The sequence below is a fragment of the Aeromicrobium sp. 10G20-16 genome (genome assembly GCF_055809665.1).
In genome coordinates, this window is the sequence record NZ_CM147919.1 from 1,745,499 (window position 1) to 1,800,398 (window position 54,900).

The window sequence follows — 54,900 nt, forward strand, 5'->3', positions numbered from 1 at the left end:
TCGCCGCGAGCGGTGCCAGCGACGGCAGCCCGATGGGCGTGGCCGCGGAGGCACGCCGCGACTGGGACTCGACCGCGTCAGCGAGGTCGGTCAGGCGTCGGCGCGCCCGCGACAACTTCGCGTGGTCGACCTCGACCAACACCTTGCACCCCCACGGTCGGTGCGAACACCGTAGCGGACTGACTGTCTGCCCGTCAGCCTCCGCGTCCGTCAGGGAGCGAGGCGAACCCGCCGACGGGCTCACCACCCGTTCGCCAGGGAGCGCAGCGACCGTGAGCGAAGCGAGGCGAACCACACGTCAGGGCTCGAGCGAGCCCGCAACCTCACCACGCCTCGGTCGCTTCGCTCCCTCACGTTCCTCGCAAAGCTCGTCACTGGCGAGCAGCCCGTTCGCCAGGGAGCGCAGCGACCGTGAGCGAAGCGAGGCGAACCACAGATCCGTGCTCGAGGAAGCCGCCCGTTCGCCAAGGAGGCCGCCCGAGGCGAACCACAGGTCCGTGCTCGGCGAGCACCGTGCAATCGTCGGGTGTCAGCCCTCGAGGGCGCGACGATAGCGCTGCATGCCGGTGATCCAGCGGTCCGGATCGGCGGCCTTCTGGGCGTGCATGGTGGCCACCTGCTCGTGCGGCAGAGCCAGGAACCGCCCCGCCTCGATGGCGTCGAGCAGCACGTCGGCGACGTCGAGCGGATCCATCATGTCGCCGGCGGTCGACACCGAGCCGTGCGCGACCCCTGCGGCACCCTCCGCGGTGTCTCCACCCTCGGTCATCGGGGTGCGCACACCCATCGGGCACAGCGCGGCGACCTGCACGCCGCGATCTCCGTAGGTGGCGGCGAGCCACTCGGCGAACCCGACGGCCGCGTGCTTGCTGACCGAGTAGGTCGGCGACCCCAGCTGGGTCAGCAGTCCGGCGGCCGACGCGGTGACGGCGAAGCACCCTCCCCCGGACTCGGAGCTGACCCGCTCCAGCCACCGCGGCACCAGCAGCCGGGCGGCGCGCACGTGGGCCATCACGTTGACGTCGAGGATGGACGACCAGTCGTCGTCGGTGGCCTCGAGCCCGAAGCCTCGGAAGATGCCGGCGTTCGCGACGAACAGGTCCGGCAGTCCGCCGACCGGCTCGAGCGTCTGCTCGACACCGGCCTCGGTGGTGACGTCAGCGGCCACCGCCACGGCTCCCTCGCCGAGGGCGTCGGCCGTTGCTGCCAGTCGGTCCGCGTCGAGGTCGGTGAGCACGACCGTGGTGGCACCGCGCTCCAGGAGTCTCTGGGCGATGCCGGCCCCGATGCCACCGGCGGCGCCGGTGACGACCGCGGTCGCGCCTTCAACCTTCACGAGCGCAGCTGCCGCTTGAGCTCGGCCTTGGCGAGGGCGTTCTTGTGCACCTCGTCGGGTCCGTCGGCGAAGCGCAGCGTGCGCACGCCCGCGAACATCTCGGCCAGCGGGAAGTCCTGGCTGAGGCCGCCCGCACCGTGGGTCTGGATGGCCTTGTCGATGATCCACTCGACGGTCTTGGGCGTCGCGATCTTGATCATCTGGATCTCGGTGTGGGCGGCGCGGTTGCCCTGCGTGTCCATCAGCCACGCAGCCTTCATGCACAGCAGACGCAGCTGCTCGACGCGCAGGCGCGACTCGGCGATCCAGTCGCGGATCACGCCCTGCTCGGCGAGCGGCTTGCCGAAGGCGACCCGCTCGGAGGCGCGAGCGCACATCATCTCGATGGCGCGCTCCGCCAGGCCGAGCGACCGCATGCAGTGATGGATGCGGCCGGGTCCGAGGCGGGCCTGGGCGATGGCGAAGCCCTCGCCCTCGCCGGCGATCAGGTTCGACGCCGGGACGCGCACGTCGGTGAAGCGCAGCTCGGCGTGACCACCGTGGTCGCGGTCGGCGTAGCCGAACACGTGCATGCCGCGGATGATCTCCAGGCCGGGGGTGTCGCGCTCGACCAGGATCATCGACTGCTGACGGTGCCGCTCGGCCGACGGGTCGGTCTTTCCCATCACCACGAAGATCTTGCAGTCCGGGTTCATCGCCCCGGTGATCCACCACTTGCGACCGTTGATCACGTAGTCGTCGCCGTCACGCACGATCGACAGCTCGACGTTGGTGGCGTCCGACGACGCGACGTCGGGCTCGGTCATGGCGAAGGCGGAGCGGATCTCGGCGTCGAGGAGCGGCCGCAGCCACTGCTGCTTCTGCTCGTCGGTGCCGAACATGTGCAGCACCTCCATGTTGCCGGTGTCGGGCGCCGAGCAGTTCAGGGCGGCCGGGGCGATCTGGATGCTGCGTCCGGTGATCTCGGCCAGCGGGGCGTACTGCAGGTTGGTCAGGCCGCCCTCCTCCGGTGCTCCGGGAAGCGCGAAGTTCCACAGACCGCGCTTGCGCGCCTCGGCGCGCAGGTCGTCGATGACCGCCGGGAACGACCACGTGTCATTCGTGTAGGCGGCCGCGATCTGCTCCTTCGCGGTCGGCTCGGCCGGGTAGACGACCTCGTCCATGAAGGCGGTGAGGCGCTCGATGAGGTCCTGGGTCTTGGCGTCGTGTGCGAAGTCCATCTCAGGCGCCGGCCATGACGTAGACGACCTCGGCGATGCAGACCGGCTTGTCGGCGCCCTCGCGCTCGACCACGAAGTTCACGATGCCCTGGGTGCCGATGGCGATGTCGTTGGTCGAGACCAGCGTGGCCGTGGCGCGCAGCCGCGAGTCGACCGGGACGGGGCTGGGGAAGCGCACCTTGTTGGCCCCGTAGTTCATCCCGAAGGCGAGTCCGCCGATGGAGTAGATCTGCTCGGCGAAGACCGGCAGCAACGACAGGGTCAGGTAGCCGTGGGCGATCGTCCCGCCGAACGGACCGGACGCGGCGCGCTCGGGATCGACGTGGATCCACTGGTGGTCGCCGGTCGCGTCGGCGAAGGTGTTGATCTGCTCCTGGGTCACGGTGACCCAGTCGCTGGTGCCGAGCTCCTCCCCGGCGGCTGCCTTGAAGTCGTCGAGACTGTCGAACACGCGGGTCATGGGTCCTCCCAGGACGGGTCAGGGAACTAAGCGCTTGCTTAGTTCGCACCCTAGCCCCAGACCCGCCCCCCGCGCCAGAGTCCTCCCCCATCGCTGACGAGTCACGTAGGTCCGCCGACGAGTCACCCACGGTCGGCGAGGAGTCGCGTAGATCCGGTGACGAGTCACGCACGGCCGGCGAGGAGTCACGCGCTACCCACAGGCTGACTCTCGGTGACTCGTCGGCGGTTCTGGGTGACTCGTCAGCGGACCTGGGTGACTCGTCAGCGGACCTACGTGACTCGTCAGCGGGCTAGGTGAGGAGGCGGGCGATGATGGGGGCGGCTCCGAGGGTGGCGGCGACGACGACGGTGATCACGTCGAGGCGCACCCAGGGTGCCGGCTCGGCCCAGGTGCGGTCGTGGGCGGTCGCGAAACCGCGGGCGTCCATGGCCACCGAGGTGGCCGTGGCGCCGCGCAACGCCTGCACCAGCAGCGCGAACGACATGTTGGCCGCGTGCTTCACCGCAGCGCCGGGATTCCGGCTCGGCCCGAACCCCCGCACCCGACGCACCCGCTCCAGCTGCTGCCACGCCAGCCCGAGCCCGGTGAACCGCTGCATCGCGGCCGCGAACGCCGCCACCAGTCGGCCCGGCAGACGCAGCGACTGGGCGAGGTGGTCGGCGAATCGCGACGGATCCACGTATCCCGCGATGACCGAACCCGGCCACGCCAGCACCAGGATGCGCAGGCCCGCCGTGACCGCCTTCTCGACGTCCTGCCCGCCGAGGCGCCACGTGGAGTACACGATCGTGACGGCCGCGATCGACGTGAAGGCCAGGCACAGCAGCGGGTAGCGCCAGCCCGGCAAGAGCAGCAGCGACGCGACGGCGTAGACGCCGACCGCCACCAGGGCGACGGGCAGGCTGCGGATCCAGAACGACCCGACGAAGGAGAACAGTCCCACCGACAGCTGCGCCAATGGATTCGCTCGCAGCACCCAGGTCCTCATGCGATCGCGCCCCGACCGGCAGCGAGGGCGGGCGACGTCATCGCGTGCTCGACGTCGAGGTGCAGGTCCGCGTCGTGGGTGGACAGCGCAACGGTGGCTCCGACGGAGCGACTCGCGGCGATCCACCCGGCGACGGCCGCCCAGGTGTCGGGGTCCTGGCCGACCGTGGGCTCGTCGAGCAGCACCACGCCCGGCCGGTGCGCGAGGGCTGCGGCCAGAGCCAGACGCCGTTGCTCGCCGCCGGACAGGCGATAGGGGTGCGAGGCGGCGAACCGCGCCAGGCCGAACACCTCCAGCACGGCGGTCACGTCGACCTCGCGACCGACGGCCGAAGCGGTGCGGCCCACCTCGTCGGCGACGGCGGTGGTCAGGAAGCCGTGCTCGGGGTTCTGCGGCACCCACCCGACCTCGGCGGCCAGCCGCAAGGACCGCCAGCGGGCGAGGTCGGGGGTCACGACACCGCGACTCACGCGCACCAGGCCGCCGAGCACCCCCAGCGCCGTCGACTTGCCGGCACCGCTCGGGCCGGTGAGCCCCGCGACGCGGCCCGGGCCGATGGCGGCACTGAAGCCGGACAGCGCCGTGGTGCGCTGCGTGCCCCGCAGCGTGCGGAGCACCAGCTCCACCTCGACGTCGACCGCCTCGATCGTCAGGGCCTCGTCGGCCGGGCGCACGAGATCCGGCGGCACGTCCATCGGTTCCGGCGTGGCCATGTCGGGCAGCCACACCCCCGTCGGCGGCGGCCCGGCCAGGAACTCGCCCACCGGCCCGTCACTGACCACGACGCCGCCGGCCGACAGCACGACCACGCGATCGACGTGCGGCAGCCACGGCTCGATGCGGTGCTCGACCACGATCAGGGTGCGGTCGCCGGCCGCACCGAGGATCGCCTCGCGCACCTCCGCGGCAGTGGTCCGGTCGAGCATCGACGTGGGCTCGTCGAGCAGCAGCGCGTCGGGACGCATCGCCAGCACGCCGGCGAGCGCCAGCCGCTGCTGCTCACCACCGGAGAGAGCAGCCGTGAAATGGTCGCGCCCGTACCCGGCGAGCCCGACCGCCGCCAGTGCGTCGTCGACGCGTCGCCAGATCTCGGCGCGCGGCATCCGAGCGTTCTCGGGCCCGAACGCGACGTCGCGCCCGATCCGCTCGGCGACGATCGCGTCGGCCGGGTTCTGCAGCAGCAGGCCCGGTTGACCCTCGACCTCGGCCGTGCCCGACAGCTCGCCGGCGACGGTGCTGCCGAGCGCTCCGACCAGACCGTGCAGCAGGGTCGACTTCCCGGCGCCGCTCGGCCCGACGAGCAGCACGCGTTCGCCGGGCTCGATCAGCAGGTCGAGCCCGGCGACCACCGGCTGCCGACGTCCAAGCGGACGCCACGTGAAGCCCTCGAAGCGGACCTCACCGCGAGTCACGAGACCCCGGACCTAGATCTCGGGGACCTGTTCGCGGCCGACTCCGAACGCGTCGAGCACCCCTGCCTTGGCGAGTGCCTGCACCAGCAGCCAGCCGCCCAGGCCGGCGACGACCGCACCCGCGAGGGCGAAGCAGCCCAGGTGCACGAGGCGGTAGCCGATCTCCCAGTCCGGGTAGTACGAGCCCCACTCGTAGATCGACTCGAAGGCTCCGGCTAGTGCACCGGCGAGCATCGCGACCGGCACGCCCCAGCGTTTGTAGAGGAACAGCGCGAAGATCACCTCGGCGCCGAGGCCCTCCCAGAAGCCGGACGCGAAGACGCTGAAGCCCCACTGGGTGCCGCCGACGATGAACACCGAGACCGTGGCCGCGATGAACTCGGTGGCGAACGCCGCACCGGGCTTGCGCACGATCAGGCCGCCGACGACGCCGGCCATCAGCCAGATGCCGCCGAACAGTCCCGCCGACGGCGGGTAGGCGATCGTGGCGCCGGAGCTGACCGGCTCGTACAGCTTGCCCCAGCCCCAGAAGATGACGCCGAAGGCGACGCCCAGGGTGGCGATGGTGACCAGGTCGATCGTGCGGTAGCGCAGGTCGATCCCGGTCCTGGATGTGGTTGCAGAACTCATCGTGACTCCCTTCGCCGGTGCTAACCGGAGCAGGTTCAAGGGTCTGCGGCTGATCCGCACTCTCAGCGCCCTCTGCGTGGCGCTCCCCTGTCGTGGTGCTGTCGAGCCTACGTCACGGCGGGGCAGGTGGGCCACGTGCATCGCGTGGGCGAGAATGACGGGCATGTCCGTGCGCACCCCTGATCCCAATCCCGGCTGGCTCTCCGACATCGCCCTCGACGAGACGCGCTCGCGCGTCCCGATCCTGTACGTCGAGGCGGTCCCCGTCCGCGTCGACTCGCTCGGTCGGGTCGAGTCGGTCGGTCTGCTGCTGCGGGGCTCCCCCACGGGCGCCATGACCCGCACGCTCGTCTCGGGCCGCGTGCTGCACGGCGAGTCGGTGCGCGAGGCCCTGCTGCGCAACCTCGAGAAGGACCTCGGACCCACGGCTTTCCCCCAGCTGCCGGTCAGCACGACGCCGTTCACCGTCGCCGAGTACTTCCCGCTGCCGGGAGTGACCCCGCTGCACGATCCCCGTCAGCACGCCGTGGCGCTCGCCTACGTGGTGCCCGTGACCGGCGAGTGCAACCCGCGCCAGGACGCGCTCGAGCTGAGCTGGCTCAGCCCGACCGACCTGATGCGTCAGGACATCCTCGACGACATGGAGGGTGGCCGCGGCGCGCTGGTGCGAGAGGCCTTGGCGCACCTCGGTGCCCTCCCCGCGTGACTGCCCCGTGACGCTGCAGATCAGGGAGGCCGGTCCCGACGACCTCGCGGCGATTCTCGCGCTGACCGCCGAGGACTCCCAGCACTACTTCGACGAGCCCGACCAGGTCACGGACCGCCAGCACTCGGCCCTGGCCGAGATCACCGCCGACCCGAACCAGCAGATGCTGGTCGGCGAGATCGACGGTCAGGTGGTGTGCACCGCGCAGGTGACGTGGATGCGCATGCTCTCGGCCGACGGCGGCCTGTACTGCCAGGTCGAGGCCGTGCGCACGGCGTCCGCCCGACGCGGCGAGGGCATCGGTGCGACGCTCATGGCGCACATCGAGGCGATGGCCGTCGAGCGCGGTGCCGCCCGGATCCAGCTGACGTCCAACCGCGCCCGCACCCGGGCCCACGCCTTCTACGAGCGCCTGGGCTACGAGGCCACGCACGTCGGGATGAAGAAGTACCTCTAGCCCCTCCACCCCCGCGGCCGAGTACCGCGAGTGGCGCAGATTGGCTCGATCCGAGCCTCGAACACAACCACTTTGCGCCACTCGCGGGACACAATGCGCCACTCGGGGAACACAGTGCGCCACTCGTCACGCCGGCTGCAGGAACTCCAGGCGGTTGCCGTGGACGTCTTCTGAGTAGAAGCGGCGCATGCCGGGGAAGTCGTCGTCGTGCAGCACCGGGTAGCCGGCCGCCGCGAGCCGGTCGGCCCACGTGTCGAGGTCGTCGACGAGCAACCCGGGGTGGGCCTTGCGTGCGGGCCGGAAGTCCTCCTCGACCCCCAGGTGCAGCTCGATGCCGTGGCCGCGGAACCAGCAGCCGCCACGCGCGGCGAGGGCCGGGGGCTTGGCGATCTCGTCGAGACCGAGGACGCCGACGTAGAAGCCGCGCAGCGCCTCTTCGCTGCCGGGCGGGCAGGCGAGCTGGACATGGTGGATCATGGCCGACCTCCAAAGTATCTTGACATCAAGATACTTATCTCACCCCCTGGAAGCCACCTCGCCTCCCGACGAGCCTCGAGAGTAGTCTGAATCCTGAGACGATTCGTATCAGGATGTGGACACCATGGAGACGCCGACCCGACAGCGAGAACCCAACCGATGGGTCATGCTCGCGGTGTCGATGACCGGGCAGGTGGCGGGGACGCTGTTCGTGAATGCGGCCCCCTTCCTCATCCCCTACCTGGTGCTGGAGCGCGGTCTGACGCTCGTGCAGGCCGGGTTCGTGGCCTCGGCGCCGCTGCTGGGCATCACCCTGACGCTGTTCGCGTGGGGCATCGTCGTCGACCGACTCGGCGAACGGTTCTCCATGGTCGCCGGACTCTCCCTCGTCACCGTCGCCGCCGCGGCCGCGGCGTGGTCCGGCTCGCTGGTCGCGCTGGCGGCCCTCTTGTTCATCGGTGGTGCGGCCGGCGGCAGCACCAACTCCGCCAGCGGCCGCATCGTCGTCGGCTGGTTCCCACCGAACCGTCGCGGCCTCGCGATGGGCATCCGCCAGACCGGACTCCCGCTCGGGGTCGGACTGGCCGCCGTCCTCGTCCCGAATCTCGTCGCCGCCCGAGGCCTGACCGCCACGCTGCTCGTGGTGGCCGCGGCGTGCGCGGTGGCCACGTTCTTGTGCGCACTGCTGCTGGTCGACCCACCTCGCCCCGACCGCACCGCCGCCGACTCGCAGCAGCACCTGGCCAATCCCTACCGCGGCGACCGCCGCCTCGTGCGCATCCACGTCGTCTCGATGCTGCTGGTGGTCCCGCAGTTCACCGTGTGGACCTACATGCTCGTGTGGTTGATCGACACCAAGGACTGGACGACGCACTGGGCCAGCATCCTGGTGGCCCTCACCCAGCTGCTCGGAGCGGCTGGCCGCATCGGCGTGGGTGCGTGGTCCGACCGCGTCGGCAGCCGCCTGGTGCCGCTGCGGCAGGTGGCGATCGTCGCCGCGCTGACCATGCTGCTGCTCGGGGTCACCGAGGCCACGCCCGTGGCGATCGCGCTCATCGTCATCGCCACGATGGTCACCGTGGCCGACAACGGCCTCGCGTTCACCGCCGTCGCCGAGATCGGCGGGCCCTTCTGGTCGGGTCGCGCCATGGGGATCCAGAACACCGGCCAGTACCTGGTCTCGGCGGCGGTGCCGCCGCTGGTTGGCGCGCTGATCACCGGATTCGGCTACGGCTGGGCCTTCGCGCTCGTGGCGGTGTTCCCGCTGGCGGCGATCGCACTGGTTCCGCAGGAGCGGCAGTCGATCTAGCCTGTGGGCATGTGCCGCAACATCGTCCCGCTGAACAACCTCGAGCCGGCCGCGACCGACGACGAGTGCCACGACGCCGCCCTGCAGTTCGTCCGCAAGATCGCCGGGACCACGAAGCCGTCGAAGGCCAACCAGCCGGTGTTCGACCGCGCCGTCGCCGAGATCGCCCACGCCACGCGTCACCTCCTGGACGACCTCGTGACGCCTGCCCCGCCGAAGAATCGCGAGGTCGAGGCCGAGAAGCGCAAGGCTCGCTCCGCCGAGCGCTACGAAGCCATCCGCGTGTTCCAGCAGGCCAAGCGCGAACGGGCCGCCTCTACCCGAGCCGACTGACCAACTCGCGACCGAGGGCGGTTCCGGAGAGCCACGCTCCCTCGACCTTCGATTGCGGACCCCACCCGTCGCCGCAGACGCCGATCAGTCGGTCGCTGAGCAGGAAGGCGTCGTCACGCGAGGGGCCGGCCGGCTTGGCCAGCGACCACCGGTGCACGTGCGTCACCTCCGGGGGTTCGCGGAGACCGAGCAGACGGCCGAGGCCCTCGACCATGTCCAGACGCGCCGTCTGCGGATCTTCGAGGTGCCCGGCCGCGAACGACGACGTCGAGTGCGCCACCAGCACCGGCGACCCGTCGCCGCGGCGCCGCCCGTCGTCGGCGACGAAGTCGAGCACGTCGTCACCGTTCACGAAGACCCCGTCGAACGTCCAGGCGCGCTCCGGGTACGCAGCCACGAGGGCGATCACCGGGTCGCTGGGGCGATCGAGCGCCGCGCGCTCGGGGGCGTCGGTGCCCAGCAGTCGCGCCGCCTGCGCGTCGGGCATGGCCAGGACGACCGCCGACGCGCGAGCCCCGTCGACCCGCAGCTGCGAGTCGGCCACCTCCACCACCTCGACCTCCTGCCTCCGAACGTCGAGACCGCCGGCCAGGTCCTCGACGAGCGTGCGCAGGCCGCCGGGGGTTCCCCACCGCATCGGCCCGTCCTTCGCGACCGGGCCGTCCGCGTCGAGCACGTGGGCGGCGTCGAGCACGTGGAACGTGTCGGTCCACGGCCGCGCCAGCCCGGCAGCGTGCCACCGGTCGACGACGTCGGCGAAGCCGGGATCGGACACGGTGAGGTACGACGCCCCGAGGTCGACCGGGCGGTCCTGCAGCCGGCGCGCGGCCATGCGCCCGCCGATGCGACGCCCTCGGTCGAGCACCGTCACCGGCAGCGAGGCATCGGCCAGCACACGCGCGCACGCCACGCCGGAGAGGCCGGCACCCACCACGATCACCGGTTCCATCGCCCCAGCGTGTCAGGTCCGCGCGTCGCCCGCTCGGGAGCGCCCCGGTGGCCCAAGCACCCACGGTCGGCCGCAAACCATTAGTCTCACTCGTACTGTCAGGGTCCGTCTGCACCGGAAGTGAGGCCTACATGCAGGTCGTCGCGATCGTCGTCTCTTTGCTCTTCACCGTCGTGGCCGTGCCACTGACCGCGATGGCGGTGCGGTCCATGGTCAAGGTCCTCCGCACCGGCGAGCGATCGGTGGCCCGCACCGATCAGCCGATGAAGCGCACGGTGAACATGCTCACCGAGACCTTCGGTCACACGCGCATGCTGCAGCGCCCGTGGATCGGCGCGCTCCACTGGTTCGTCTACGCGGCCTTCATCATCCTCAGCACGGCGGTCGCGCAGGCATTCTTCCAGCTGTTCGACGCCGAGTTCGTCTGGCCCCTGATCGGCCACTTCTTCGTCTACGAGTGGCTCTCCGAAGGTGTCGGCCTGCTCGGGTCGCTCGCGATCCTCCCGCTGATCGTCTACCGCCAGGTCATCCACCCGCGCCGTCTCGGCCGCCAGAGCCGGTTCTTCGGCTCGAACTTCAGCCAGGCCTACTTCGTCGAGTTCATGGTGCTGCTGGAGAAGCTCGGCGATCCTGTTCATCCGCGGCGCGGAGTACAACCTGTACCTCGCGCGCGGAGGCGAGGACGCCGACAAGTACGCCAACGGTTTCCACTTCCCGATCGCGCAGTACTTCGGCAACCTGTACCCGACCGGCGAGGCGTCCATCGGGACGCTGGAGAACATCATCTACGTCATCGCGGCGATCAAGGTCGTGTCCGCGATGATCTGGCTGATCGTCATCGCGCGCAATCTCACGATGGGCGTGGCCTGGCACCGGTTCACCGCGTGGCCGAACATCTGGTTCAAGCGTCGCTCCGACGGCGGCACCGCTTTGGGCGGTCTCGAGCCGATCCGCATCAACGGCAAGGCCCTCGACATGGAGTCGATGGAGGACCTCGAGGAGGAGGACTTCGAGAAGCTGGGCGTCGGCAAGGTCGAGGACTTCAGCTGGAAGGGCATCCTCGACTTCACGACCTGCACCGAGTGCGGTCGCTGCCAGAGCCAGTGCCCGGCCTGGAACACCGAGAAGCCACTGTCACCGAAGCTGCTGGTGCTGGGTCTGCAGGAGCACGCCTACGCCAAGGCGGCCGCCTCGGCGGTCCCGGAGGACCAGCGCACCGAGGAGCAGGTCAAGGAGCTGGAGCGTCCGCTGATCGGCGACGAGGCCGCGTACGGCGTCATCGATCCGGACGTCCTGTGGTCGTGCACCAACTGCGGCGCCTGCGTGCAGCAGTGCCCGGTGGACATCGAGCACGTCGACCACATCGACGACATGCGCCGCTTCCAGGTGCTGGTCGAGAGCAACTTCCCCGCCGAGCTGAACAACATCTTCAAGGGCCTGGAGCGCAAGGGGAACCCGTGGGGCATGGACCCCAAGAGCCGCATGGACTGGGCCAAGGGCCTGGACTTCGAGGTCAAGCAGGTCGGCGTCGACGTCGAGTCGCTCGACGAGGTCGACTGGCTGTTCTGGGTCGGTTGCGCGGGCGCGTTCGAGGACCGCGCCAAGAAGACCACGCAGGCGGTCGCCGAGCTGCTGAACACCGCCGGCGTCGACTTCGCCGTGCTGGGCGACGGCGAGACCTGCACCGGCGACCCCGCTCGTCGCGCGGGCAACGAGATCGTGTTCATGCAGCTGGCCATGGAGAATGCCGAGGTCTTCAAGGAGACCAAGGTCAAGAAGGTCGTCTCCACCTGTGCGCACTGCTTCAACAGCCTCAAGAACGAGTACGCCGAGTTCGGCGTCGAGCTCGAGGTCGTGCACCACACGCAGCTGCTGAACCGGCTGGTGCGCGAGGGCAAGCTCAAGCCGGTCGCCCCGGGCGCCGGTGAGGCGAGCAAGAAGATCACGTACCACGACCCGTGCTTCCTGGGCCGCCACAACCAGGTCTACGAGCCCCCGCGCGAGCTGCTGCAGGTCATCCCGGGTGCGGACTTCACCGAGATGCCGCGCAACTCCAAGGAGTCGTTCTGCTGCGGCGCCGGCGGCGCGCGCATGTGGATGGAGGAGAACCTCGGCTCGCGCATCAACGTGAACCGCACCGAGGAGGCCATCGCGACCGGCGCCGACCAGATCGCGGTGGGCTGCCCGTTCTGCCGGGTGATGCTGTCCGACGGCCTGACCCTCAAGCAGAGCGAGGGGGCGGCGCGCGAGGAGGTCGAGGTGCTCGACGTCGCGCAGATGCTGCTCGCCTCGATCAAGCGCGCACCCGAGGCCAAGGCCGCCACCGCCGCTGCCGCCACCGAGGCCGAGCCCGACGCCGCCGACCAGGCGAACCCGGACTCGATCAGCGAGACCGAGGAGGCCGGCGCCGCGGCCGAGGCACACACCGAGCCGGACTCGGGCTCATCCAGTACCGAGCCGGACTCGGGCTCATCCAGCACAGAGCCGGACTCAGGCTCATCCAGCACAGAGCCGGACTCGGGCTCATCCAGCACCGAGCCGGAGGCGACCACCGAGCCCGATCCGGAGGCGACCACGGATACCGAGCCGGAGGCGACCACCGATTCCGAGGAGCCCGCCGACGACCGCGATGCGTCGGAGAAGGAGAAGGCCGCCTGGGCCAACGTGGGGCCGGTCAACACCGACCTCACGCCCGACGAGCCGTCCACTCCCGAGCCGGAGACCACCGACGCTCCTGCCGAGGAGGTCACCGAGGTGCCCGACGAGTCCGAGCCGGTCCAGGAGGACGCGCGCGAGGAGGAGGCCGACGCCACCGGCGCGACCGAGGCGATCGTCGCGATCGAGGACGCCCCGACCGAGGAACCGGCCGAGGACGTCGCCGAGCTGAGCGACGCCAACCCCAGCGGCGACGAGCTGTCGGAGAAGGCCACGGAGATCGTGCCCGACGTCGACACGACGCAGCAGGCCACGGACGGCGAAGCCGTCGAGGAATGGGTCGAGGAGGGCGGCTCGGCGTCCAGCGGTGACGACGAGACCAAGCCCTGATCCGATGAGTCCACCCGGCGACGTCCTGCCCGACGTCGTCGTGGTGGGCGCCGGCGTGGCCGGGCTCACCGCAGCCCGGTTGCTGACTTCTGCCGGCTGCAGGGTCGTGGTGCTGGAGGCCCGTGACCGTGTCGGCGGTCGTGTGTGGACCGACCGCGACCTCAGTGGTGCGACGGATCTCGGGGCGTCGTGGATCCACGGGATCGACGACAACCCGCTCGCCGACGCCGTGGAGGCGTTCGGCATGCGCTCCGTCGAGTTCACCGTCGGCAGCTACCAGCCGGACGGGCGCCGGATCGTCTACTTCGACCCCGACGGCCAGCGGCTGAGCGACGACGCAGCGGCCCGGTTCGGAGCCGACGTCCATGAGGCTGACGTCGAGCTGGCGCGAGCTGTTGCGAGCCTGGAGGCCGGCAGCTCCTACAGCCAGGCGATCGACGCGGCACTTCGGACGCTGGGCTGGGACGACGACCGCACCGAGCGGGTCCGTGAGTTCTGGCGTCACCGCTCCGAGGAGCAGTACGGGGTCAGCGCGGACCGCCTGGACGCCCACGGTCTCGACGACGACGCCGTCGACGGTGACGAGGTCGTCTTCCCCGACGGGTTCGATGCCCTGCCCGGCCACCTCGCAAAAGACTTGGACGTCCGACTCGAGCACGTGGTCACCAGGGTGCGCTGGGGGGCGGACGGTGTGGTCGTGACGGCGAACGGTGTCGAGATCGTGGCCGACCAGGCGATCGTGACCGTGCCGGTCGGGGTGCTGAAGTCCGGTGACCTCACCTTCGATCCTCCGCTGCCGCCGTCGCACGCCGGTGCGATCGGACGACTGGAGATGAACGCGTTCGAGAAGGTCTTCGTGCAGTTCCCCACGACGTTCTGGGACCAGGACGTCTACGCGATCCGCCAGCAGGGACCGGCGGGCCTGTGGTGGCACTCCTGGTACGACCTCACCCGCCTGCACGACGTGCCCACGTTGCTCACGTTCGCGGCCGGACCGTGCGCCGAGGTGACCCGCGACTGGAGCGACGACGAGGTGGTCGCTTCGGTGCTCGACGCGCTACGGCGACTGTACGGGCCAGCCGTGGAGGATCCGGTCGGCTCTCGCGTCACCCGCTGGCAGGCCGATCCGTTCTCGCGAGGCTCGTACGCCTACATGACGGTCGGCTCGACGCCCTCGGACCACGGGCTGCTGGCCGAGCCGATCGGCGGGGTGCTGCACCTGGCCGGCGAGACCACGTGGACCGAGGACCCCGCCACGGTGACGGCGGCCTACCGCTCCGGCCACCGTGCCGCCGAGCACGTGCTGGGACGTCCGGTGCCGATCTCCGACGCGCACCCCGCCAGCTGATCGGCCCTGCCTGTTCGACTCGTGTGATCGTCACCGCGTGACCTGTGACACATCGGCGCGTTATTACTGGACAGTAGGGCCTCCTCGGGCCCACGGCACCAGGAGAACGCATGCGCCTTCGTCGTCTCGTCCCCACCTTCACCGCGGCCGCGCTGAGCGTCGCCGGCCTGACGGCCGTGACCTCCGTCGGAGCGCAGGCGGCTGACGCGTACACCGTCACGACCCTGCACTTCGCCGTGAACGTCGGGCCCGACGACGCGACGTCCTGCGACATCGTGGGCGACCTGTACCTGCCGCGCGCCGCCTCCGCGAATAAGACGGTGCCCGCGATCCTGACCACCAACGGCTTCGGCGGCTCGAAGGACGACCAGGCCGGCATCGGCACGCTGTTCGCCCAGCGTGGATACGCGGTGCTGAGCTACTCGGGTCTCGGCTTCGGCGGCTCGGACTGCAAGATCACCCTCGACGACCCCGACTTCGACGGCAAGGCCGCCAGCCAGCTCGTCTCGTACCTCGGCGGCAAGAAGGGCATCGCCTTCCTCGACGACGCGCACACGCAGGCAGCACCGCCGCTGACGGTGGTCACCCGCGACACCCGCGACAACGCCGGCAAGGCGTCGACCAACGATCCGCGGGTCGGGATGGTGGGCGGCTCCTACGGCGGCCAGGTGCAGTTCGCGGCCGCCTCCATCGACAAGCGCATCGACACCATCGTGCCGCTGATCACCTGGTCGGACCTCTCGTACTCGCTGTCACCCAACAACACCAGCCAGACGTCCGGGGTGAGCACGTCGACCCCGGGTGCCGCCAAGCTGGTGTGGGCCCTCGGGTTCTCCGGGCTGGGCGTGCTCAACGGGGTGCAGAACGCCCCCACGGACCCGAACCGACTCATCGGCTGCCCGAACTTCGCGACCTTCGTGTGCCCGGCGCTCGTGACGGCGGCGGCCACCGGAACGCTCGACGCCCGCGCCACCGCGCAGCTGCGGCACGCCTCGGTGAGCAGCTACGTGAAGAAGGTGACCATCCCGACGTTGATCATGCAGGGCCAGAACGACACGCTGTTCAACCTCAACGAGGGCGTCGCCAACTACCAGGCGCTGAAGAAGCAGAAGACGCCGGTCAAGATGGTCTGGTTCAACGGCGGCCACTCCGGACCGAATGCACCCGGCGAGATCGACTTCACCGCCCCGAACGTCGCCACGCAGCACCTCGCCAAGCGAGTCGCCGACTGGTTCGACCACTACCTGAAGAAGACCTCGGCGAGCACCGGCCCGGAGTTCACCTACTTCCGCGACTGGGTCTCCTACACCGGCAACGCCAAGCCGGCCTACGCCTCGTCGACCACGTTCCCCGTCGGCCGCAAGACGGTCTTCACCCTCGGCGGCGACAAGGCACTGACCCCGGCCCCGAAGCTCGCCGCTCCCGGCGTCGCCCGGTTCACCACGCCCCTGGCCGGCCTGCCCACCTCGACGGACCTGCTGGACGTCGTCGGCAGCCAGCTGCCACTGCCGGAGATCGACCTGCCGGGAACCTTCGCGCAGTGGACGACCGGCGCTCTGACCAAGCCGATGGACGTGGTGGGCTCACCGTCGCTGACGTTGCAGGTCTCCGCCCCGACCGCCTCGCTCACGCAGGGCACCGATGCCGGCAAGCTGGTGCTGTTCGCCAAGATCGCCGATGTCGCTCCCGACGGTTCCGCGACCATCGTCCGCAACCTCGTGGCGCCCGTGCGGGTGCCGGATGCCCGCAAGCCCTTCACCGTGACGATGCCGGCCTTCGTCCACCGGTTCGAGGCCGGCCACAGCCTTCGCCTGATCGTCGCGGGCGGCTCGACCAACTACCGCGGCGGACTGATCCCCACACCGGTCACCATCGCGCTCGGCAGCCCTGCGCAGGCGCTGACCCTCCCGGTCCAGTGACCGGCGTCGAGTGGGACTGAGGCGAGGGGCTAGTACTCGCGGCAGTCGCCGCCGCCCAGTGCTGCGAGGCCCTGACGATCACCGGGCCCCCAGTCGGTGACGCCCGGTTCGCCCTCGGGCTGCATCAGCTCGCCCTCGGCGTCGACGTGGTCGAGTCCGACCAGGTGGCCCAGCTCGTGCAGCACCACCGCGCGGGCCGACGCCCATCCGGCCGGGCCGTCGAGCAGCTCGGCCAGCTGGGGACCGTCCAACGTCACGGTGCCGGTGTCGAACCACGGGCTACGTCGGTCCGACACGCTTCCGCCGATGCCGGCCACCGCCCCCTCGAGGTCCTCGACCTCGTCGGGGTCGCTCCAGGCGATCAGCACCGGACCACGTGATCCCGGGATCGCACCACGCGAGTCGGACGGCTCGTCATCGGTGTAGCCGTCGATCACGAACGTCAGACCGGTGGCTGCCTCGACCGAGTCCAGTGCCTGCGACACCATGTCGTCGGCGTCCGGCACGGCGGTCCGCGGATTGATGACGACGTGGATCGGCGCACACGGGTCGTACCTGACCGGCTCGCCGTCGACCTCTCGGACGAACGCGTGCTCGCCGGACGTCCGCACCGTCGGCGGCAGCGACAAGGGTTCGGCCCGGGCATCGTCCGGCCGGCCGGCGGTGGTCCCGTTCAACCGCTCCTCGATGGCCGGCGCCGCCGACAGGCCGATGACCACGGCGACGATCGCCACCAGGTAGGTGGAAGCGCGGGGCCCCAACGAGAACACCGCTCCATGGTCGCGCACCTGACCAACCGGGCGCATGGATACCGTGCAGACGTGAACGACATCGCGGACCGCCCGGGAACGGCGGGCTGGCGTCACGAACGACGCCGCCAGCTGCTCGACGTGGCGGCACGCGCGAGGCGCGAGGTCGGATTCGGCTGGCTCGACGACGCCGGACGCGACGACAGCTCCCACGGCCTCGAGCTGTGGATCAACGCCCGGATGACCTACGTCTTCTCGATGGCGGCCCAGCTCGAGGTTCCGGGAGCCGCAGACCTCGCCGCTCACGGGGTCGGGGCTCTCCGCACGGTGCTGCACGACGACGAGCACGGCGGCTGGTTCGGTGCGGTCGCGCCCGACGGCACCGTCCCGGACTCGGCCAAGGGTTGCTACGACCACGCCTTCGTCCTGCTGGCCGGCGCGACGGCGACGACCTCAGGCATCGACGGCTCGACCGAGCTGTTCGACGAGGCCCGGGACGTGCACGAGGCCCGGTTCTGGGACCCGGAGGTCGGGCGGTGCGTCGAGCAGTGGTCGCGCGACTGGACGACGCTGGACGAGTACCGCGGCGCCAACTCCAACATGCACACCGTCGAGGCGTACCTGTCCACCGCTGCCGCCACCGGCGACGACGTCTGGCTCGAGCGAGCCGAGGCGATCTGCGAGCGCATCATCGGCGTGACGGCGCGAGCGCACGGGTGGCGCGTTCCCGAGCACTTCGACGCCGCGTGGAACCCGCTGCTCGACCTCAACCACGACCGGCCGGCCGATCCGTTCCGGCCATTCGGCGCCACCCCCGGTCACGCTTTCGAGTGGGCGCGCCTGCTGGTGCAGCTGGACGTGGCGCTCGACCAGCAGCGACCCTGGCGGCTCGAGGCGGCCGAGCACCTGTTCGCCCGCGCGGTCGAGGACGCCCTCGACGACGACCACCCGCTGCTGCCCTACACGACCGACTGGGACGGCGTGCCGATCGTCACCGAACGGTTCCACTGGGTGATGGCCGAGGCCGTGCAGGCCGCCGAGGTGCTCGCGGCCGCGACCGGCGGTGCGACCTACGCCGGGCTCGCGACACGTTGGTGGTCCGAGATCGACGAGCACCTGATCGACGACAAGGGTTCGTGGCGTCACGAGCTGTCCGCGACACTCGCGCCTTCGCGCCGCACGTGGGCCGGACGCCCCGACGCCTACCATGGCGTCAATGCGCTGACCTGTCCTGATCAGCCGCTGTCCCCCACCGCCGCCCCCCTCGGAGGTACATCCAGATGAACGTGCTCGTGGTCGGCGAGGCCCTGGTGGACATCGTGCACCGCAGCGACGGGTCGACCGAGACGTTCGCCGGCGGATCGCCGTACAACGTGGCGCGGGGCCTGTCGCGACTCGGCGTCCAGAGTCACCTGGCGTGCCAGTTCGCCGACGACGAGCACGGCCGCCTCCTCATGGCCGGCCTGGAGGAGTCCACGGTGCGGCACGGCGGGCCCGACGCCACGATGCACCGCACGTCGAGCGCCGTCGCCACCCTCGACGAGACCGGGGCGGCCCACTACGAGTTCGACCTCACCTGGTCACCGACGTCGCTGCCCGATCCGAGCCAGTTCGACGCCGTGCACGTGGGCTCTCTCGGCACCCTGATCGAACCCGGAGCCGCCCAGGTGGCCGAGCTGGTGGTCACGGCCGACGTGCTGGGCATCCCGGTCTCGTTCGATCCCAACATCCGCACCTCGGTCGTGGCCGATCCCGACGTCTGGCAAGCGGTGTTCGCCCGATTCGCCCCGTACTCGCGGATCATCAAGATGAGCGACGAGGACGCCGCCGTGCTGTTTCCCGACGTCGCTCCCCCCGACCTCGCGCGCCGACTGGCTTCCGAGGGTGCGCTGGTCGCGATCACCCAGGGCGCCGGTGGAGCGTTGGTGGCGCAGCAGGACGAGCTGGCCGTCATCGAGGCTCCGGTCATCGAGGTGGTCGACACCATCGGCGCGGGCGACACCTTCATGGCCGCGATGCTCGCGTGGAGCGCCGCCTACGACTGGCCGGCCGCGGCCGAGCTCGACGTCACCGAGCTGTTCGACCTCGGCACCTACGCCGCGAAGGCGGCCGCCATCACCTGCACCCGCGCCGGCGCCGACCTGCCGTGGCTGGAGGAGCTCGACGGCTGACCGGTCACGTCTCGAGCGCGGCCGACGTCAGGTGGGTGAGAGACCGACCGATGGAGGACCTCGTGGACGACCTGACGACCTTCGAGCGTGAACGCCCCCGACTCACCCGGCTCGCCGCGCGGATGCTCGGGGACCACGGTGAGGCCGAGGACGTGGTGCAGCAGGCGTGGCTCCGGTTCGACCGCACCGACGGGATCGACGATCCGCCGGCCTGGCTGACCACCGTCACGTCGCGCCTGTGCCTGGACCGGCTGCGCGCCCGCACGCCCGTGCCGCACGAGCACGTCGACCCCGGCGAGAGCGTCCCCGACCCGGCCGACGACGTCGCACTGGCCGAGACGGTCGGCATCGCGCTGCACGTGCTGCTCGAGCGGCTGACGCCGCGCGAACGCGTGGCGTTCGTGCTGCACGACAGCTTCGGATTCGACTTCGCCACGATCGCCGAGGTGCTCGACGCCGAGCCCACGGCCGCCCGCAAGCTCGCCTCGCGGGCCCGGGCGAAGATCAGTCAACCGGTGCCCCAGGACCAGCTCTCGCGGTGGGAGGTGGTGGACGCGTTCATGGCGGCGGCCCGCGACGGCGACTTCACTCGCCTGCTGGAGCTGCTCGCACCCGACGCCATCGTCGCGGCGGACGCTGCCGCCGTGCTGGTCGGCACGCCCGAGCGGATCGCGGGGCGCGACGAGGTGGCCGGGTTCTTCAACGGGTCGGCGACGAGCGCCCTCCCGGTGCTCATCGACGACCGGCCGGGGGCCGCGTGGTTCCTGCGCGGCGAGGCCAAGGTGCTGTTCGACTTCACGATCGCGGGCGGTCTCGTCCAGCGCATCGACTTCCGGGCCGAGCCGGACGTGCTGGCCCGGGTCGTGCGTCGCCGCGACGGCGTACCGCACCCGGTCACGTCGGCGGCGGATCGAACGTCAGAGAAGTGAACCCACCACTCACCGATGGAGGAGACCCATGAAGACCATGACCTGTCGCGACCTCGGCGGCCCCTGCGAGCTTCGCCCACAGCGGCGAGAGCGCCGACGACGTCATCCGGGCCCAGGACCGGCACCTCAAGGAGGCGGTCGCGGCCGGCGACGCCGCGCACGAGCCGGCCCGCAACGACATGAAGGGGCGCTGGCTGCACCCCCGCAAGTCGCTCGGTTGGTACCACGACGTCAAGAAGAGGTTCGCCGACCTGTCGGACGACTGACTCAGGCGGGCCGGGCGCCGCGCACGGCCACGCAGGCGGCCGCCGCCTCGGCGCCTGCTGCCAGCGCGGCACGGGCGTCGGGCTGCTGCACCCAGGCGGACAGGAAGCCCGCGCAGAAGGCGTCGCCGGCGCCGGTGGTGTCGAGGACGTCCGCGGCGGACGGCGGCACCGAGTCGGCGCCGAACCGGGCACCATCGGCGCCCCGGGTCTCGACGACCCGCCCGTCGTCGAGGCCCAGGAAGTTCTGCTCGTCCTCGTTCGGGAACAGCAGGTCAGCGCCGGAGAACCACGCGAGAGCAGGCCCGCGCCCGGCAGCCTCGAGGAAGCCGAGCGAGCTGGGGTCGATGCTGACCCCGGCCCCGCGCCGACGCGCCTCGGCCATCGCGGCCAGCGCGACGGGACGGGTCGCCGGGTCGAAGAACGTGTAGCCCGTCAGGTGCAGCCAGGTGACGTCCTCCCACACGTGGTCGGGAAGGTGGGCCGTCGTCAGCCTCGTGTTGGCGGCACGGTCGACGAACATCGTGCGGTCGGCGTGGTCGTCCAGCGTCAGCACGATCGTGGCGGTGGGCTGGTCCGTCACTGCGCTGATGCGGGCGTCGACCCCGTGCGCCACGAGGGACGCGACGTGCCGCTCGACCCCGTCGTGCCCGGCCACTCCTACGAATCGCACGTTCGTGCCGAGATGTCCGAGCCACGCGGCGACGTTGGCGGCCGACCCACCACAGGTCATGCGGATCTCGGACTCGGTGTCGCTCGCCGGGTTGATCCGCCCCAGCGGCCGCACACCGATGTCGTCGACGACGTCACCGACGACGAGGATCGTCACCGCGAAGCCCAGGACGTGGCGATCGCGGCGGCCACGCGGATGTTGTTCTCGGCGATCAGCAGGTTGACCGCCAGGCTGTCGCCGCCGGTGAGGTCGACGATCGTCTGCAGCAGGAACGGCGTGACGTCCTTGCCGGTCAGGCCCTGGTCGTCGGCCATGCGCAGCGCCTCGGCGAGGGCGCGATCGTGCACGTCGGGGTCGAGCTGCTGGTCGACCGGCAGCGGGTTGGCCACGACGATGCCCGCGCGCTGGCCGAGGGCGTCGCGGGCGGTCATGATCGCCGCCACCTCCTCGGGGCCATCGACCCGCCAGTCGAGGTCCAGGCCGGAGTCGGTCAGCCAGAAGCTCGGGAACCGGTCGGCGCCGTAGCCGAGCACGGGGACGCTGAGCGTCTCGAGGCGCTCCAGCGTGGCACCGATGTCGAGGATCGACTTCACGCCGGCCGACACCACCGTGATCGGCACCCCGGCCAGCACGGTCAGGTCGGCCGACTCGTCGAAGCTTCTCGGAGGCTCCACGATGCACGCCACCGAGCCCTCCGGTGGCGAACACCCGGATGCCGGCGAGGTCGGCGATCGTGCTGGTGGCGGCCACGGTGGTGGCGCCGCTCGATCCGCCGCCGAGGGCGATCGGCAGGTCGCGCACGCTCAGCTTGGCGATGTCCTCGTTCGCGATGCGTTCCAGCTCCTCGGCGGTCAGCCCGGCCTTCAGACGACCGTCGAGCACCGCGATGGTCGCCGCCACGACGCCCGCGTCGGAGAGGATCTGCTCGAAGCGCTGCGCTGCCGCGAGGTTGTCGGGCCGCGGCAGACCGTGGGAGATGATCGTGGACTCCAGCGCGACGACCGGTCGGCCGTCGGCGAGGGCCGCGGCGACCTCGGGCGAGACGTCGAGGGGAAGCACGGGGCCACGGTATCGGCACACTGGTTCCGTGCACCTGCTGATCGACGGACCTGACGACGCCGACGTGACCCTGCTGCTGGCGCACGGAGCCGGCGCGGCGATGGACTCGCCGTGGATGGACGAGGTGACGTCCCTGCTGGCAGCGCGCGACGTGCGCGTGGCACGGTTCGAGTTCGCCTACATGGCTGCCCGACGGACCGGCCGGCGTGGCGGACAGCCGCGCGCCGAGGCGGTGCTCGGCGAGTACCGGGCTGCCGTCGAAACCGTCGGAGGTCCCGTCGTGGTGGGCGGCAAGTCGTTCGGCGGCCGTGTGGCGAGCATGGTCGCCGACGACGTCGGAGCCCGCGGCGTGGTCGCGCTCGGCTATCCGTTCCACCCGCCGGGTCGGCCCGAGAAGCTGCGCACCGAACACCTGCTGACCCTGCGCGTGCCGATGCTGGTGTGCCAGGGCGAGCGCGACCCGTTCGGCACCGCGGCCGAGGTGCCCGGCTTCGGTCTGCCGGCGTCGATCGCCCTGCACTGGGCGCCCGACGGCGACCACTCGCTCAAGCCCCGCAAGGCCAGCGGTCGCTCGCAGACTCAGAACCTCGTGGACGCGGCCGACGCGATCGCGCGCTTCGTGGCGGGAGTCGTGACATGATCTCGCTCATGGATCGCAGGACCCTCACGTTCGTCGCCCTGGCCCTCAGCATGCTGTACGGCGCCGGCTTCGCCGTGGTCTCCGATCCCGGCGGCGGCTACGCCCAGATCGGTGGCGTCGTCGTGGCGCTCGGCTGGATCGCCACCGGGATGCTGGGCCGCGACTCCGGCACCTGACCGGCAGGTGCCGCTAGATCTCGGTGCGGTGGAAGTTCGCGTGCGAGCGCGACGCGGTGGGGCCACGCTGGCCCTGGTAGCGCGAGCCGTACTTGGCCGACCCGTACGGGTTGTCGGCCGGTGAGGTGAGTCGGAAGTAGCAGAGCTGACCGATCTTCATGCCCGGGTACAGCTTGATCGGCAAGGTGGCGACGTTGGCCAGCTCGAGGGTGACGTGCCCGGAGAAGCCGGGGTCGATGAAGCCGGCGGTCGAGTGCGTCATCAGACCGAGGCGACCCAGCGAGCTCTTGCCCTCGAGGCGCGCGGCGATGTCGTCCGGCAGCGAGACCAGCTCGTAGGTGGAGCCGAGCACGAACTCACCCGGGTGCAGGACGAACGCCTCGTCCTCGCCGTTGCCGACCTCGACCTCGCGGGTCAGGTCGCTCTGGTCGGCGGCCGGGTCGATGTGCGGGTACTTGTGGTTGTCGAAGACCCGGAAGAACTTGTCGAGACGCACGTCGATGCTCGACGGCTGGATCATCGCCTTCTCGAGCGGGTCGAGGCCGATGCGGCCGGCGTCGATCTCGGCGAGGATGTCGCGGTCGGAGAGGAGCACGAGACGAAACTAACGCATGGGCACGTGCCGACGATCACGGAATGGCCGACCGGTCGTCACCGTTGTGACTGACATGCGAGCCATCACCTATGACCAGTACGGCGACACCAGCGTCCTCTCCCTCACCGAGCAGCCCGATCCCAAGGTCGGACCCGGCGAGGTGCTCATCGAGGCACGGGCCGCCAGCGTCAACCCGGTCGACTGGAAGCTGATGTCCGGCGGCCTCGACCCGATGATGGACGTGCGGTTCCCGGTGGTGCCGGGCTGGGACGTCGCCGGTGTCGTCACGGCGGTAGGCCCGGACACTCCGGAGTGGTCCGAGGGCGACGAGGTCATGGCCTACGCGCGCAAGGACTACGTGCACGGCGGCACGTTCGCCGAGCTGGTCAACGCACCGGCACGCACGGTCGGGCGCAAGCCGGCCAGCCTCTCGTGGGAGCAGGCCGCGTCGATCCCGCTCGCCGGACTCACGGCGCTGCAGGTGCTCGACGGCCTCGAGGTCGACGACTCGACCACTCTGCTGATCCACGGCGGCGGAGGCGGCGTCGGCTCCTTCGGCATCCAGATCGCGTCGGCTCGCGGAGCCCGCGTCATCGCCAGCGCATCGGCCGCGCAGCACGAGCGCATCATCGCCCTGGGCGCCGAGCCGGTCGAGTACGGCGACGGCCTCGTCGAGGCGGTCCGCGCGATCGCACCCGACGGCGTCGACGCCGTGGCCGACTTCGTCGGGGGTGTGCTCGACCAGACGCAGGCGGTGCTGGCCGAGGGTGGCCAGCACGCATCGATCACCCAGCCCGAGGCCATCGAGGCAGGTGGCCGCTGGCGCTGGGTGCGCCCGGACGCCGAGGGGCTCGAGCGGCTCGCAGCGCTGGTCGACGACGGGAAGCTCACCGTCGAGGTCGACGAGGTCTTCGAGCTGGAGGACGTCGCTGCCGCGTTCGCCCGCAGCCAGGAAGGCCACGTGCGCGGCAAGCTCGCCATCCACATCAGCGGCTGACCGACATCGGCCACCGAGCCGACATCGGCCACCGAGCCGACATCGCCCAGCGGTGGGATGGTGGAAGCCCGACCGAGGAGTCCGCCATGACGACAGAGCCCACCCCCGCCCACACCGTCACCGGAACGAGCGCCGGCCCGCAGCCCACGTCGGACTGGACCGATCTCGGCCGTGAGATGTGGGAGTACCTCACCGGTCGCGGCGCCTCGGTCAGCTACGAGCTGGTGGACATGGAGGTCGAGGTCCCGCGCGACACCGGCGCCAACGCCGCCCGCGCCACGTGGAAGTTCAACGGCACCGTGCGCGTCGTGACGAGCGACGACGAGTTCGCCGGCGCCGAGAATCGTCAGGCCTGACATGTCCTCGGTGACCGTCGACCTCCGCTTCGAGGTCGACACTCCCGACGGGGAGCATGCCGAGGGCGTCGTGCGCTCGGTGGGCAACGAGATCCTCGTCCAGAGTCCCGATCTGTCGGTGTTGGCGGGCGGCCGGTCCGACAGCGACCTGCAGAGCCTCGCGAAGATGCTGGCGAGGCGCGGGATGGTGCTCACCGTCGCGGACGAGGACGGCGCCCTGATGAAGCTCGGAGCAGTTCGCTCGCTCTTCTGGCACCGCGTGGTCACCCGCTCGAAGTTCGTGCGCGTGGTGCGGTGGCGAGCCGCCACCGCGCTCAAGGCCGTCGTGGTGGCCAGTCGGAGCAAGGGCGTCGGCATCCCACCGCCGACCGTCATCCCGTCGCACCTGCCCACCGCCCCGTGGGCCAAGCGCCGCGTCACAACCACCCACGACCCCTACGGCGGCGGGCACCCGCGCCTGTACCTGTCGGACACCCGGGTGTCGTCGACCGGCCGGGAGGTGTTGTCGTTCCTGCTGCCCCCGGGCACGGTCACGATCGGCAACGGCGAGGACGCAGACCTGCGGCTCGACGGCGTCGACGAGCTGGTGGCCACGGTGGAGCGCACCGCCGAGGACGAGTACGAGATCGTCGCCCGCGGCACCTCGACGCACACCTACGTCAACGGCCAGGAGCTGCCGCGTCAACGGCTCCGCACCGGGTCGCGGGTCGAGATCGGCCCGTGGCGCATGACCTACGTGCGCGACGAGCACGCCGACCACGGTCGCCCCTACGGTGGCCGCATCGGCGGCGAGCTGGGCCGCCAGCGCGCCCAGGAACCCCCGCGCTACCAGAGCTGACGTTCCCCCTGGGGAATCGGGGGTTCGTTTCGGTACAGTGGCGTCTTCGCCGATGTAGCTCAATGGCAGAGCGCTTGCTTCCCAAGCAAGACACGCGGGTTCGATTCCCGTCATCGGCTCAGACACGCAGAGCCCCCGACACGCACTTCGTCGGGGGCTCTGCGTGTCTGAGCCGAAAGAGACGTCGGGAGTCGGGAGGAGCGATCGCGCCGAAGGCGCCCCGCGATCTCCTCCTCGCCGAAGGCGTCATCTTCACTGACGACAAAGCCGACCCTTCGAAGGAGCTCAACAGCAATCAGCTCACCGCGCTCGTCAACGAGTAGCGATGTCGCGTCGACTTCTCGACCCACATCATTCGCAGCGAACGCGGACCTCGGGCCAAGGGCTGACTGACCTGAGTCAGCTCGATCACGGCGAGGGCGCGACCCAACGTCCGTAGACGTCAGCGAGAGTGCGCGGTCCGTTGGTCGCGCTGGCATCCAGTGCCTTGGCAGCGAGGACAGCGCATGTCTGGATGGGGCTCAAGGGATCAACTGAGACATCGACGATGACTGGCTGGTTCTGAAACATGTAGTTCTTGATGCGCTCGTTGCCTCGCGCCCAGCTGCCTCCGGCAGTTTGGACAAGAGTTTCGCCGAGGTAGCGGGCAGCACCATCGATCAACCAGAGAGTCTCGGCTGAGAACCGGGCGTACCCGGCACCACTGGGGTGATGGAACCACGACGGGAGATCGCCGGCAGGCTCGATCTGGTCGGACGCGATGCTGGGGCCCGGCTGACCGAGACTTGGTGGCGTGTAGCCGCTGCGCCAAGCAAGTTTTGGCACCACCGCGGTCCATGCCTGTTCCAAGGAAGCTGGCTCGAACGACAATTGCAGGTCGACAGAGGACGCGAACCTGCGCAGAGACGGTTCCATGTCGTCGAGGAAGCGTTTGAAGTAGGCGGTGGCCTCGGACTTCGTCATCGACACGAAGCTGGTGTATTCGGACATGGTGGTGGTCCTATGCGGGGAGGTGAATCGTGTACGGAATCTTGAGCTCATCGAGCAGGTCCATCACAGCCTTGTTCGGGCCTATCGTGTTGGACGCGGAGCTGGCGAGAAAATGCCAGTGGGCTCCCTGGATGACGCCGGTCTCTACCAAGTAGGCATCGCTCCTGATCTGCTTCTCGATGGATGCGGTCAATGAGACCTTGCCGACCTTCGATTCGTGGGCCACGTTATCTGCGACGACGTCGAACCTTCGTCGAACCGCATTGCAGACCACCAGGCAGCCCTTGGTTGAAGCGGAGACTTGCTTGTCTGCACCCTTCACGGCAGCTCCGTAGACACCCTCGAGGAATTTCTCGCCCTCAGCGCCGGTGGCGAAGAACTTCGCGGGCGCGCCTTCGACGTGTCCGGCGCGCTTGCGAGCGGCAGAAATTTTCTTGAGGTCGGTCGTGCCCTTGTTGAGCTGGAGCAGCGCCTTTTCACTGGCGCCGGCGTCAGCGAGATCGTCCCAGCTTTCGCCCCAGATCTTCTTTGCTGCCTTGATCTTGATCTTGCTGGGGACCTTCGTCGCCGAGGCGACAATCGCCGCCGTTGCAGCTGCAAGTTCGGGATTGCGGGTGACGAACTTGGCAGCCTTGCCGGGGATGGCGACCACGTCTCCGCCCGGAACCGCGCCCACTGCACTGAAGCCTGAACCGACCCAGTCGGCACGGATGAGCGACCCAATCACGTCACGCAGGTCAGCAATGGCGCCGAGGACTGAACCGATGCCAGGAATGGAGCTGGCGCCACCGGAGGTGAGGTTGCCGGCCATCCAGGCGAGTGAGTCCACGCGCCAGAGGTCGCCGGCGATCGCTCCCTTGGAGAAGTCAGCTGCGTAGGTCAACCTGCTGACCTTGACGTCGACCACCAGAGGGTCGAGGCCTCGACTCTCCCTGCTTCCGTCCTCGAACCCGTCATCGAAGGTGTCGCCATCGGTGTCGGCCACGTCGGGTGCAGTCCCTAGCACCTCAACTTCGCGGCCATCATCGATCTGGTCGCCATCGGTGTCGCGGTTCAACGGGTCCAGGCTCAGGTCGGCTTCGTCGGCATCGCTGAGCCCGTCCCCGTCAGTGTCGGGCACGGTCGGGTTCGAGTACCCGAGGTAGACGTCCTTTTCGGACTGCCGCCCCTTGATGACCCCGCCAGCTTCCTCGCCGTCGCTGAGGCCGTCGCCGTCCGTGTCCTTCTTGGTGGGGTCCGTCTGAAAGGTGGCCTCGCGTGTGAGCAGGCCCGCAATCTCGACCTTGTCGGGCAGGCCGTCGCCATCGGAGTCGAGTGGCGCCTTGGGGGTGTCAGTCGAATCGGTGGATAGCCCGAACCGTTCCGGCACTTGCGTGACTCCATAACCCGCGAAGACTGCCATCACCAGGACCACTCCAAGGATCCAAGTCCACCTACGGCGGGTGCGCTTCTCGACTGTCGTGTTCTCGGACTCAGTGCCCTCCGACCGGGGCTCCACCTCGCGCTCGCTCACCCGCTGACTATGTCGCACATTGGCCAAACAATCTGTCTCATTGTCAAACCGTTCGGCTATGGAGCCGCCCCATCCGGAGCCGCTGGCAACACCATCGCCGCCGCCGGGGCAGACCCTATGGTTCCCAGGGAGGCTGCCGTGAACGACGTCAACATCATCAAGATGACTCTGACCATCTCCGGGAACTCCGAGCACGTCAACGACTTCGCACGCATGTGCCGATTCGCAACGGATGGAAGCTCGCTCGATCTGCAAACCTTGGGCAGCCTGTTCGTCTGCCAGTGTTCGGCAGATCTGTTCGACGGGTGCAACACGGACCCCTACGTGGACCCGATCCGCGTCAGACTCCTGGGATACCCCGGGATGAAGTTCCAGCACAACCGCCTCGAGATCACGTGGCCCTTCCAGACAACGGTCAGGGACACGGACGCCGTCATCGCTGCCTTCGACCGGATCGCGTTGCTCCAACCCCAGGTCGACCTCACCTGCGTCAAGGCGCAGCCAGACGCAGGCGGCCGGCGGGACCCCTCGACCAGCTGGGGCGCGGTCCTGTGACGCGCTGCCCGCGCAGCTGACGGACCGGCCGAGTCGCAAGACCTCTTCGCGACTCGGCCGGGCACGACGTCGTCGAGGCCAGGGTCCCCGCAGACCCTCGGATCCGCAGTTCAATCTTCGCGAAAGCGCCACCTCGACGGCGGCCCCGCCTCCGACGGTAGGCGACGTTGCGCGTCTTGCGGTTCGGAGACCTATGAGCGGGCGCCATCCTCGCTCACGTCGTGCTGTCGAGCTGGCGCTGATGGAGGCGACGACCTGTCCGTGCCGACTGGCAGGATTAAGCGCATGACCACCCCCGCCCGCTGGACGCCGAACAGAGAAGCCGACATCGAGGAAGCTCGCGCCGCCAGCCTGCTCGAAGAGACCCACTTCATCGACTTCAAGGCCGAGGTGGAGCCCGGTAAGGGTGCCAACAACGAGCTCGCGCGGGATCTCGCCCAGTTCGCGATCGACTCTGGTGCCCTCCTCATCGGCGTCGCCGAAGTCGACAACAAGTTCGTCCTCGCCCCCATTGACTTGGCCGGTTTACCCGAGCGCATCGAGCAAGTCGCGCGCGGCATCGACCCGCCCCTGTTCGTCACCACGAGGATCATCCACAGCGAGACCGACCCCGGCAAGGGCTACCTGTGGGTCGAGGTGCCCGCATCGTCAGCAGCACCCCACCAGGCCGGTGGCATCTACTACGGCCGCGGCGCGAAGACGAAGACCCGGCTCACGGACACCGAAGTTCGCAGGTTCCACGCCCAGCAGGCTGCTGCCGAGCAGGCGGCCGTTGACGCAGTCAACGCCTACGTGCGACGGGACCCCGTTCCCGCCGACCGCCGCAAGGCCGCACACCTGTTCATCGTTGCCGTACCGGCCGCCCCGAGGCACGAGATGCTGCTTGACGTCGTGTCCGGACCGGACCGCCACGAGGTCATGCACCGGCTGATCAGCTACGGGGCGACCTCATCAGGCTCAGCCGACCAGTTCTCCCCTTCCCTCCACCAGGCAGCGAGCCTTTCAAGGCGAGCTGACGGGGCCGCGATGACGTCGGGCGCCCTCGGTTCCGACCGCAGCATCGACATGGACTCGTACAAGTCCGAGTCGTTCATCGAGGTCGAGATGACCGACGAGGGAACGGTCCGCGTCATGACGGGGCGCTTCAGCGACGCCGTCCTCAAGAACTCGGACCAGCAGATGCTTTTCGAGACCATGCTCCCGGTGCTCGTGCGTCAGACCGTCGACATCGTCGGAAAGGTGTCCGAGCACGTCAACTACGGCGGCCAGTGGCACTTCGCTGTCGCCGCCAACGGCATCGCCGGACTGCCTGCCTATCTGAGCAACGGGAACTTCGACTTCGGGGACGTTCGGGTACCCGTCGACCTGAACTCGTACGAGACCTCCACCAGCGCATCGACCCGCGAGGTACTCGACGAGCCTTGGGCAATCGCCAAGCGCCTTGCTGGCCGGTTCGTCAGAGCGCTCGGCATCACCAACATGCGCGCTGTCACCGATGTTCTCGACCCACCAGAGTCTTGACCGAGCCGGCGGCGCCAGGCAGCAACCTCACGCCACGGACACTTGCGGGCGTTGCCTCCGCGGGTACCGAACCCCCGGGTGGAAGCCTCGCCAGGAGTACGGCCGTGTGCGCCCTGACCGGGTGATCCACGCCCTCTGTTGCGCCCCAATGGGTGCTGATTCGAGAACAGATGGGTGCAAGCCACTTGGCACTTCCTACATTGCCTCCCACCAGTTCAATACTTTCCCGAATCTACGATCACCCCTCAGACGCAGAGAGACTCGGCACACCACCGCAGGTCAGGGACTTTGGCACCCTCATGCCAAGGACGTCGTTCGAGCCGACGGCGATCCCGCATCATCGGCCCGCCCTAGGATCGTGGCATGTGGTTGAGGAAGCGGCGTAACTCGTGGGTGACTCCGGTCCCCGGAGGTGTCGTCGGGTGGATGAGCGGAGGCGAGCCGGTCGACGGGTGCGATGTCGTGTCCGTCCTGATCTACGCACCGACCGAACGTGAGGTGCGTCGCCGAGCCAGCGAGATCGGCCTCTGGCACGCGTACGAGATGGACACGTTCGGCGAGCCCGACCCCAAGGGCGTTCTGGCCGCACTCGCTGACCCAGACCGATTCGTGTGGAACCACGCGGACGGCGGCAGCTGGCTGCCCTCTGCTGACCTCGCGCAACCCTGAGCGGAGTCGCGAAGAATCTGCTGACGGTGGAGCATCAGGCAGCTCCCGTCATCCGCCCACACCCGAAGCGCTGCGTGCAACCAGGACCGATCAGGGCCGGCCCGCGTGCGGCACCTGCACCGTCGTGGCCATGATGGCCGCCTCCGCAGCCTTGACGCGGTTCTCGGCGAGGAAGTCCGGCGCGCAGCACATGAACAGGGTGCGTCCGTCGTCGCCGCCGAGCATGCACGCGTAGACACCCATCGGGGTGTCGATCTGGTCGACGATCTCGCCGCCCTCGCGCACCCGGATGACCCGCCCGTGCACCGCGTCGGCCACCCACAGCATGCCCTCGGCGTCGAGGCCGCAGCCGTCGGGACCGGCGTCGACGGTGCCGATCGCCTCGCCCACGTCCGTGGTGGTGGGCAGCGGTCCGAGCTCGGCCCACACCCGTTGGTCGGTCAGCGACCCGTCGTCGGCGATGGTGAACGCCGAGATCCGGTTGCCGAACGTCTCGTCGACGATCAGGGTGCGACCGTCCGGCGTGATCACGCTGCCGTTGGGAAAGTGCAGGCCCTCCGCGACGGTCGTGACCGAGCCATCGGGATCGACGCGCACGAGTCCCGCCGGTGCGCTCGGAGCGCCGCCCATCAGGTCGAAGCCGAAGCAACCCAGGTAGGCCCGGCCCTGCTCGTCGACCACCATGTCGTTGGGGTCCCCGGTCACGTGGTCGGCGAGGTCGGCGTGGGTCACCAACGTCCCGTCGTGCTCGCGGCGCAGCAGCCGCTGGTCGTGCTGCGACACGATCAGCAGCCGTCCGTCGGGCAGCCAGCCGAGGCCCGACGGCTGCTCGGGCACCTCGGCCTCGACCCTCAGATCGGACCCGTCCGCCTCGCAGGAGTACACGCGGTGCAGGTAGAAGTCGGAGAACCACAGCCGGTCGTCGTGCCATCGCGGGCACTCCGAGAAGTGCAGGTCGGGAACGATCGTCGTCAGCTCGCGGGTCATGGCTCACGGTCGCCCTGGGACCCGACGACTGTCAACGGTTCGGCGTCACCGCAGCGGGGCGACGGACCGATAGCGTGAGTCCATGGCCGTCGACCGGAGCCGTCGCGCTCGTGCCACCCGCAAGCGCAAGCGGCGCATGGATGCGGTCGAGCACGATCTCAGCGACGAGCAGTGGACCGCGCTGCAGTCGTCGTGGAACGGGTGCGCGTACTGCGGAGCAGCCGCCCCCAGCCTGCAGCGCGACTGCGTGCTCCCGCTGTCCCGCGGCGGCCGCTACACCCTCGACAACATCGTGCCGGCCTGCCCGTCGTGCAACGCCAGCAAGTGCAACCACGAGGTCACCGGTTGGATGCGCCGCAAGAAGCTCGACGAGCGCGCCTTCCTGGTGCGCCACCACCAGCTGAGCGCGGCCCTGGTGGCCCAGTTCGCCGAGGCCTGAGCGAGCCACCGATGGACCTCGAGATCCGCGTCGACGACCTCACGCACCCCGCCGTGATCGCGTTGCTGGAGCACCACCTGGTCGACTTCGCCCAGCACTCTCCGGCCGAGAGCATGCACGCGCTCGACCTCGACGGGCTGCGCGCCCCGGAGGTGACGTTCTGGACCGCCTGGAAGCTCCGGCGAGCTGGTCGGGTGTGGTGCTCTGAAGCAGCTCGACGCGGACCGGGACGGTGCCGGGCACGGCGAGATCAAGTCCATGCGGGTGGCCGACGCGTTCCGAGGTCGGGGTGCGGGCAGCGCGATCCTGCGACACCTGATCGACACGGCTCGCGCGCGTGGCTGGACCCGCCTCAGCCTCGAGACCGGCTCGCCCGAGGCCTTCGCTCCCGCGCGTGCTCTCTACGCCCGGCACGGCTTCGAGGTGTGCGGCCCGTTCGCCGACTACACCGACGACCCGTGGAGCACCTACATGTCGCTGACGCCGCTCGACGCTGCAGGCTGATCGGCCCGTGAACACTCGGTGACACCGGCCGGGTCGAGCCTGCAGGAGCCGATCGATGCTGGCACGCTTGTTCCGTGACCGACCTGCTCCCCCGCCCGGTCGGGCCGATGGGCTCGGACCGGTTCGACTTCACGTGCACCAGCGGACGCCCGCACGGTGCCTTCGTGTCGAAGCTCGCCCGAGTGATGCCCGGGCTGCAGGCCACCCTCGACCAGACGGCGCCGTACGCGGCCTGGTGGGTGGACAACAATCGTCGAGCCCTCGGCTCCGGGCGCCCGCTGTGGGTCGTGCTCGGCGACTCGCTCTCGCAGGGCATCGGCGCATCGGCGCCCGACCGCGGGTGGGTCGGACGCATCGCCGCGGATCCACCCCCGAGGCTCGCGGACGCCGCCGTGCTGAACCTGTCCTTCAAGGGCGCCCGGGTGCTGGAGGTGCTCCGCCGCCAGGTTCCGGTGCTCGACGCGTTGCGCCGCGAGCGCGACATCGCCCTGGTGACGGTCGTGACCGGCAACAACGACCTGATGAGCCCCCGATGGGTGGGCGCGCTGGCCGACTCGGCCCAGCTGCTGCTCGACGCCCTCCCGCACGGGACCGTCGTCGCGCGCCAACCCGGGATCCAGCGGGCATCCGCCGCCTACAACCGGGTGCTGGCACGAGCCGCGGACCGCGGCATCGTGGCCGCCGACTTCCGCATCCCCCACCTGCGCGACTTCCGCGGTCGCCTGGCCCAGGACCGGTTCCACCCCAACGACCGCGGCTACGCGGAGATGGCAGCAGTGGCGCGTACCGCCCTGTGAGCGACGTGGCTACATTCGAGCCATGCCCCTCGTGCACCTCACGGCAGACGGATCCGTCCGCACCATCACCCTCGACGACGCCGACCGACGCAACGCCCTGAGCTGGCCGCTGCTCGACGAGCTGAAGGCCGCCGTCGCCACCGTCCGCGCCGACACCGAGGCCCGCGCCCTCGTGGTCCGCGGCGAGGGCAAGGCCTTCTGCGCCGGCGCCGACCTGGTGAACCTGTTCGGCGACCTCGATCGACCGGTCGAGCGGCTGCGCGACCACCTGATGGGTGTCTACGCGTCGTTCCTGGGCCTCCGCGACCTGCCCATCCCGACCGTCGCCGCCGCGCAGGGCGCCGCCGTCGGCGCCGGCCTGAACATCGCGCTGGCGTGTGACGTGATCGTCGCCGGACCGCGGGCCGGGTTCGGTCCGACGTTCAGCCAGATCGGCCTGCACCCGGGCGGCGGCTGCACCTGGATGCTCACCCAGCGCATCGGCGCAGCCAACACGACGGCGGCACTGTACGCGGGGGAGATCATCGACGCCGACAACGCGCTCCGGCTCGGCATCGCGCAGGAGATCGCCGGCGACCCCAGCGTCCGAGCCACTGAGCTGGCCGCCACGTGGGCGACCCGCGAGCCCAAGCTGATGGCCGACATCAAGCAGTCCGTCCGGCTCGCCACCACCGCGACGGCCGACGAGAGCCTGGCCTTCGAGGCCCTCGCCCAGGCCGAGTCGATGGCCAACGAGCAGTTCCGCACCTTCACCGCCCGCTTCAGTTCCCGCTGAGTGACTAGACGGCGCCGTGGGAGTCGGCGACGGCGCGGGCCTCTTCGCGCAGCGCCTGGATGACGAGACGGACCGAGGGTCGTTCGAAGCGGTCCGGGCGCAGCAGCGCCGAGATCTGTCGTCGGGCCCGGATGCCGACCATCGGGCGGGTGACCAGTCCGTTGCCGCGGCCGCGGGTCGTGAATCGCGGCAGGATCGCGATGCCGTGCCCGCCGGCGACCAGAGCCTCGACGATGCCGTTGTCGGCGATGCGCTGCGTGACCCGGACCGCCTCGCCGGTGGCTGACACGACCTGCTCGAGCACCTGGTCGAACGGATTGCCCCGGGGCACGCCGATCCAGGACTCGCCCACCACGTCGCGCGGCGACAGGCTGGCCTTGCGGGCCAGCGGGTGGTCCTCGGGCAGCGCGACGTCGAGCGGCTCGGTCATCAGCGGCACCACCTGCAGCCGGCGGTCGATCCACGACGACTCCGTGGTGGGCGAGTCCGAGATCACCACGTCGTGGTCGGGCACCAGATCGGCGAAGTCCACCACGAGGCCGGGGACGTCGGAGACGACGATCTCGACCTCGGGCACGTCGGCCATGCGGGTGAACAGTCCCGGCAGCAACATCTCCCCGCCGGTGTGGAAGGTGGCGATCCGCACCTCGCCGCCGGGGCGCTCCATGAACTCGCGCCACTGGGCCTCGGCCCGCTCCAACGCGACGGCCATCTCGGTGGCCGTGGCCGCCAGCGCACGGCCCGCGACCGTGAGCGCGACGCCCCGGCCGGCCGGCTCGATCAGGGTGTATCCGGCCTCCTTCTCCAGCACCTTCAGCTGTTGGGAGACCGCGGACGGCGTGATGTGCATCGCATCGGCGACGGCCCCCACGGTGCCGCGCTCCGACAATTCCCTGAGAAGCTCGAGCCTGCGCACGTCCATGAAGAAACACTACACGTTACGTGCAGTTTTGGTCGCTTGTGCTTGATAGTTTGACGTGGAGATACTGGCGGTACACCAACAGCCCGCAGCACAGCCCCTGAAGGAGGCCACCATGATCTTCGTCGCCACCAGCGCCGCAGTCATCACCGTGATCGGAGCCGTCCAGACGGCGCGCCTGGTCAAGACCGACGGCTTCGGCCGCGTGCCCACCCGCCAGGCTTGATCCTCGGCGTACACTGAACTCAAGACCGGCCATCCTCCCCCGAGATGGCCGGTCTTGTCATGTCCTGACTAGCGTGGACGAGTGACCGTCATCGGCTTCGACCTCGACATGACCCTGATCGACTCGCGCCCCGGCATCGGCGCCACGTTGCGGCGCATCGCCACCGAGTCCGGTCACGCGATCGACGTCGATCTCGCCACCTCGCGCCTCGGTCCGCCGCTGGGCTGGGAGCTGGCGCACTGGATGCCCGAGTCCGAGGTCGACCACTGGGTCGGCCGGTATCGCGAGCTCTATCCCGACACCGCGATCGCCAGCGTCGAGGCGCTGCCCGGCGCGCGAGCGGCCGTCGAGGCGGTCAACGCTCGCGGCACCTCGCTGGTCATCTCGGCCAAGCACACGCCCAACGTGCAGATGCACGTCGACCATCTCGGCATCCCCGCGTCCCACGTGTTCGGTGGAGCGTGGCGCGAGCAGAAGGCAGAGGTGCTCATCGCCCAGGGCGCCGTCATGTACGTGGGCGACCACGAGCACGACATGGTCGCAGCCCGGCTCGCCGGCGTCGTCGGCGTGGGTGTCAGCACCGGCGGCACCACGCGTGACGAGCTGCTCGAGGCCGGCGCCGACCTCGTCCTCGACTCCCTGCTGGACTTCGACCAGGCCTTCGCGCACCTGCCCTGACCTGCGGATGTGTCGTGTCAGACAGCCGCGGAACTTGTCTTTCCCCGCCTGACGACGGATACTTAAGTTACTGGCCAGTAGCCAGTGACGCAACGTCATCCCCCCACAGTCGTGAAGGACCGTTGGCATGAGCCACTTCAAGAGCAACCTGCGTGACGTCGAGTTCAACATGTTCGAGCTCTTCGACCGCCAAGACATCCTGGGACAGGGTCCGTTCGACGAGATCGACACCGACACCGCCCGCAGCATCCTCTCCGAGGTCGAGCGCATCTCCAGCAACGAGCTGGCCGCCTCCTTCGAGGCCTCCGACCGCAACCCGCCGGTGTACGACCCGGCCACCCACTCGGTCACGATGAACGACGAGTTCAAGAAGAGCTACGACGCCTGGATGGACGCCGAGTGGTGGCGCCTGCAGGTCCCCGAGGAGCTCGGCGGACAGCGCGCCCCCGCGTCGCTGATCTGGGGCTCGGCGGAGTTCGTGCTGGGCGCCAACCCGCCCATCTGGATGTTCGCCTGCGGCCCCGCGTTCGCGCGCATCGTGTTCGAGAACGGCACGAAGGATCGCGACCACACCATCGCGCAGCACATGGTCGACCGCCGCTGGGGCGCCACGATGGTGCTCACCGAGCCCGACGCGGGCTCCGACGTCGGCGCCGGCCGCACCAAGGCCTACCCCAACGAGGACGGCACCTGGAACATCGAGGGCGTCAAGCGCTTCATCACCTCGGCCGAGCACGACATGGCCGAGAACATCATGCACCTCGTGCTCGCTCGCCCCCAGGGCGTCGAGGGCGTCGGCGGTCCCGGCACCAAGGGCCTGAGCCTGTTCCTCGTGCCGAAGTTCCACTTCGACCTCGAGTCCGGCGAGCTGACCGGCGAGCGCAACGGCGCCTACGTCACCAACGTCGAGAAGAAGATGGGCATCAAGGTCTCCACGACCTGCGAGGTCACCTTCGGCGACAGCTCCACCGGCGGCGGCGAGCCCGCTCGCGGCTGGCTGCTGGGCGAGGTCCACGACGGCATCAACCAGATGTTCCGTGTCATCGAGAACGCCCGCATGATGGTCGGCGCCAAGGCCATCGCCACGCTCTCGACCGGCTACCTCAACGCACTCGACTACGCCAAGGAGCGCGTGCAGGGCGCCGACCTCACCCAGGCGTCGGACAAGACCGCGCCGCGCGTCACCATCACCCACCACCCCGACGTCCGCCGCTCGCTGCTCACGCAGAAGGCGTTCGCCGAGGGCCTGCGCAGCCTCGCGATGTACACCGCCACGTGGCAGGACGACATCATGATCAAGGAGGCGGCCGGCGACGACACCGCGCTGTCGGAGGCGGTCAACGACCTGCTGCTCCCGCTGGTCAAGGGGTACGGCTCGGAGCGTTCGTGGGTGGTGCTCGGCACCGAGACGCTGCAGACGTTCGGCGGGTCCGGCTTCCTGCAGGACTACCCGATCGAGCAGTACGTGCGCGACGCCAAGATCGACACGCTGTACGAGGGCACCACGGCGATCCAGGGCCAGGACCTGTTCTTCCGCAAGATCGTGAAGGACAAGGGCCAGGCGCTCGGGTACCTCTCGAACGAGATCGAGCAGTTCGCCGCCAGCGACGCCGGCAACGGCCGTCTCAAGGTCGAGCGCGAGCTGCTCGCCAAGGGCCTCGAGGACGCGCAGGCGATCCTCGGTGCGGTGTTCCAGGACCTCATGTCGGCCAACCCGGCCGACGCGAACGGCGACATCCAGAACATCTACAAGGTCGGCCTCAACACCACCCGCCTGGTCTACGTGCTCGGCGACATCGTCGTGGCGTGGCTGCTGCTGCGCGGCGCCGAGGTGGCGCTGAACAAGCTGGGTGGCGAGGTGTCGGCCGCCGACCAGGCCTTCTACGAGGGCAAGGTCGCCGCGGCGTCGTTCTTCGCGCGTCAGGTGCTCCCGCTCCTGGCCGGCGAGCGCGCCATCGCCGAGAACATCGACGCCTCGGTCATGGACCTCGACGAGGCCGCGTTCTGAGCTGACCGAGGGCGTTCGCGCCCGAGCGTCAGCTCACGCCAGCGCAGCGTCAACACACAGAACCCCTGCACCGTCGGGTGCAGGGGTTCTGTCGTGTCACATGGGCGTGAGCGGCTCGTCCGATCCGGCGCCGTCCGGGTGCGGGTCGTTGACGCCGGGCTTGGGCTCCTCGTCGGGGCTGTGCTCCGGCTCCGGATCACCGGCGGTCACAGGTCGTCGACCTTCGCGTGATCGCCTCCGTCGTACGGCTCGCCGGTGACCTTGGCCTTCACCAGGCTCACCAGGCTGGCCACCCGCCCGCCGGGTGACGCCCAGTACTCGGCGGTGTCGGCCTCCACGTGGATCAAGACGGCGTTCGGGTCCTCCGGGCCGTCGGGGATCCATGCCTCGGCGAACGTGCTCCACAGCTCGCGCAGCTTCTCGAGGTCGTCGACGACCTCGGCGCGGCCGGCGATCGACACCCACGAGCTGCCGCCGGCCACGGTGAGGCCGACGCTCGGGTCGGCCCGGATGTGCTCGACCTTGCGGGAGTCGCGCGTGGCGATGAACCACAGGTCGCCGTCCAGGTCGACCTCCTGGCGGGTCATCGGCCGGCTGACGAGGTGGCCGTCGGCGTCACGCGTGGTGAGCATGACGAAACGGGAGTCCCGGGTCAGGTCGACCAGGGTCTGATGGTCTGCATCGGTGTCGGTCATGCCTGCCGCGTACCCCGAACGGCCCTCGTTCACGCACGACGCCCCGCAGCCGATGGCTGCGGGGCGTGGTGACGGGGGCTCAGTTGAACAGCGCCCCCGTGATCGTGAAGTAGCCGAAGCCGTTGGTGCTGTAGAAGATGACGTACATGGCCAGCGCACCGCCGGCCAGCGCGATGTCCTTGTTGAAGTGGACCATCTCGCCCTGCTTGGCCTGGGCGTCGGTCTCCTTCCAGAACGGGTGCATCATCACGGCCATGATGACCAGCAGCACGGCCAGGCCGAGCGATCCGGCGTCGCCGAAGATGCCCAGCAGCACCGACAGACCACCGACCGCGAGCGCGACACCGCTGATCTGGGTCATCAGCTTGGGGTTCGACACCCCCTTGGACTCCGCGTAGCCGGCCATGGCGTCGGTCTGCGTCAGGTGACCGTAGGCCGAGCCGAGGATCAGGAAGGCGAACATGATGCGCCCGATGAGGAAGATGGCTTCCATGGCAGTGGTACCTCCGAGTGGCGAAGTTGAGAGTTCAATCAGTCTCGACCCCGCGGCGGCGACGCGTCAACTCGCCGCGCCCCGCCCATCGGAGTTGCTCCTCAGGCGTCGATCGACGACAGGTCGCCGTACCGATCGCCGGCCACGGCGTCGGCCGGGACCGCCGCGGTGAGCGCGGCGAGGTCGGCGTCGCTGAGCTGCACGTCGGCTGCAGCCACGTTCTCCTCCAGGTAGGCGACCCGCTTGGTGCCCGGGATCGGCGCGACGTCGTCGCCCTGGCCCAGCACCCACGCGAGGGCCAGCTGGCCCGGCGTGCACCCGTGCTGCTCGGCCAGCTCGCGGACGCGACCCACCAGGACCAGGTTGGCGTCGAGCGCCTCGCCCCGGAACCGCGGGAAGTACGCCGTGGTGCGCGAGTCGCCCTCCTCGAGGGAGTCCTCGGAGGTGATCGCGCCGGTCAGCAGACCTCGGCCCAGCGGCGAGTACGGCACCAGTCCGATCCCCAGCTCGCGGATGGTGGGCAGGATCTCGGCCTCGAGGTCGCGGGTGAACAGCGAGTACTCGGTCTGCAGCGCGGCGATCGGGTGCACCGCGTGGGCACGCCGGATCGTGTCGGGCGCCGCCTCGGACAGCCCGAGGTGGGTGACCTTGCCCGCCTCGACCAGCTCGGCCATGGCGCCGACGGTCTCCTCGATCGGCACCGACTGGTCCACGCGGTGCTGGTAGTACAGGTCGATGTGGTCGACGCCGAGGCGCTCCAACGAGGCGTCGCAGGCAGCGCGGACGTACTCGGGGCGTCCGTTGACGCCGACCCGGGTGCCGTCGGGCAGCCGCTCGTTGCCGAACTTCGTGGCGAGCACGACGCCGTCGCGGTGACCCTGCAGTGCCCTGCCCACCAGCTTCTCGTTGGTGAAGGGACCGTACATGTCAGCGGTGTCGAAGAAGGTCACTCCGAGCTCGAGGGCCCGGTGGATCGTGGCGACGCCCGTGGCCTCGTCGCCGGTGCCGTAGAACTCCGACATGCCCATGCAGCCGAGGCCGAGGGCCGAGACGGTCAGGGAGCTGTCGGAGGAACCGAGGGTGCGTGTCGAAAGAGTCATGTCTCCACTGAACTCCCCTCGACCAAGAGCGCGCCCGGTCGCGGCGACGTCACCGGGCGCGCTCGCCACCATGTGGAACAGTTGGATTCGTGAGGATCACCAGCCCGTTCGGCTACCTGGCCGCTGTCCTGCTGGTGCTCGCCGGGTGGGTCGGCGCCACGGTGGTGGCTGCCGGCGCGTGGGACTCCGTGCGCGACGCGACCCTGGTGCCCGTCACCCAGGAACGCGCAGATGCCGAGGGGCTCAGCGTCGCGGTCTTCACCGACATCGTGCAACCCAACCGCGACATCGCGTGCCGTGGCCGCGACCTCAAGGGCGAGGCAGTGCCGATCAAGGCGGCCGCCATCGACGTCCCGGTCGAGTCCGACGGCACGCAGTGGCACCTGATCAATCTGCTGCCGAAGGGCCGCGACGGACTCAAGGTGCGCTGCGGACCGCTCGACAAGCGGGTCGACAACGCCACCTACTCCTTCGCCCTGGTGGATGGCTTCACCTCGCGCGGCGAGAAGGGTCAGGCCATCGCGGCCACGGGCCTGCTGGTCGGGCTCGCTCTTGCGGGGTGGACGTTCACCTGTCGGCGCCAGGACAAGAAGGCATCGATGAGATCGAGAGCCGGCTCGTGAGCATGCTGCGCACCTACGTCTCCGGCTGGCGCGACTCCGCCGACGCGCTGCTCGCGCTGGCCGACACGACCGACGCCGGCGACGCCGACCTGCCCACCGACTGTCCGGGCTGGTCGGTCAAGGACGTCGTGGCCCACCTCGCTCACCTCGAGGGCGCGTTGTGTCGCGACACGCAGGACACCGGCTCGGCCGGCGCAGCGGAGCTGGCCTCCAGCTACACCCAGGCCGGTGTGCTGGAGCGCCGCGGGCTGAGCCTGCCCGAGGCCGTCGACGAGCTCCGCGCTGCCGTCGTCACCCGCTCCGAGCAGCTCCGCGACCTGCCGGACGACCCGCGGGCTCCGGCTCCCGTCACGCCCGGCGGGATCGACTGGTCGTGGGACGTGCTGCTGCGCAACCGCTGCCTCGACATGTGGGTGCACGAGCAAGATCTCCGCCGGGCGCTCGATCGTCCCGGCGGCCTGGACACCACCGGCGCCCAGGTGGTGACCACCGCGTTCTCCTCTGCGCTCCCCTACGTGGTCGGCAGGAAGGTGCGCGCAGAGATCGGAACCGCCCTGCGCTGGGACGTGACCGGCGAGGTACCGGTCGACGTGACCGTGCGGGTGGGCGACGACGGACGTGCAGCCCGCGTCGACCATGTCGACGGACCGCTCACCACCGTCTCCATGACGACCGAGACCTTCACGATGCTGGGCGCAGGTCGTCGCTCGCCCGATCGGCTCGAGGTGGGGGTCACGGGCGACGAGGACCTGGCCTTCGCCGTGCTCGCGGCGATGGCCGTCACGCCCTGACGACGAGTCGGCCTTCACCGGCACGGCTACCGTCGAGACCATGACGTGGACGACCCGTGACATTCCCGAGCTGATGGGGCGCCGCATCGTGATCACGGGGGTCACCGGCGGGCTCGGGCTCGCCACGGCCATCGAGCTGGCGCGCCACGGCGCCGAGCTCGTCGTGACTGCGCGCGACGGCGCCAAGGCCACCGAGGCGACCGACCGCATCGAGCACGCCGCGCCGGGCTCGCGGGTCCGCGTCGTGTCGCTGGACCTGGCCGACCTCGACGACACCCGACGAGCCGCACGCGAGCTGGTCGCGCGCCTCGACCGCATCGACGTCCTGATCAACAACGCCGGCATCATGGCGACACCGGAGCGCACCACGGTCGACGGCTTCGAGCTGCAGATCGGCACCAACCACCTCGGACACTTCGCCTGGACCGCCGGCCTGTGGCCCCTGCTGAGCCACAGTGGCGCACGCGTCGTCACGGTCAGCTCACTGGCGCACACCGGCGCGCGAGGGGTCGATCTTCGAAGCCTGACGCCCCAGGGTTCGCCACGCCGCTACGTCCGGTGGACGTCGTACGCGGAGTCCAAGCTGGCCAACCTGTCGTTCGCGCTGGAGCTCGACCGGCGCTGCAAGGCCGCCGGGGTGCCGGTCACCAGCGTCGCCGCCCACCCCGGGATCTCCTCGACGAACCTGACCAAGACCGGCGCCGGCATGAGCCGCAACCCGATGGCCGGCGTCGCCATGCACCAGCTCACCCGCCTGATCGCCCAGTCCGCCGACGCCGGCGCGTGGCCGCTGCTGATGGCCGCCACCGACCCCACGTTGACCGGTGGCGAGTATCTCGGGCCCCGAGCCATGGGCGGTGTGCGCGGCCGGCCCGGGCCCGCCGGCGCGTCAGCGACCGCCCAGGACCCGTTGCTCGCCGCCACGCTGTGGCAGGCCAGCGAGGCCGCCACCGGCGTGGCGTTCGACGTCTGAGCCCGCCCTAGGCGAGGCCGAGCATCTTGCTGCGGGCGTCGGGGTCCGCGGCGAGCAGCTCGGCGCGCGTCCGACGCCGGAACCGCACCAGCTGGACCAGGCCCAGCGCCCAGAGGACGTACTGGGCCGACATCGCCCAGCGGAAGGCCGACGGCGTGTAGGCCGAGCTGTCACCCGGCGTGCGCCAGTCGAGGATCAGCCCGATGGCGATCACCAGCAGCAGACTGGCGACGAACCCGGCCTGATTGACGATCGCCGTGGCACTGGCCAGCCGTTCCGGCGGGTTCGACGTGCGCGCGAGGTCGAAGCCGATCATCGACGCCGGACCACCGATGCCCGCCACCACGACCAGCACCACGAGCACCCCGATCGGCGCGTTGCCGGGCCACACGAGCACGACGGTCCACACCGACGCGATGGCCACGACGATGCCGATCACGATCGTCGATCGGTGCCACGGACTGCGGGTGATGACACGCGCGAGGACAGGTCCGGCGCCCATCAGGGCGATGACCATGATCGTCAGGAGGGTGCCGGCCGTCGCCGGGGAGACGCCCTCGCCACGGACGAAGAACGGGTAGCCCCACAGCAGACCGAGGGTGGTCGCGCTGAACTGGGTGGTGAAGTGCATCCAGAAGCCGAGCCTCGTGCCGGGGTGTCGCCACGACGCCGCCAGCGTGGCGCGGATGCGGGTCAGCGACATCGCCTCGCCGCGGACGGTGCGTCCGTGGGGAGCGTCCCGCACGACCAGCACCAGACCGACGGTCAGCACCAGGCCGAGCGACGCCGAGATCAGGTACGCCGGCGTCCACCCGAGGTCGCGCAGCGCGATGGTCATGGGGACCGCGGCGAGCACGGCGCCCAGCTGCCCGGTGACGCCGGTCAGCTGGGTGATCAGCGGGATGCGGCGACCGGGGAACCACGCGTTGACCAGCCGCAGCACACAGATGAACGTCATGGCGTCGCCCATGCCGACGAACACGCGGGCCACCACGGCGAGCGCATAGGTGTCGGCGAACGCGAACCCGGTCTGGGCGGCGGTCAGGGTCAGGGCACCGGTGATCAGCACCGCGCGCGGCCCGAAGCGGTCGACCAGCAGCCCGACCGGGATCTGCATGCCTGCGTAGACGAGCAGCTGCACCATCGTGAACGTGGCGAGCTGGGCCGCCGAGATGTCGAACCGTTCCGTGGCGGCGAGGCCGGCCACCGCCAGCGACGATCGATGGAAGACGGCGAGCAGGTACACCGCGAGCGCCACTCCCCACACCGCGAAGGCTCGGCGCGGGATGGGGTCGGCGAGGGTCACGGCCTCAGCGTAGGCCCGTGCCCGGAGACGCTGCCTAGGAGAGCAGGTGGACGGTGCCCTCGACGACCACGTCGCCTGACGGTCCCGGAGGTGCGCCGGCCCCCTGCCGGGTGATCTCCACCCGGTCGGCCAATCGCGGATCGACGGCCGCGTGCAGCACCACGTCGGTCCTGCCGGCCTCGTCGGGGTGGAAGGTGCCGCCGGAGATCCAGCCGCCGGTCGACGAGCCGCCGTCGGGCACGAACCACAACTGGTAGTACTCACCCTTGGCCAGGGTGGGCAGGCTGTCCGAGCGGAGGGTGAGGATCCGACCCTCGGGCGCGGCGGCGCCGTCGATGCGCACCTCGACGTCGCCCCGGTCCAGCACCGCGTCGAACTCCGCCGTCCCGCGCGCCAGCACGTCGGACGAGTCCTGGGTGAGGGCGGCCTGGAGTCCCGCGCCGATGCCGGCGCCGGCGACGAGCAGCACGGCAGCGGCGAGCACCAGCAGCGCGCGACGGGGCCGGCGCGTGGCCATGGGGACCGGCTCGGGCGTGCGGGCTGCCCGCGCGGTCTCCACCAAGGATCGCAGGCGAGCGACGCTGTCTGCGCTCGGTTCGGCGGCGTCCGGTGCGAACGCGTCGTGGACGCGCACCTCCAGCTCGGGGTCGGGTCGTTCGGTCTCGTCGCTCATCGGTCCACCTCCTCCATGATCGTCCTCAGTCTGTTGAGTGCGCGTGAGTGCGCCTGGCGCACCGCTCCGGCCTGTCGCCCCACGATGGTCGCGACCTCCGTAGCGGAGAGCTCGGCCACCAGTCGCAGCCAGAGCACCTCCTGGTCGTCGGCCGACAACCTCTCGAACGCCTCACGCACCAGCCCGAGTCGTTCGTCGTGCAGCACGTGCTCCAGCGGGCCGAGTGCCAACGACGCCTGCGGCGGTCCCGGCTCGTGTCCGTCGGCACGTTCGCGTTCCTGGCGACCCAGTCGGCGGGTCTGCTCCAGCACCACGAGGCGCAAGATGCCGTACAGCCACGCCTCGACGCGCAACCCCTGGTCCTGCAGCTCGCCGACGCGGTCGACCGCCCGGGCCATGCACTCGCTGACCACGTCGTCGGGATCGTGCGTGCTCGGCAGGCGGCGACGGGCGTAGTCCGCCAGCCGGGCGTACGAGCGACGGTAGACCGTCTCCCATGCATCCGGGTCCAGCGCACGGAACCGCACCAACAGGTCGCGCTCGAGCTCGCCGGGGTCCACGGGCCCGATGCTACGCACCCTTGTCGCTCCTTCGCCCCACGATGGTCGCCACGAACCGATCGGACGCGTGGTGGGCAGGTCCCCCGGCCCGCCACGCGCCCTCACGTCCGGCTACCCGATCAACCGGTGAACGTCGGCTGGCCCTGGCGGGGCCGAGCCGGAGCCGCCGGCGGTGCGCCGTTGTCGTTTCCGGCCCGGTCGTCGTTGTCGGCATCTGCGCCGACCTCGACCGCACCGGAGTCCGGAGCCGCGCCGACCACACGAGCTGCGCCGCGCTGGTCGGTGGCGACCAGGTCGGCCAGACCGGCGACGCCCGCGTCGATCGCGGGGCTGCCGTCCTGGGGCAGGTGCGTCAGGGTCGGTCCACCGTTGTCGGCCAGTGCGCCCAGGCCCGGGTCGGCGGCCTTGACGTCGTCACCGTCATCGGTGGTGACGTCGGTGCCGACGACGTTGCCGCCCTGCGACGTCAACGGCACGCTGGCGTTGGCGCCGTCGTTGCCGGACACGATGCTGTTGCCGATCGTGACCGGGCCCTCGATGCCCGAGCTGTTGGCCGTGACCGTGACGTGGACCAGGCTGACGTCACCGAGGCTCTGACCGAGCTCGATTCCACCGCCGGTGTCCGCGTCGTTGCCACTGATGGTGCTGGCCTCGATGACCGCGGTGCCTCCGCTGTTGTAGAAGCCGCCACCGGCGCTCGCCGTGTTGTCCGACAGCGTGGTGCGCGTGACGGTCATGGTGCCGCCCGCCGAGTTCCACAGACCGCCGCCCTCGTTGGCCGCGCTGTTGCCCTCGACCGACGACACGTCGACGGTCACGGTGCCGGTGCCGGTCAGGTGCAGACCGCCGCCGTTGCCGGGTGCCGCGCCGGTGTCGTTGCCGCGCAGGAGCACGTCGGTCAGCGCCGTGGTGCTGCCGTCGGTGGCCTCGACGCCGCCGCCGGCGCGCGCCGCGGAGTTGGTGAGGACGTCGCTGCTCTCCACCGTGAGGTTGCCACCGGCGTTCAGGATGCCGCCGCCGGAGCCCGAGCCGTTCACGGCCTCGTTGTCCTCGATCAGCGAGCTGTCGACGTCGACGGTGCCGCCCTCGTTGTAGATGCCACCGCCGCCGGCGTCAGCAGCGGTGCCGAGCGCCTCGTTGCCGCTCACGGTGGAGCCGGTGACCGTCATGGTGCCCGAGCCGTTCCACAGGCCGCCGCCCTCGTTGGTGGCGGAGTTGTCGGCCACCACGACACCGGTCAGGTCAGCGTCGCCCGCACCGGTGATGTGCATGCCGCCACCGTTGCCCGGAGCCGCGCCCGCGTCGTTGCTGTTCAGCGAGCCCCCGTCGATCGTGGTCGTGCTGCCCTCGGTGGCCTCGATGCCGCCACCCGCGCGCACGGCGGCGTTGCCGTCGACGTTGGAGTCGGTCAGCTCGAGCGTGCCGCCGAGGTTGAAGATGCCACCGCCGGAACCGGCTGCGCCGTCGGCCTCGTTGCTGTCCAGCTGCGTGCCGGAGACCCGCAGGGTGCCGCCGTTGTTGAAGATGCCGCCGCCGCCGTCGTCGGCCGCTGCGCCGCTCGCGGAGTTCTGGTTGACCGTGGAGTCGGTCACCGTCATGGTGCCCGAGCCGTTCCAGAGTCCGCCGCCCTCCAGGGTCGCGCTGTTGCCGGTGATCGTGGCCCCGGAGATGGTGGCGTTGCCGGCACCGGTGATGTGCAGGCCGCCGCCGTTGCCGGGAGCGCCGCCGGTTGTGTTGTCGCTCATCGTGACGCCGGTCAGGGTGGTGGTGCCCACGTTGGCCTCGACGCCGCCGCCGGCGCGCACGGAGTCGTTGTTGTTGATGGTGCCGCCCTCGACCACGAGGACCGACTGGTCGTTGAGGATGCCGCCGCCGGAGCCGGCCGCGCCGTCGGCTGCGTTGGCGTTGACGCTGGAGTTGCGCACGGTCAGGGTGCCGCCGCCGGCCTCCTGGAACAGGCCACCGCCGCCCTGGTCGGCGCCATCGCCGGACGCGACGTTCTCGGTGATCGACGTGCCGGTGACGGTCATGGTGCCGGCGCCGGAGTTCCACAGGCCGCCGCCCTCGGCGGCCGCGGTGTTGCCGGAGAACGAACCGCCGCTGACGGTCGTGGTGCCGGCACCGCTCTTGTGCAGGCCGCCGCCGTTGCCGGGCGCGGCGCCCGTGGAGTTGCCGGTGACGTCGGTGTTGCTGACCGTGGTGGTCGCACCGCCCGAGGCCTCGATGGCACCGCCGGCGCGGGGCGCCGAGTTGCCGCTCAGCGTCGAGTCGGAGACGTCGAGCGTCCCGGCGTTCAGGATGGCGCCGCCGGACGCTCCGCCGGCGGCCGACGGGGCGCCGACGGCCGTGCCGCCGGTGATGGTGACGTCGTTGAGCGTCAGGTTGCCGCCGGCGAGCACGTGGAACGCGCGGTCGCCGAGTGCGGAGGCGTCGATGGTCGACCCGTTGCCCTCGATGGTGATGTTCGAGGTGATGTCGATGTCGCCGGTGGCGGCGGCGTCCTCTTCGGCGCCACCGACGGTCAGCGTGTACGTGCCCGTCGTCAGGGTGATGGTGTCGTCCTCGCCGTTGCCGTTCGCGGCGATCACGGCGCCGCGCAGGGAGGTGGGGTCGCCGGCATCATCGACGACGGTGGTCACGTCGATGCTGGCCGCGCTGCTGGCGCTGGGAATGGCGAACAAGGCTCCGCTGACGAGTACCGGAACTCCTAGGGCGTACGTCCATCGACGCATGGCACGTCCTTTCGAGGATTGACCGGGCGACGGATGTCGCCCTCACTGAGTACATGACCGTTGGCGCCGAGGTGTCACACGTCGAGTCGGATCGGATTTCTCACGTCTCGTATGCCGCGCCGGGCCAGGGGTACGCCCGTACCCTGACTGCCATGACACCTGCACCGACGACTCCTGGAGCGAGCCCGCTCGGCCGGCGCGCCGTCCTGCTCGGCGGCGGCGGTCTGGCCCTCGCCGCACTCGTGGGCTGCACCTCCGGATCCACCGGGACCACCCGGGCCGCCCCTTCCGCCTCGTCCAGCCCGACGCGCACCCGCGAGGCGCCCCTGACCACCGTCGCGACGTCGGTGGTGCCGGCGCTGCAGGTCTTCGCCGAGCCCGAGGACGCCGACGATCCGGACCCGGCCCGGGCCGGCAAGCCCCAGCAGGTCCTCGAGAAGGCCGACGAGGCCTCCGGCGACGTCGTCATGGTCGCGATGGAGACCGGCACCGCCTGGCTGAAGGTGCAGCTCCCGGTTCGCCCCAACGGCACGACCGGCTGGGTCCGCACACGCGACGTCCGCCTCAGCGCCCACTCGTTCGCGATGCAGATCGCCCTGGCGGACCACGAGCTCGTGGTCACCAACCGTGGCGAGGAGGTGCTGCGCACGCCGGTCGGCGTCGGCCGCAACGACCGCCCCACCCCCGGTGGCGACTACTACGTCAAGGAGCTGCTGCAGCCGCCGAATCCCGATGGCGTCTACGGCCCCTACGCCTACGGACTGTCCGGGTACTCCACCGTGCTCACGGAGTTCAACGGTGGCGAGGGCGTCATCGGCGTGCACGGCACGAACGAGCCCGACCTGGTCGGCACCGACGTCAGCTCCGGCTGCATCCGCGTGCCCAACGACGTGATCACCTCCATCGTCGAGGACATCGGCCTGCCGCTCGGAACGCCGGTCACGATCCTCGCGTGACGGACGGGCGCGCTCGAGCTGCTCGCCGGCCACCCGCAGAGTCCGACCGCGGCCCACCCCGAGCGGCGTGCCGCACCAGTCGGTTTACCAGCAGGCCCCGGAAAACCTCATGTCCATGGGCAAATTCACCCGGAGATGTGACAACGATCCGGGGCCTGCTGGTAAACCTCAGCCGAGCAGGAGCTCGGCGATCTGCACCGTGTTGAGGGCCGCGCCCTTGCGCAGGTTGTCGCCGGACACGAACAGCACCAGGCCCTTGTCGCCGTCGACCGAACGGTCCTGGCGGATGCGGCCGACCAGGCTCGGATCCTTGCCGGCTGCCTGCAGGGGGGTGGGCACGTCGGTCAGCTGCACGCCCGGGGCGTCGGCCAGCAGCGCCGTGGCCTGCTCGACGGTGAGGTCACGGGAGAACTCGGCGTTGATCGACAGCGAGTGGCCCGTGAACACCGGGACGCGCACGCAGGTCCCGGCCACCCGCAGGTCCGGGATGCCGAGGATCTTGCGGCTCTCGTTGCGCAGCTTCTGCTCCTCGTCGGTCTCGAACGAGCCGTCGTCGACGACGGACCCGGCCATGGGCAGCACGTTGAACGCGATGGAGTCGACGTACACCTGGGGCGCCGGGAAGGCGACCGCGGAGCCGTCGTAGGCGAGCTCGTCGGCCTTCTCGACCACGGCGAGCGCCTGGCCGTGCAGCTCTCGCACGCCGGCGATGCCGGAGCCGGAGACCGCCTGGTAGCTGCTCACCACGAGCCGGACCAGCCCGGCGGCGTCGTGCAGCGGCTTGAGCACCGGCATGGCCGCCATGGTGGTGCAGTTGGGGTTGGCGATGATGCCGCGACCGCCCGGGCCCGACCCGGCAGGGATGTCGCCGGGGTTGACCTCGCTGACCACGAGCGGGATCGCCGGATCCTTGCGGAAGGCCGAGGAGTTGTCGACCACGGTGACGCCGGCATCGGCGAAGCGGGGCGCGTGCGCCCGCGACGTGGTGGCACCGGCCGAGAACAGGGCGATGTCCAGGCCCGACGGGTCCGCGGTGTCGGCGTCCTCGATGACGATCTGCTCACCGCGGAACGGCAGCGTCTTGCCCGCCGAACGCGCGGACGCGAAGAACCGCACCCGGTCGGCCGGGAAGTCACGCTCCTCCAGGATGCTGCGCATGGCGACGCCCACCTGTCCGGTGGCGCCGACGATGCCCAGGTTGGCGGTGCAGGAGGCGGTCATCGGCCCGTCCCGCCGTAGACCACGGCCTCGACCTCGTCGGTGCCGAGGTTGAACGCCTGGTGGGCGGCGTTGACCGCCGCGTCGACCTGCGCCTCGCCGACGACGACCGAGATGCGGATCTCGGAGGTGGAGATCATCTCGATGTTGACGCCGACGTCGGCCAGAGCCTGGAAGAAGCGCGCCGTGATGCCGGGCTCGGAGCGCATGCCGGCACCGACGATGGAGACCTTGCCGACGCTGTCGTCGTACTGCAGACGCTCGTAGCCGACGGTGTCCTGCAGCCGGGCCAGCGCGGTCATGGCGGTCTGGCCGTCGGCGCGTGGCAGCGTGAACGAGATGTCGGTGAGCGCCGTGGCCGCCGCCGACACGTTCTGCACGACCATGTCGATGTTGATCTGCGCCTCGGCGAGGGCATTGAAGATCGAGGCGGCGAAGCCCACCTTGTCGGGCACGCCGACCACGGTGATCTTGGCCTCGCTGCGATCGTGCGCGACGCCGCTGATGATGGCTTGCTCCATGGGTTCCACGTCCTCTGCTGGTACGACCCAGGTGCCGGTCTTGTCGGAGAACGACGAGCGCACGTGGATCGGGATGTCGTTGCGGCGGGCGTACTCGACGCACCGCAGGTGCAGGATCTTGGCGCCGTTGGCGGCCATCTCCAGCGTCTCCTCGTAGGAGATCTTGGGGATCTGACGCGCGTTCGGCACGATGCGGGGATCGGCGGTGAAGATGCCGTCGACGTCGGTGTAGATCTCGCAGACGTCGGCGTGCAGGGCTGCCGCCAGCGCCACGGCCGTCGTGTCGGAGCCACCGCGCCCGAGCGTGGTGATGTCCTTCGTGGTCTGCGAGACACCCTGGAAGCCGGCGACGATGGCGATCGCCCCCTCGGCGAGCGCGCTCTCGATGCGACCCGGAGTGACGTCGATGATCTTGGCGCGGCCGTGCTCGGCATCGGTGATGACGCCGGCCTGCGAGCCGGTGAACGAGCGAGCCTCGTGGCCGAGGCTGCCGATGGCCATGGCCAGCACCGCCATGCTGATGCGCTCACCGGCGGTGAGCAGCATGTCCAGCTCTCGGGCCGGAGGCAGCGGCGAGACCTCGTTGGCGAGGTCGATGAGGTCGTCGGTGGTGTCGCCCATGGCGGAGACCACGACGACGACGTCATGACCGGCCTTCTTGGTCGCGACGATGCGCTGGGCGACCCTCTTGACGCTGGTGGCGTCGGCAACCGAGGAGCCGCCGTACTTCTGGACGACAATGCCCACTGCTGATCCTTGTTCGACCGAATACGGGTGCGCGACGCTGCGCGGGTCCGAGTGTACCGGCCGCCACGCGGGTCTCGTGCACCCGTTTGCGCAGCAAGACCGCGAGATCCTGCCGTTTCCCACCACCGAGCGGGGCTGATGTGGTCGGTCCGGACGTGCGACGCGGGCCGGCGGCGCTGGTGCGCCGACGACCCGCGTCAGGTGGGGAAGACTCAGCTGGTCTTCAACGTGAGCCCGTAGGCGTTCAGGATCTCGTTGACCGGCTGGAAGTACGTCGTTCCGCCGACGGTGCAGTTGCCCGAGCCTCCGGAGGTGACGCCCTGCGCCTGGTTGCCCGACAGCGCCGAGCCGCCGGAGTCGCCGCCCTCGGCGCACGCGGTGGTGCGGATCAGGCCGGACACCGAACCCTCGGCGTAGTTGACGGTGGAGTTGCGCGCCTGGATCGTGCCGCACCGCCAGCCCGTGGTCGAGCCGGAGCGGCAGATCGACGAGCCGATCGGCGCCTCGCTGGAGCCGCGCACGGCCACCGTGCCGCCGGAGTAGTTGTTCACCGCGCCGACGCTGCTGTCGCTGGTGGTGATGTACGCGTAGTCGTTGCCCGGGAAGCTCGACGCGGCGAACCGGCCGGTCGGTGACGTGGTGGTCGATCCGGTCTGACCGCAGTGTCCGGCCGAGATGAACCCGCCGTTGACGGCGAAGCCCACCGAGCAGCGGAACTGGTTGTCGATGTAGTACGCGTTGCCGCCGACGACCTGCAGCGGCTGCGGGTTCTCGGGCGACTTCTCGATGGTCACGGCGCCGGCGGGCACGTCGGCCGCGTCGACGAACGTCTGGGCGGCGGCCGGTGCTCCGTTGTCCTGCACGACGACCCGGTTGGCCTCGACGTCCACGTACCAGCCCGGCACGGTGTCGGGCGCCTCGGCGCGGTGGGCGTCGAGGCTGTCCATGACGGCGTCGAGGTCGGCGGCGCTGCGATCGACCTGGCGGGCGTCGGCGCCGGCGGCGGTGATCGCCGATCGTGAGGCGGCGTCGGTGGTGGCGACCTGCAGACGCCCGTTGTCGGCGTCGAACCAGGCGCCGGCGAAGCGGCTGCCGAGCTCGCTGCGGAGGGTGCCCTCGGTGGCGGCGGCGCGCTTCTCGCTGGCGAGCCGGTCGGCGGCCTGCGATGCACTCAGTCCGAGGTCACGCTGCATCGCCGACATCATCGAGGGACCGGACGGATCCGGTGCCGGCGTCGCGCCGACGGCGGCCTGCGGGCCGAAGGCGACTGCCACGGCAGCGGTGGCTGCGATGGATCCGAGGACGGTGTTGAACTTCTGGCGCTGTCGTGGTGCCACTGGTTCTCTCCTTCGTCGTGGCGACGACCCGGGATCGCCCGGACGCCGCCGGTGTGCCAGACGAGGAATCGGTGTACCGACGTCCCGCCCCGCTCCTTCCGGGGTCGTGTTCGACCCCGCAGCCCCCCCGAGGGGTTGGCGAGGAATCTACCCGACGAATAGTTCTTTCGGGCTATACCGAAATAGTCATATCGTGCGTGCGATGTCAGGAGGCGCGGTGCGCCGGCTGCACCCCGAACGCCGGATGGCGCTGCAACCACGCGGAGTACACGGCACTGCGGCTGATCAGGTCCTGGTGCGACTCCCCCACCCGCCTGGCGAGCACGTCGCCGAAGTCCGCCGCGACCGAGTCCGGTCGCCAGCCGACCATGTGTCGCCACGTCAACGGCACGCCGGCCAGGGGCACCGTGACGAAGCCGGGCAGCACCCGCACTGCCTGGCACAGCGCGACGGCGGTGCCGGAGGCGACCAGCTCCATGCAGCTGGCGGCATCGGCCACGTACAGCGACGACGGCGTGAACCCCTCGCGGGCACAGGCCGCGGCGAAGCACTCGCGGAAGCATCCGTCGCCCGGCGTGGCCGCCCAGTCGACCTCGGCGAAGTCGGCCAGCGCCACCTCGTCACGACCGGCGAGCTCGTGGTCCTGTGGCAGCAGCACGAACACCGGGTCGATCGCGAAGGTGCGCCACTCCAGCTCGGCGCCACCGGGCGGACCGGACCCGGCGCAGACCCCCACCACAGCGGCATCGATGCGGCCGTCACCGAGCATCGTGCCGACCTCGTCGGCCGACCACGACGCGTTCGTGCTGATGGTCATGTCGGGGTGCTCGCGGTTCATCCGCTGGATCAGGGCGGCGAGCAGGGCCGAGGTGGACGAGCCGATGGACAGCCGTTCGGGCTCGACGCCCTGCTCCCGTTCTCCGTCACCGAAGCGCGACGCCTCGTCGAGCAGGCCCGACATCGCCGGCAGCAGCAGCTGGGCCCGCGTGACGACCAGCTCACCGAGCGGAGTCGGGCGGACGCCGCGGTGGTCGCGCTCGAACAACGCACCACCGAGCGCGCGCTCGATCCGGTTGAGCTGGGCGGTGAGTGCCGGCTGCGCGACCCCCAGCTCGGCCGCCGCCTTGGTGACGCTGCCGGCCGCGGCGATGGTGGACACCACCTTGAGGTGCCGCAGCTCGAGCTCCACGAGTCGAGCGTAGTGGCGAGACCCCCACGGCTCACCCTGAGCGACTAGCGGTACTCGGGGTTGGCGTGCTCGGCGTCCCACACGGTGCGCTGGTTGCCGAACGCCGGGATGCCGCCGCGGTCCTTCCAGGCGCGAGCCAGGTGCATGAGGTTGTAGGTCATGAACGAGGTGTTGCGGTTGGTGAAGTCGTTCTCCGGACCGCCGGACCCCTCGTCGAGGTACGACGGGCCCGGACCGGCCTCACCGATCCACCCCGCGTCGGCCTGCGGAGGGATCGAGAAGCCCACGTGCTGCATCGAGTACAGGACGTTCATGGCGCAGTGCTTGATGCCGTCCTCGTTGCCGGTGATCAGGCAGCCGCCGACCT

Annotated in this window: 58 protein-coding genes, 1 tRNA gene, 1 pseudogene and 1 riboswitch (2 of these 61 running past the window's edge); of the genes and pseudogenes, 29 read left to right on the top strand and 31 right to left on the bottom strand. The window is 70.2% G+C overall.

Translation table 11 applies throughout. The features are described 5' to 3' along the window. The 7 genes from AC0L5F_RS08750 to AC0L5F_RS08780 form a co-directional block, all read right to left on the bottom strand. On the bottom strand, positions 1-142 hold the beginning of the coding sequence (locus AC0L5F_RS08750) for an alpha/beta hydrolase (protein ID WP_473312939.1). It extends 1,568 nt beyond the left edge of the window; the window shows 142 of its 1,710 coding nt (coding positions 1-142); its start codon is at positions 140-142; its stop codon lies beyond the left edge, outside the window. A 387-nt stretch (positions 143-529) separates the two neighbouring features. Next, entirely contained in the window at positions 530-1,336 is an 807-nt protein-coding gene (locus AC0L5F_RS08755) for an SDR family oxidoreductase (RefSeq protein ID WP_473312940.1), read from the bottom strand. Next, a complete protein-coding gene (locus tag AC0L5F_RS08760) occupies positions 1,333-2,556 on the bottom strand; it encodes an acyl-CoA dehydrogenase family protein (protein WP_473312941.1) in 1,224 nt (407 codons plus the stop codon). The genes AC0L5F_RS08755 and AC0L5F_RS08760 overlap by 4 nt, the downstream gene beginning before the upstream one ends. Before the next feature lies 1 nt (position 2,557). Next, a complete protein-coding gene (locus AC0L5F_RS08765) occupies positions 2,558-3,016 on the bottom strand; it encodes a MaoC family dehydratase (RefSeq protein ID WP_473312942.1) in 459 nt (152 codons plus the stop codon). A 292-nt stretch (positions 3,017-3,308) separates the two neighbouring features. Then, positions 3,309-4,007, bottom strand: coding sequence for an energy-coupling factor transporter transmembrane component T family protein (locus AC0L5F_RS08770; RefSeq protein ID WP_473312943.1), 699 nt, complete (start codon positions 4,005-4,007; stop codon positions 3,309-3,311). Beyond that, positions 4,004-5,419 (bottom strand): ABC transporter ATP-binding protein, encoded by a 1,416-nt coding sequence (locus tag AC0L5F_RS08775; RefSeq protein ID WP_473312944.1) that lies wholly within the window; start codon positions 5,417-5,419, stop codon positions 4,004-4,006. Before AC0L5F_RS08775 ends, AC0L5F_RS08770 begins: the two co-directional genes overlap by 4 nt. Before the next feature lie 12 nt (positions 5,420-5,431). Continuing rightward, positions 5,432-6,049, bottom strand: a complete 618-nt coding sequence (locus AC0L5F_RS08780) for an ECF transporter S component (protein ID WP_473312945.1) — start codon at positions 6,047-6,049, stop codon at positions 5,432-5,434. Next, positions 6,039-6,148, bottom strand: a riboswitch (TPP riboswitch). Its footprint overlaps the gene before it by 11 nt. Positions 6,149-6,212: 64 nt before the next feature. Here AC0L5F_RS08780 and AC0L5F_RS08785 point away from each other — a divergent pair. Together AC0L5F_RS08785 and AC0L5F_RS08790 are read left to right on the top strand one after the other, a co-directional pair. Beyond that, positions 6,213-6,755, top strand: a complete 543-nt coding sequence (locus tag AC0L5F_RS08785; protein WP_473312946.1) for an NUDIX hydrolase family protein — start codon at positions 6,213-6,215, stop codon at positions 6,753-6,755. 7 nt (positions 6,756-6,762) lie between these two features. After that, positions 6,763-7,212 carry a GNAT family N-acetyltransferase gene (locus AC0L5F_RS08790; protein ID WP_473312947.1) on the top strand — a complete coding sequence of 150 codons (450 nt, stop codon included), beginning with the start codon at positions 6,763-6,765 and terminating at the stop codon, positions 7,210-7,212. A gap of 126 nt (positions 7,213-7,338) precedes the next feature. Here AC0L5F_RS08790 and AC0L5F_RS08795 read toward each other — a convergent pair whose 3' ends face one another. Further along, the gene (locus tag AC0L5F_RS08795; protein ID WP_473312948.1) at positions 7,339-7,689 is read right to left on the bottom strand and encodes a VOC family protein; all 351 of its coding nucleotides are present in this window, start codon (positions 7,687-7,689) and stop codon (positions 7,339-7,341) included. Positions 7,690-7,813: 124 nt separating this feature from the next. Between AC0L5F_RS08795 and AC0L5F_RS08800 the strand changes: the two genes are divergently transcribed. Continuing rightward, positions 7,814-8,998: an MFS transporter gene (locus tag AC0L5F_RS08800; protein WP_473312949.1), complete on the top strand. Its 1,185-nt coding sequence runs from the start codon at positions 7,814-7,816 to the stop codon at positions 8,996-8,998. Between the two features lie 9 nt (positions 8,999-9,007). Next, entirely contained in the window at positions 9,008-9,331 is a 324-nt protein-coding gene (locus AC0L5F_RS08805) for a DUF2277 domain-containing protein (RefSeq protein ID WP_473312950.1), read from the top strand. Here the strand turns inward: AC0L5F_RS08805 and AC0L5F_RS08810 are convergent. Together AC0L5F_RS08810 and AC0L5F_RS08815 are read right to left on the bottom strand one after the other, a co-directional pair. Continuing rightward, a complete protein-coding gene (locus tag AC0L5F_RS08810) occupies positions 9,315-10,280 on the bottom strand; it encodes an NAD(P)/FAD-dependent oxidoreductase (RefSeq protein ID WP_473312951.1) in 966 nt (321 codons plus the stop codon). The genes AC0L5F_RS08805 and AC0L5F_RS08810 overlap by 17 nt on opposite strands. A gap of 98 nt (positions 10,281-10,378) precedes the next feature. Continuing rightward, positions 10,379-10,918, bottom strand: coding sequence for a hypothetical protein (locus AC0L5F_RS08815; protein ID WP_473312952.1), 540 nt, complete (start codon positions 10,916-10,918; stop codon positions 10,379-10,381). Between the two features lie 181 nt (positions 10,919-11,099). Between AC0L5F_RS08815 and AC0L5F_RS08820 the strand changes: the two genes are divergently transcribed. The 3 genes from AC0L5F_RS08820 (at position 11,100) to AC0L5F_RS08830 (ending at position 16,592) form a co-directional block, all read left to right on the top strand. After that, positions 11,100-13,325, top strand: a complete 2,226-nt coding sequence (locus AC0L5F_RS08820; RefSeq protein WP_473316173.1) for a heterodisulfide reductase-related iron-sulfur binding cluster — start codon at positions 11,100-11,102, stop codon at positions 13,323-13,325. Positions 13,326-13,329: 4 nt separating this feature from the next. Beyond that, complete coding sequence (locus AC0L5F_RS08825) at positions 13,330-14,673, top strand: flavin monoamine oxidase family protein (protein WP_473312953.1); 1,344 nt, start codon at positions 13,330-13,332, stop codon at positions 14,671-14,673. A 110-nt stretch (positions 14,674-14,783) separates the two neighbouring features. Beyond that, complete coding sequence (locus tag AC0L5F_RS08830) at positions 14,784-16,592, top strand: CocE/NonD family hydrolase (protein WP_473312954.1); 1,809 nt, start codon at positions 14,784-14,786, stop codon at positions 16,590-16,592. Positions 16,593-16,621: 29 nt separating this feature from the next. On the opposite strand, the gene AC0L5F_RS08835 is transcribed toward AC0L5F_RS08830, so the two are convergent. Then, on the bottom strand, positions 16,622-17,398 hold the full coding sequence (locus AC0L5F_RS08835; protein ID WP_473312955.1) for a matrixin family metalloprotease: 777 nt from the start codon (positions 17,396-17,398) through the stop codon (positions 16,622-16,624). 15 nt (positions 17,399-17,413) lie between these two features. Here AC0L5F_RS08835 and AC0L5F_RS08840 point away from each other — a divergent pair, with 15 nt between their 5' ends. The 3 genes from AC0L5F_RS08840 to AC0L5F_RS08850 are packed head-to-tail and all read left to right on the top strand — an operon-like array spanning position 17,414 to position 20,441. Next, on the top strand, positions 17,414-18,625 hold the full coding sequence (locus AC0L5F_RS08840; protein WP_473312956.1) for an AGE family epimerase/isomerase: 1,212 nt from the start codon (positions 17,414-17,416) through the stop codon (positions 18,623-18,625). Beyond that, positions 18,622-19,512: a carbohydrate kinase family protein gene (locus AC0L5F_RS08845; RefSeq protein WP_473312957.1), complete on the top strand. Its 891-nt coding sequence runs from the start codon at positions 18,622-18,624 to the stop codon at positions 19,510-19,512. The genes AC0L5F_RS08840 and AC0L5F_RS08845 overlap by 4 nt, the downstream gene beginning before the upstream one ends. Positions 19,513-19,562: 50 nt before the next feature. Continuing rightward, entirely contained in the window at positions 19,563-20,441 is an 879-nt protein-coding gene (locus AC0L5F_RS08850) for a sigma-70 family RNA polymerase sigma factor (RefSeq protein ID WP_473312958.1), read from the top strand. Between the two features lie 267 nt (positions 20,442-20,708). On the opposite strand, the gene AC0L5F_RS08855 is transcribed toward AC0L5F_RS08850, so the two are convergent. The 3 genes and pseudogenes from AC0L5F_RS08855 to AC0L5F_RS08865 form a co-directional block, all read right to left on the bottom strand. Then, a complete protein-coding gene (locus AC0L5F_RS08855; protein WP_473316174.1) occupies positions 20,709-21,533 on the bottom strand; it encodes a carbohydrate kinase family protein in 825 nt (274 codons plus the stop codon). Beyond that, complete coding sequence (locus AC0L5F_RS08860) at positions 21,530-22,051, bottom strand: pseudouridine-5'-phosphate glycosidase (protein WP_473312959.1); 522 nt, start codon at positions 22,049-22,051, stop codon at positions 21,530-21,532. The genes AC0L5F_RS08855 and AC0L5F_RS08860 overlap by 4 nt, the downstream gene beginning before the upstream one ends. A 43-nt stretch (positions 22,052-22,094) precedes the next feature. After that, a pseudogene (locus tag AC0L5F_RS08865) lies at positions 22,095-22,457 on the bottom strand (pseudouridine-5'-phosphate glycosidase); the annotation flags it as partial. 7 nt (positions 22,458-22,464) lie between these two features. On the opposite strand from AC0L5F_RS08865, the gene AC0L5F_RS08870 reads away from it, so the two are divergent. Next, complete coding sequence (locus tag AC0L5F_RS08870; protein ID WP_473312961.1) at positions 22,465-23,076, top strand: alpha/beta family hydrolase; 612 nt, start codon at positions 22,465-22,467, stop codon at positions 23,074-23,076. An 8-nt stretch (positions 23,077-23,084) separates the two neighbouring features. Next, entirely contained in the window at positions 23,085-23,252 is a 168-nt protein-coding gene (locus AC0L5F_RS08875) for a hypothetical protein (RefSeq protein ID WP_473312962.1), read from the top strand. 13 nt (positions 23,253-23,265) lie between these two features. Here the strand turns inward: AC0L5F_RS08875 and dcd are convergent, their stop codons facing one another. Then, positions 23,266-23,847 (bottom strand): dCTP deaminase, encoded by a 582-nt coding sequence (dcd, locus tag AC0L5F_RS08880; protein ID WP_473312963.1) that lies wholly within the window; start codon positions 23,845-23,847, stop codon positions 23,266-23,268. Between the two features lie 73 nt (positions 23,848-23,920). On the opposite strand from dcd, the gene AC0L5F_RS08885 reads away from it, so the two are divergent. The 4 genes from AC0L5F_RS08885 (at position 23,921) to AC0L5F_RS08900 (ending at position 26,157) form a co-directional block, all read left to right on the top strand. Next, complete coding sequence (locus tag AC0L5F_RS08885) at positions 23,921-24,844, top strand: NADP-dependent oxidoreductase (RefSeq protein ID WP_473312964.1); 924 nt, start codon at positions 23,921-23,923, stop codon at positions 24,842-24,844. 86 nt (positions 24,845-24,930) lie between these two features. Further along, positions 24,931-25,200, top strand: coding sequence for a hypothetical protein (locus AC0L5F_RS08890; RefSeq protein WP_473312965.1), 270 nt, complete (start codon positions 24,931-24,933; stop codon positions 25,198-25,200). Position 25,201: 1 nt separating this feature from the next. Beyond that, positions 25,202-26,038: an FHA domain-containing protein gene (locus AC0L5F_RS08895; RefSeq protein ID WP_473312966.1), complete on the top strand. Its 837-nt coding sequence runs from the start codon at positions 25,202-25,204 to the stop codon at positions 26,036-26,038. A 48-nt stretch (positions 26,039-26,086) separates the two neighbouring features. Then, positions 26,087-26,157: transfer RNA gene (locus AC0L5F_RS08900), tRNA-Gly, on the top strand. Positions 26,158-26,446: 289 nt separating this feature from the next. Here the strand turns inward: AC0L5F_RS08900 and AC0L5F_RS08905 are convergent. Further along, entirely contained in the window at positions 26,447-27,028 is a 582-nt protein-coding gene (locus AC0L5F_RS08905; protein WP_473312967.1) for a hypothetical protein, read from the bottom strand. 10 nt (positions 27,029-27,038) lie between these two features. After that, the gene (locus AC0L5F_RS08910) at positions 27,039-28,541 is read right to left on the bottom strand and encodes a hypothetical protein (RefSeq protein WP_473312968.1); all 1,503 of its coding nucleotides are present in this window, start codon (positions 28,539-28,541) and stop codon (positions 27,039-27,041) included. A gap of 138 nt (positions 28,542-28,679) precedes the next feature. Between AC0L5F_RS08910 and AC0L5F_RS08915 the strand changes: the two genes are divergently transcribed. The 3 genes from AC0L5F_RS08915 (at position 28,680) to AC0L5F_RS08925 (ending at position 31,286) form a co-directional block, all read left to right on the top strand. Next, the gene (locus tag AC0L5F_RS08915; protein WP_473312970.1) at positions 28,680-29,096 is read left to right on the top strand and encodes a hypothetical protein; all 417 of its coding nucleotides are present in this window, start codon (positions 28,680-28,682) and stop codon (positions 29,094-29,096) included. A gap of 285 nt (positions 29,097-29,381) precedes the next feature. Then, positions 29,382-30,617, top strand: coding sequence for an AlbA family DNA-binding domain-containing protein (locus AC0L5F_RS08920; protein ID WP_473312972.1), 1,236 nt, complete (start codon positions 29,382-29,384; stop codon positions 30,615-30,617). Positions 30,618-31,043: 426 nt separating this feature from the next. Next, entirely contained in the window at positions 31,044-31,286 is a 243-nt protein-coding gene (locus tag AC0L5F_RS08925) for a hypothetical protein (protein WP_473312973.1), read from the top strand. A gap of 90 nt (positions 31,287-31,376) precedes the next feature. Here AC0L5F_RS08925 and AC0L5F_RS08930 read toward each other — a convergent pair whose 3' ends face one another. Beyond that, positions 31,377-32,273, bottom strand: a complete 897-nt coding sequence (locus AC0L5F_RS08930) for an SMP-30/gluconolactonase/LRE family protein (RefSeq protein ID WP_473312975.1) — start codon at positions 32,271-32,273, stop codon at positions 31,377-31,379. An 82-nt stretch (positions 32,274-32,355) separates the two neighbouring features. On the opposite strand from AC0L5F_RS08930, the gene AC0L5F_RS08935 reads away from it, so the two are divergent. The 4 genes from AC0L5F_RS08935 (at position 32,356) to AC0L5F_RS08950 (ending at position 34,788) form a co-directional block, all read left to right on the top strand. Further along, a complete protein-coding gene (locus tag AC0L5F_RS08935) occupies positions 32,356-32,712 on the top strand; it encodes an HNH endonuclease (RefSeq protein WP_473312976.1) in 357 nt (118 codons plus the stop codon). A 204-nt stretch (positions 32,713-32,916) separates the two neighbouring features. After that, on the top strand, positions 32,917-33,216 hold the full coding sequence (locus AC0L5F_RS08940; protein ID WP_473316175.1) for a GNAT family N-acetyltransferase: 300 nt from the start codon (positions 32,917-32,919) through the stop codon (positions 33,214-33,216). Positions 33,217-33,290: 74 nt separating this feature from the next. After that, positions 33,291-34,013, top strand: a complete 723-nt coding sequence (locus AC0L5F_RS08945; protein ID WP_473312977.1) for an SGNH/GDSL hydrolase family protein — start codon at positions 33,291-33,293, stop codon at positions 34,011-34,013. Positions 34,014-34,035: 22 nt separating this feature from the next. Further along, complete coding sequence (locus AC0L5F_RS08950) at positions 34,036-34,788, top strand: enoyl-CoA hydratase-related protein (RefSeq protein ID WP_473312979.1); 753 nt, start codon at positions 34,036-34,038, stop codon at positions 34,786-34,788. A gap of 4 nt (positions 34,789-34,792) precedes the next feature. Here AC0L5F_RS08950 and AC0L5F_RS08955 read toward each other — a convergent pair whose 3' ends face one another. Then, a complete protein-coding gene (locus AC0L5F_RS08955) occupies positions 34,793-35,710 on the bottom strand; it encodes a LysR family transcriptional regulator (RefSeq protein ID WP_473312980.1) in 918 nt (305 codons plus the stop codon). 304 nt (positions 35,711-36,014) lie between these two features. On the opposite strand from AC0L5F_RS08955, the gene AC0L5F_RS08960 reads away from it, so the two are divergent. After that, complete coding sequence (locus AC0L5F_RS08960) at positions 36,015-36,611, top strand: HAD family hydrolase (RefSeq protein ID WP_473312981.1); 597 nt, start codon at positions 36,015-36,017, stop codon at positions 36,609-36,611. Positions 36,612-36,738: 127 nt separating this feature from the next. Beyond that, positions 36,739-38,619 (top strand): acyl-CoA dehydrogenase, encoded by a 1,881-nt coding sequence (locus tag AC0L5F_RS08965; RefSeq protein ID WP_473312982.1) that lies wholly within the window; start codon positions 36,739-36,741, stop codon positions 38,617-38,619. Positions 38,620-38,825: 206 nt separating this feature from the next. Here the strand turns inward: AC0L5F_RS08965 and AC0L5F_RS08970 are convergent, their stop codons facing one another. The 3 genes from AC0L5F_RS08970 to AC0L5F_RS08980 form a co-directional block, all read right to left on the bottom strand. Then, positions 38,826-39,314, bottom strand: coding sequence for a pyridoxamine 5'-phosphate oxidase family protein (locus AC0L5F_RS08970; RefSeq protein WP_473312983.1), 489 nt, complete (start codon positions 39,312-39,314; stop codon positions 38,826-38,828). A gap of 79 nt (positions 39,315-39,393) precedes the next feature. Beyond that, entirely contained in the window at positions 39,394-39,807 is a 414-nt protein-coding gene (locus AC0L5F_RS08975) for a DoxX family protein (protein ID WP_473312984.1), read from the bottom strand. Positions 39,808-39,908: 101 nt separating this feature from the next. Beyond that, positions 39,909-40,907, bottom strand: a complete 999-nt coding sequence (locus AC0L5F_RS08980; RefSeq protein ID WP_473312985.1) for an aldo/keto reductase — start codon at positions 40,905-40,907, stop codon at positions 39,909-39,911. An 89-nt stretch (positions 40,908-40,996) separates the two neighbouring features. Here AC0L5F_RS08980 and AC0L5F_RS08985 point away from each other — a divergent pair, with 89 nt between their 5' ends. Genes AC0L5F_RS08985 through AC0L5F_RS08995 form a run of 3 tightly spaced genes read left to right on the top strand, consistent with a single transcriptional unit; the run spans position 40,997 to position 43,294 of the window. Next, a complete protein-coding gene (locus AC0L5F_RS08985) occupies positions 40,997-41,530 on the top strand; it encodes a hypothetical protein (RefSeq protein ID WP_473312986.1) in 534 nt (177 codons plus the stop codon). A 2-nt stretch (positions 41,531-41,532) separates the two neighbouring features. Then, positions 41,533-42,321 (top strand): maleylpyruvate isomerase family mycothiol-dependent enzyme, encoded by a 789-nt coding sequence (locus AC0L5F_RS08990; RefSeq protein ID WP_473316176.1) that lies wholly within the window; start codon positions 41,533-41,535, stop codon positions 42,319-42,321. 40 nt (positions 42,322-42,361) lie between these two features. Beyond that, a complete protein-coding gene (locus tag AC0L5F_RS08995) occupies positions 42,362-43,294 on the top strand; it encodes an oxidoreductase (protein WP_473312987.1) in 933 nt (310 codons plus the stop codon). A gap of 7 nt (positions 43,295-43,301) precedes the next feature. Here the strand turns inward: AC0L5F_RS08995 and AC0L5F_RS09000 are convergent, their stop codons facing one another. The 4 genes from AC0L5F_RS09000 to AC0L5F_RS09015 all read right to left on the bottom strand — a co-directional run bounded on the left by AC0L5F_RS09000 (position 43,302) and on the right by AC0L5F_RS09015 (position 48,565). Then, complete coding sequence (locus tag AC0L5F_RS09000; RefSeq protein WP_473312988.1) at positions 43,302-44,600, bottom strand: MFS transporter; 1,299 nt, start codon at positions 44,598-44,600, stop codon at positions 43,302-43,304. A 34-nt stretch (positions 44,601-44,634) separates the two neighbouring features. Next, positions 44,635-45,273, bottom strand: a complete 639-nt coding sequence (locus AC0L5F_RS09005; protein ID WP_473312989.1) for an anti-sigma factor — start codon at positions 45,271-45,273, stop codon at positions 44,635-44,637. Next, positions 45,270-45,833 carry an RNA polymerase sigma factor gene (locus AC0L5F_RS09010; protein WP_473312990.1) on the bottom strand — a complete coding sequence of 188 codons (564 nt, stop codon included), beginning with the start codon at positions 45,831-45,833 and terminating at the stop codon, positions 45,270-45,272. Before AC0L5F_RS09010 ends, AC0L5F_RS09005 begins: the two co-directional genes overlap by 4 nt. Before the next feature lie 119 nt (positions 45,834-45,952). Further along, positions 45,953-48,565, bottom strand: a complete 2,613-nt coding sequence (locus tag AC0L5F_RS09015) for a choice-of-anchor Q domain-containing protein (RefSeq protein WP_473312991.1) — start codon at positions 48,563-48,565, stop codon at positions 45,953-45,955. Between the two features lie 152 nt (positions 48,566-48,717). Here AC0L5F_RS09015 and AC0L5F_RS09020 point away from each other — a divergent pair, with 152 nt between their 5' ends. Beyond that, positions 48,718-49,521 carry a L,D-transpeptidase gene (locus AC0L5F_RS09020; RefSeq protein ID WP_473312993.1) on the top strand — a complete coding sequence of 268 codons (804 nt, stop codon included), beginning with the start codon at positions 48,718-48,720 and terminating at the stop codon, positions 49,519-49,521. Positions 49,522-49,689: 168 nt separating this feature from the next. Here the strand turns inward: AC0L5F_RS09020 and AC0L5F_RS09025 are convergent, their stop codons facing one another. The 5 genes from AC0L5F_RS09025 to AC0L5F_RS09045 form a co-directional block, all read right to left on the bottom strand. Then, positions 49,690-50,742, bottom strand: a complete 1,053-nt coding sequence (locus AC0L5F_RS09025; RefSeq protein ID WP_473312994.1) for an aspartate-semialdehyde dehydrogenase — start codon at positions 50,740-50,742, stop codon at positions 49,690-49,692. Beyond that, entirely contained in the window at positions 50,739-52,007 is a 1,269-nt protein-coding gene (locus AC0L5F_RS09030; protein WP_473312995.1) for an aspartate kinase, read from the bottom strand. The genes AC0L5F_RS09025 and AC0L5F_RS09030 overlap by 4 nt, the downstream gene beginning before the upstream one ends. 212 nt (positions 52,008-52,219) lie before the next feature. Further along, the gene (locus tag AC0L5F_RS09035) at positions 52,220-53,344 is read right to left on the bottom strand and encodes a S1 family peptidase (protein WP_473312996.1); all 1,125 of its coding nucleotides are present in this window, start codon (positions 53,342-53,344) and stop codon (positions 52,220-52,222) included. Between the two features lie 205 nt (positions 53,345-53,549). Then, the gene (locus AC0L5F_RS09040) at positions 53,550-54,533 is read right to left on the bottom strand and encodes a LysR family transcriptional regulator (RefSeq protein WP_473312998.1); all 984 of its coding nucleotides are present in this window, start codon (positions 54,531-54,533) and stop codon (positions 53,550-53,552) included. A 44-nt stretch (positions 54,534-54,577) separates the two neighbouring features. Beyond that, positions 54,578-54,900 carry the 3' end of a flavodoxin family protein gene (locus AC0L5F_RS09045; RefSeq protein ID WP_473312999.1) on the bottom strand. The gene runs 379 nt beyond the window's last position, so 323 of the gene's 702 nt are visible here — the last part of the coding sequence; the start codon falls outside the window, past its right edge — the gene reads right to left on this strand; its stop codon occupies positions 54,578-54,580.

Excerpts from the sequence above, each read along its gene's own strand:
- AC0L5F_RS08930 (WP_473312975.1), bottom strand. The coding sequence starts at position 32,273 with ATGACCCGCGAGCTGACGACGATCGTTCCCGACCTGCACTTCTCGGAG.
- AC0L5F_RS08765 (WP_473312942.1), bottom strand. The coding sequence starts at position 3,016 with ATGACCCGCGTGTTCGACAGTCTCGACGACTTCAAGGCAGCCGCCGGG.
- AC0L5F_RS08795 (WP_473312948.1), bottom strand. The coding sequence starts at position 7,689 with ATGATCCACCATGTCCAGCTCGCCTGCCCGCCCGGCAGCGAAGAGGCG.
- AC0L5F_RS08825 (WP_473312953.1), top strand. The coding sequence starts at position 13,330 with ATGAGTCCACCCGGCGACGTCCTGCCCGACGTCGTCGTGGTGGGCGCC.
- AC0L5F_RS08815 (WP_473312952.1), bottom strand. The coding sequence starts at position 10,918 with ATGAACAGGATCGCCGAGCTTCTCCAGCAGCACCATGAACTCGACGAA.
- AC0L5F_RS08770 (WP_473312943.1), bottom strand. The coding sequence starts at position 4,007 with ATGAGGACCTGGGTGCTGCGAGCGAATCCATTGGCGCAGCTGTCGGTG.
- AC0L5F_RS08920 (WP_473312972.1), top strand. The coding sequence starts at position 29,382 with ATGACCACCCCCGCCCGCTGGACGCCGAACAGAGAAGCCGACATCGAG.
- AC0L5F_RS08850 (WP_473312958.1), top strand. The coding sequence starts at position 19,563 with ATGGAGGACCTCGTGGACGACCTGACGACCTTCGAGCGTGAACGCCCC.
- AC0L5F_RS08970 (WP_473312983.1), bottom strand. The coding sequence starts at position 39,314 with ATGACCGACACCGATGCAGACCATCAGACCCTGGTCGACCTGACCCGG.
- AC0L5F_RS08805 (WP_473312950.1), top strand. The coding sequence starts at position 9,008 with ATGTGCCGCAACATCGTCCCGCTGAACAACCTCGAGCCGGCCGCGACC.
- AC0L5F_RS08820 (WP_473316173.1), top strand. The coding sequence starts at position 11,100 with ATGATCTGGCTGATCGTCATCGCGCGCAATCTCACGATGGGCGTGGCC.
- AC0L5F_RS08995 (WP_473312987.1), top strand. The coding sequence starts at position 42,362 with ATGACGTGGACGACCCGTGACATTCCCGAGCTGATGGGGCGCCGCATC.
- AC0L5F_RS09015 (WP_473312991.1), bottom strand. The coding sequence starts at position 48,565 with ATGCGTCGATGGACGTACGCCCTAGGAGTTCCGGTACTCGTCAGCGGA.
- AC0L5F_RS08980 (WP_473312985.1), bottom strand. The coding sequence starts at position 40,907 with ATGACTCTTTCGACACGCACCCTCGGTTCCTCCGACAGCTCCCTGACC.
- AC0L5F_RS08780 (WP_473312945.1), bottom strand. The coding sequence starts at position 6,049 with ATGAGTTCTGCAACCACATCCAGGACCGGGATCGACCTGCGCTACCGC.
- AC0L5F_RS08800 (WP_473312949.1), top strand. The coding sequence starts at position 7,814 with ATGGAGACGCCGACCCGACAGCGAGAACCCAACCGATGGGTCATGCTC.
- AC0L5F_RS08905 (WP_473312967.1), bottom strand. The coding sequence starts at position 27,028 with ATGTCCGAATACACCAGCTTCGTGTCGATGACGAAGTCCGAGGCCACC.
- AC0L5F_RS08955 (WP_473312980.1), bottom strand. The coding sequence starts at position 35,710 with ATGGACGTGCGCAGGCTCGAGCTTCTCAGGGAATTGTCGGAGCGCGGC.
- AC0L5F_RS08975 (WP_473312984.1), bottom strand. The coding sequence starts at position 39,807 with ATGGAAGCCATCTTCCTCATCGGGCGCATCATGTTCGCCTTCCTGATC.
- AC0L5F_RS08895 (WP_473312966.1), top strand. The coding sequence starts at position 25,202 with ATGTCCTCGGTGACCGTCGACCTCCGCTTCGAGGTCGACACTCCCGAC.
- AC0L5F_RS08835 (WP_473312955.1), bottom strand. The coding sequence starts at position 17,398 with ATGCGCCCGGTTGGTCAGGTGCGCGACCATGGAGCGGTGTTCTCGTTG.
- AC0L5F_RS08925 (WP_473312973.1), top strand. The coding sequence starts at position 31,044 with ATGAGCGGAGGCGAGCCGGTCGACGGGTGCGATGTCGTGTCCGTCCTG.
- AC0L5F_RS09025 (WP_473312994.1), bottom strand. The coding sequence starts at position 50,742 with ATGACCGCCTCCTGCACCGCCAACCTGGGCATCGTCGGCGCCACCGGA.
- AC0L5F_RS08965 (WP_473312982.1), top strand. The coding sequence starts at position 36,739 with ATGAGCCACTTCAAGAGCAACCTGCGTGACGTCGAGTTCAACATGTTC.
- AC0L5F_RS08890 (WP_473312965.1), top strand. The coding sequence starts at position 24,931 with ATGACGACAGAGCCCACCCCCGCCCACACCGTCACCGGAACGAGCGCC.
- AC0L5F_RS08950 (WP_473312979.1), top strand. The coding sequence starts at position 34,036 with ATGCCCCTCGTGCACCTCACGGCAGACGGATCCGTCCGCACCATCACC.
- AC0L5F_RS08830 (WP_473312954.1), top strand. The coding sequence starts at position 14,784 with ATGCGCCTTCGTCGTCTCGTCCCCACCTTCACCGCGGCCGCGCTGAGC.
- AC0L5F_RS08990 (WP_473316176.1), top strand. The coding sequence starts at position 41,533 with ATGCTGCGCACCTACGTCTCCGGCTGGCGCGACTCCGCCGACGCGCTG.
- AC0L5F_RS08810 (WP_473312951.1), bottom strand. The coding sequence starts at position 10,280 with ATGGAACCGGTGATCGTGGTGGGTGCCGGCCTCTCCGGCGTGGCGTGC.
- AC0L5F_RS08785 (WP_473312946.1), top strand. The coding sequence starts at position 6,213 with ATGTCCGTGCGCACCCCTGATCCCAATCCCGGCTGGCTCTCCGACATC.
- AC0L5F_RS08760 (WP_473312941.1), bottom strand. The coding sequence starts at position 2,556 with ATGGACTTCGCACACGACGCCAAGACCCAGGACCTCATCGAGCGCCTC.
- AC0L5F_RS08875 (WP_473312962.1), top strand. The coding sequence starts at position 23,085 with ATGGATCGCAGGACCCTCACGTTCGTCGCCCTGGCCCTCAGCATGCTG.
- AC0L5F_RS08935 (WP_473312976.1), top strand. The coding sequence starts at position 32,356 with ATGGCCGTCGACCGGAGCCGTCGCGCTCGTGCCACCCGCAAGCGCAAG.
- AC0L5F_RS08845 (WP_473312957.1), top strand. The coding sequence starts at position 18,622 with ATGAACGTGCTCGTGGTCGGCGAGGCCCTGGTGGACATCGTGCACCGC.
- AC0L5F_RS08885 (WP_473312964.1), top strand. The coding sequence starts at position 23,921 with ATGCGAGCCATCACCTATGACCAGTACGGCGACACCAGCGTCCTCTCC.
- AC0L5F_RS09005 (WP_473312989.1), bottom strand. The coding sequence starts at position 45,273 with ATGAGCGACGAGACCGAACGACCCGACCCCGAGCTGGAGGTGCGCGTC.
- AC0L5F_RS09020 (WP_473312993.1), top strand. The coding sequence starts at position 48,718 with ATGACACCTGCACCGACGACTCCTGGAGCGAGCCCGCTCGGCCGGCGC.